54 protein-coding genes and 2 tRNA genes (1 of these 56 running past the window's edge) are annotated in these 57,671 nt (G+C 62.4%); 38 read left to right on the top strand and 18 right to left on the bottom strand.

Going from position 1 to position 57,671, the window contains the following annotated elements:
* The 7 genes from metG to RQ865_RS07920 form a co-directional block, all read left to right on the top strand.
* Window positions 1-98, top strand: partial view of a methionine--tRNA ligase gene (gene metG, locus RQ865_RS07950; protein WP_311478675.1) — the final stretch only. 1,456 nt of this gene lie to the left of the window's left edge; 98 of the gene's 1,554 nt are visible here — the last part of the coding sequence; the start codon falls outside the window, past its left edge; it ends in the stop codon at window positions 96-98.
* 1 nt (window position 99) lies between these two features.
* Complete coding sequence (locus tag RQ865_RS07945; RefSeq protein WP_311478674.1) at window positions 100-1,047, top strand: TatD family hydrolase; 948 nt, start codon at window positions 100-102, stop codon at window positions 1,045-1,047.
* Window positions 1,044-1,946 (top strand): 16S rRNA (adenine(1518)-N(6)/adenine(1519)-N(6))-dimethyltransferase RsmA, encoded by a 903-nt coding sequence (rsmA, locus tag RQ865_RS07940; protein WP_311478672.1) that lies wholly within the window; start codon window positions 1,044-1,046, stop codon window positions 1,944-1,946. Before RQ865_RS07945 ends, rsmA begins: the two co-directional genes overlap by 4 nt.
* Before the next feature lie 90 nt (window positions 1,947-2,036).
* A complete protein-coding gene (locus RQ865_RS07935; protein ID WP_311478670.1) occupies window positions 2,037-2,957 on the top strand; it encodes a 4-(cytidine 5'-diphospho)-2-C-methyl-D-erythritol kinase in 921 nt (306 codons plus the stop codon).
* A 109-nt stretch (window positions 2,958-3,066) separates the two neighbouring features.
* Entirely contained in the window at window positions 3,067-4,956 is a 1,890-nt protein-coding gene (locus tag RQ865_RS07930) for a GTPase (RefSeq protein WP_311478668.1), read from the top strand.
* Between the two features lie 71 nt (window positions 4,957-5,027).
* Entirely contained in the window at window positions 5,028-7,022 is a 1,995-nt protein-coding gene (locus RQ865_RS07925; RefSeq protein ID WP_311478667.1) for an Hsp70 family protein, read from the top strand.
* Window positions 7,019-8,467: a dynamin family protein gene (locus RQ865_RS07920; protein WP_311478666.1), complete on the top strand. Its 1,449-nt coding sequence runs from the start codon at window positions 7,019-7,021 to the stop codon at window positions 8,465-8,467. The genes RQ865_RS07925 and RQ865_RS07920 overlap by 4 nt, the downstream gene beginning before the upstream one ends.
* Before the next feature lie 32 nt (window positions 8,468-8,499).
* Here the strand turns inward: RQ865_RS07920 and RQ865_RS07915 are convergent, their stop codons facing one another.
* Entirely contained in the window at window positions 8,500-9,039 is a 540-nt protein-coding gene (locus RQ865_RS07915; RefSeq protein WP_311478665.1) for a hypothetical protein, read from the bottom strand.
* Window positions 9,040-9,170: 131 nt separating this feature from the next.
* Entirely contained in the window at window positions 9,171-9,917 is a 747-nt protein-coding gene (locus tag RQ865_RS07910; protein ID WP_311478664.1) for a hypothetical protein, read from the bottom strand.
* Window positions 9,918-10,194: 277 nt separating this feature from the next.
* Between RQ865_RS07910 and RQ865_RS07905 the strand changes: the two genes are divergently transcribed.
* Window positions 10,195-10,749 (top strand): RNA polymerase sigma factor, encoded by a 555-nt coding sequence (locus RQ865_RS07905; protein ID WP_311478663.1) that lies wholly within the window; start codon window positions 10,195-10,197, stop codon window positions 10,747-10,749.
* Window positions 10,750-10,755: 6 nt separating this feature from the next.
* Here RQ865_RS07905 and RQ865_RS07900 read toward each other — a convergent pair whose 3' ends face one another.
* The gene (locus tag RQ865_RS07900; RefSeq protein WP_311478662.1) at window positions 10,756-12,552 is read right to left on the bottom strand and encodes an ABC-F family ATP-binding cassette domain-containing protein; all 1,797 of its coding nucleotides are present in this window, start codon (window positions 12,550-12,552) and stop codon (window positions 10,756-10,758) included.
* Between the two features lie 66 nt (window positions 12,553-12,618).
* The gene (locus RQ865_RS07895; protein ID WP_311478661.1) at window positions 12,619-13,131 is read right to left on the bottom strand and encodes a MarR family transcriptional regulator; all 513 of its coding nucleotides are present in this window, start codon (window positions 13,129-13,131) and stop codon (window positions 12,619-12,621) included.
* A 72-nt stretch (window positions 13,132-13,203) separates the two neighbouring features.
* On the opposite strand from RQ865_RS07895, the gene RQ865_RS07890 reads away from it, so the two are divergent.
* The 6 genes from RQ865_RS07890 (at window position 13,204) to RQ865_RS07865 (ending at window position 20,500) form a co-directional block, all read left to right on the top strand.
* Window positions 13,204-13,278 (top strand) — tRNA-Gln (locus RQ865_RS07890).
* Window positions 13,279-13,330: 52 nt separating this feature from the next.
* Entirely contained in the window at window positions 13,331-14,767 is a 1,437-nt protein-coding gene (glmU, locus tag RQ865_RS07885) for a bifunctional UDP-N-acetylglucosamine diphosphorylase/glucosamine-1-phosphate N-acetyltransferase GlmU (protein WP_311478660.1), read from the top strand.
* 88 nt (window positions 14,768-14,855) lie between these two features.
* The gene (locus tag RQ865_RS07880; RefSeq protein ID WP_311478707.1) at window positions 14,856-15,824 is read left to right on the top strand and encodes a ribose-phosphate diphosphokinase; all 969 of its coding nucleotides are present in this window, start codon (window positions 14,856-14,858) and stop codon (window positions 15,822-15,824) included.
* Between the two features lie 111 nt (window positions 15,825-15,935).
* Complete coding sequence (locus tag RQ865_RS07875; protein ID WP_311478659.1) at window positions 15,936-16,937, top strand: methylenetetrahydrofolate reductase; 1,002 nt, start codon at window positions 15,936-15,938, stop codon at window positions 16,935-16,937.
* Window positions 16,938-17,030: 93 nt separating this feature from the next.
* Window positions 17,031-19,364 carry a 5-methyltetrahydropteroyltriglutamate--homocysteine S-methyltransferase gene (gene metE, locus RQ865_RS07870; RefSeq protein WP_311478658.1) on the top strand — a complete coding sequence of 778 codons (2,334 nt, stop codon included), beginning with the start codon at window positions 17,031-17,033 and terminating at the stop codon, window positions 19,362-19,364.
* 80 nt (window positions 19,365-19,444) lie between these two features.
* The gene (locus tag RQ865_RS07865) at window positions 19,445-20,500 is read left to right on the top strand and encodes a hypothetical protein (RefSeq protein WP_311478656.1); all 1,056 of its coding nucleotides are present in this window, start codon (window positions 19,445-19,447) and stop codon (window positions 20,498-20,500) included.
* Here RQ865_RS07865 and gndA read toward each other — a convergent pair.
* Complete coding sequence (gndA, locus tag RQ865_RS07860) at window positions 20,497-21,960, bottom strand: NADP-dependent phosphogluconate dehydrogenase (RefSeq protein ID WP_311478654.1); 1,464 nt, start codon at window positions 21,958-21,960, stop codon at window positions 20,497-20,499. The genes RQ865_RS07865 and gndA overlap by 4 nt on opposite strands.
* 166 nt (window positions 21,961-22,126) lie before the next feature.
* Between gndA and RQ865_RS07855 the strand changes: the two genes are divergently transcribed.
* From RQ865_RS07855 to RQ865_RS07830, 6 genes are all read left to right on the top strand, one after another.
* Window positions 22,127-23,023, top strand: coding sequence for a hypothetical protein (locus tag RQ865_RS07855; protein WP_311478653.1), 897 nt, complete (start codon window positions 22,127-22,129; stop codon window positions 23,021-23,023).
* A 176-nt stretch (window positions 23,024-23,199) separates the two neighbouring features.
* Entirely contained in the window at window positions 23,200-23,826 is a 627-nt protein-coding gene (locus tag RQ865_RS07850) for a 50S ribosomal protein L25/general stress protein Ctc (RefSeq protein ID WP_311478652.1), read from the top strand.
* Between the two features lie 6 nt (window positions 23,827-23,832).
* Window positions 23,833-24,417 carry an aminoacyl-tRNA hydrolase gene (pth, locus tag RQ865_RS07845; protein ID WP_311478651.1) on the top strand — a complete coding sequence of 195 codons (585 nt, stop codon included), beginning with the start codon at window positions 23,833-23,835 and terminating at the stop codon, window positions 24,415-24,417.
* Window positions 24,418-24,458: 41 nt separating this feature from the next.
* The gene (gene dtd / locus RQ865_RS07840) at window positions 24,459-24,896 is read left to right on the top strand and encodes a D-aminoacyl-tRNA deacylase (RefSeq protein ID WP_311478650.1); all 438 of its coding nucleotides are present in this window, start codon (window positions 24,459-24,461) and stop codon (window positions 24,894-24,896) included.
* Window positions 24,897-24,967: 71 nt separating this feature from the next.
* Window positions 24,968-28,648: a transcription-repair coupling factor gene (gene mfd / locus RQ865_RS07835; RefSeq protein ID WP_311478649.1), complete on the top strand. Its 3,681-nt coding sequence runs from the start codon at window positions 24,968-24,970 to the stop codon at window positions 28,646-28,648.
* On the top strand, window positions 28,645-29,349 hold the full coding sequence (locus RQ865_RS07830) for a MazG family protein (protein ID WP_311478647.1): 705 nt from the start codon (window positions 28,645-28,647) through the stop codon (window positions 29,347-29,349). The genes mfd and RQ865_RS07830 overlap by 4 nt, the downstream gene beginning before the upstream one ends.
* Here RQ865_RS07830 and RQ865_RS07825 read toward each other — a convergent pair.
* The 3 genes from RQ865_RS07825 to RQ865_RS07815 form a co-directional block, all read right to left on the bottom strand.
* Complete coding sequence (locus RQ865_RS07825; RefSeq protein WP_311478646.1) at window positions 29,346-29,945, bottom strand: hypothetical protein; 600 nt, start codon at window positions 29,943-29,945, stop codon at window positions 29,346-29,348. The two genes, RQ865_RS07830 and RQ865_RS07825, sit on opposite strands and share 4 nt — an antisense overlap.
* A 119-nt stretch (window positions 29,946-30,064) precedes the next feature.
* Window positions 30,065-30,358 (bottom strand): hypothetical protein, encoded by a 294-nt coding sequence (locus RQ865_RS07820; RefSeq protein ID WP_311478645.1) that lies wholly within the window; start codon window positions 30,356-30,358, stop codon window positions 30,065-30,067.
* Window positions 30,324-30,506, bottom strand: coding sequence for a hypothetical protein (locus tag RQ865_RS07815; protein WP_311478644.1), 183 nt, complete (start codon window positions 30,504-30,506; stop codon window positions 30,324-30,326). Before RQ865_RS07815 ends, RQ865_RS07820 begins: the two co-directional genes overlap by 35 nt.
* A gap of 112 nt (window positions 30,507-30,618) precedes the next feature.
* Here RQ865_RS07815 and hisS point away from each other — a divergent pair, with 112 nt between their 5' ends.
* The 9 genes from hisS (at window position 30,619) to ilvA (ending at window position 39,559) form a co-directional block, all read left to right on the top strand.
* A complete protein-coding gene (gene hisS, locus RQ865_RS07810; RefSeq protein WP_311478642.1) occupies window positions 30,619-31,926 on the top strand; it encodes a histidine--tRNA ligase in 1,308 nt (435 codons plus the stop codon).
* Window positions 31,927-32,053: 127 nt separating this feature from the next.
* A complete protein-coding gene (eno, locus tag RQ865_RS07805) occupies window positions 32,054-33,337 on the top strand; it encodes a phosphopyruvate hydratase (RefSeq protein WP_311478641.1) in 1,284 nt (427 codons plus the stop codon).
* A 349-nt stretch (window positions 33,338-33,686) separates the two neighbouring features.
* A complete protein-coding gene (locus RQ865_RS07800; RefSeq protein WP_311478639.1) occupies window positions 33,687-34,157 on the top strand; it encodes a septum formation initiator family protein in 471 nt (156 codons plus the stop codon).
* Between the two features lie 71 nt (window positions 34,158-34,228).
* Window positions 34,229-34,657: a DUF501 domain-containing protein gene (locus RQ865_RS07795; RefSeq protein WP_311478706.1), complete on the top strand. Its 429-nt coding sequence runs from the start codon at window positions 34,229-34,231 to the stop codon at window positions 34,655-34,657.
* Window positions 34,658-34,811: 154 nt separating this feature from the next.
* Window positions 34,812-36,191 (top strand): FAD-dependent oxidoreductase, encoded by a 1,380-nt coding sequence (locus tag RQ865_RS07790; protein WP_311478637.1) that lies wholly within the window; start codon window positions 34,812-34,814, stop codon window positions 36,189-36,191.
* Window positions 36,192-36,282: 91 nt separating this feature from the next.
* A tRNA-Leu gene (locus RQ865_RS07785) sits at window positions 36,283-36,356 on the top strand.
* A gap of 145 nt (window positions 36,357-36,501) precedes the next feature.
* Window positions 36,502-37,077: a LemA family protein gene (locus tag RQ865_RS07780; protein ID WP_311478635.1), complete on the top strand. Its 576-nt coding sequence runs from the start codon at window positions 36,502-36,504 to the stop codon at window positions 37,075-37,077.
* Window positions 37,077-38,306 carry an AI-2E family transporter gene (locus RQ865_RS07775; RefSeq protein ID WP_311478633.1) on the top strand — a complete coding sequence of 410 codons (1,230 nt, stop codon included), beginning with the start codon at window positions 37,077-37,079 and terminating at the stop codon, window positions 38,304-38,306. The genes RQ865_RS07780 and RQ865_RS07775 overlap by 1 nt, the downstream gene beginning before the upstream one ends.
* On the top strand, window positions 38,303-39,559 hold the full coding sequence (ilvA, locus tag RQ865_RS07770) for a threonine ammonia-lyase (protein WP_311478632.1): 1,257 nt from the start codon (window positions 38,303-38,305) through the stop codon (window positions 39,557-39,559). Before RQ865_RS07775 ends, ilvA begins: the two co-directional genes overlap by 4 nt.
* Window positions 39,560-39,630: 71 nt before the next feature.
* Here ilvA and greA read toward each other — a convergent pair whose 3' ends face one another.
* Window positions 39,631-40,119, bottom strand: coding sequence for a transcription elongation factor GreA (gene greA / locus RQ865_RS07765; protein ID WP_311478630.1), 489 nt, complete (start codon window positions 40,117-40,119; stop codon window positions 39,631-39,633).
* Window positions 40,120-40,236: 117 nt separating this feature from the next.
* Entirely contained in the window at window positions 40,237-40,632 is a 396-nt protein-coding gene (locus RQ865_RS07760; protein WP_311478629.1) for a DUF4307 domain-containing protein, read from the bottom strand.
* 104 nt (window positions 40,633-40,736) lie between these two features.
* On the opposite strand from RQ865_RS07760, the gene mca reads away from it, so the two are divergent.
* Window positions 40,737-41,636 (top strand): mycothiol conjugate amidase Mca, encoded by a 900-nt coding sequence (gene mca, locus RQ865_RS07755; protein ID WP_311478628.1) that lies wholly within the window; start codon window positions 40,737-40,739, stop codon window positions 41,634-41,636.
* Window positions 41,636-41,959, top strand: coding sequence for a hypothetical protein (locus tag RQ865_RS07750; protein ID WP_311478627.1), 324 nt, complete (start codon window positions 41,636-41,638; stop codon window positions 41,957-41,959). Before mca ends, RQ865_RS07750 begins: the two co-directional genes overlap by 1 nt.
* Here RQ865_RS07750 and RQ865_RS07745 read toward each other — a convergent pair.
* Complete coding sequence (locus RQ865_RS07745; RefSeq protein WP_311478626.1) at window positions 41,943-42,656, bottom strand: hemolysin III family protein; 714 nt, start codon at window positions 42,654-42,656, stop codon at window positions 41,943-41,945. The genes RQ865_RS07750 and RQ865_RS07745 overlap by 17 nt on opposite strands.
* Before the next feature lie 64 nt (window positions 42,657-42,720).
* Here RQ865_RS07745 and RQ865_RS07740 point away from each other — a divergent pair, with 64 nt between their 5' ends.
* The 4 genes from RQ865_RS07740 to RQ865_RS07725 all read left to right on the top strand — a co-directional run bounded on the left by RQ865_RS07740 (window position 42,721) and on the right by RQ865_RS07725 (window position 47,236).
* Window positions 42,721-43,479: an isoprenyl transferase gene (locus RQ865_RS07740; protein WP_311478704.1), complete on the top strand. Its 759-nt coding sequence runs from the start codon at window positions 42,721-42,723 to the stop codon at window positions 43,477-43,479.
* 320 nt (window positions 43,480-43,799) lie between these two features.
* Window positions 43,800-45,200: a PhoH family protein gene (locus tag RQ865_RS07735; protein WP_311478625.1), complete on the top strand. Its 1,401-nt coding sequence runs from the start codon at window positions 43,800-43,802 to the stop codon at window positions 45,198-45,200.
* A 72-nt stretch (window positions 45,201-45,272) separates the two neighbouring features.
* Window positions 45,273-45,755 carry an A24 family peptidase gene (locus RQ865_RS07730; RefSeq protein ID WP_311478624.1) on the top strand — a complete coding sequence of 161 codons (483 nt, stop codon included), beginning with the start codon at window positions 45,273-45,275 and terminating at the stop codon, window positions 45,753-45,755.
* Window positions 45,756-45,829: 74 nt separating this feature from the next.
* Entirely contained in the window at window positions 45,830-47,236 is a 1,407-nt protein-coding gene (locus RQ865_RS07725) for a class II fumarate hydratase (protein ID WP_311478623.1), read from the top strand.
* A 99-nt stretch (window positions 47,237-47,335) separates the two neighbouring features.
* Here RQ865_RS07725 and RQ865_RS07720 read toward each other — a convergent pair whose 3' ends face one another.
* From RQ865_RS07720 to xseA, 3 genes are read right to left on the bottom strand one after another with little or no spacing between them, the layout of a single operon-like run.
* Entirely contained in the window at window positions 47,336-47,974 is a 639-nt protein-coding gene (locus tag RQ865_RS07720) for a DUF4245 family protein (protein WP_311478622.1), read from the bottom strand.
* Window positions 47,971-48,231 (bottom strand): exodeoxyribonuclease VII small subunit, encoded by a 261-nt coding sequence (locus RQ865_RS07715; RefSeq protein WP_311478621.1) that lies wholly within the window; start codon window positions 48,229-48,231, stop codon window positions 47,971-47,973. Before RQ865_RS07715 ends, RQ865_RS07720 begins: the two co-directional genes overlap by 4 nt.
* Before the next feature lie 5 nt (window positions 48,232-48,236).
* Window positions 48,237-49,445: an exodeoxyribonuclease VII large subunit gene (gene xseA, locus RQ865_RS07710; RefSeq protein ID WP_311478620.1), complete on the bottom strand. Its 1,209-nt coding sequence runs from the start codon at window positions 49,443-49,445 to the stop codon at window positions 48,237-48,239.
* Between the two features lie 89 nt (window positions 49,446-49,534).
* Between xseA and RQ865_RS07705 the strand changes: the two genes are divergently transcribed.
* Window positions 49,535-50,602, top strand: coding sequence for a 4-hydroxy-3-methylbut-2-enyl diphosphate reductase (locus RQ865_RS07705; protein WP_399521815.1), 1,068 nt, complete (start codon window positions 49,535-49,537; stop codon window positions 50,600-50,602).
* 32 nt (window positions 50,603-50,634) lie between these two features.
* On the opposite strand, the gene RQ865_RS07700 is transcribed toward RQ865_RS07705, so the two are convergent.
* Together RQ865_RS07700 and fbaA are read right to left on the bottom strand one after the other, a co-directional pair.
* A complete protein-coding gene (locus RQ865_RS07700; protein WP_311478619.1) occupies window positions 50,635-51,114 on the bottom strand; it encodes a DUF6264 family protein in 480 nt (159 codons plus the stop codon).
* The gene (fbaA, locus tag RQ865_RS07695; protein WP_311478618.1) at window positions 51,114-52,157 is read right to left on the bottom strand and encodes a class II fructose-bisphosphate aldolase; all 1,044 of its coding nucleotides are present in this window, start codon (window positions 52,155-52,157) and stop codon (window positions 51,114-51,116) included. Before fbaA ends, RQ865_RS07700 begins: the two co-directional genes overlap by 1 nt.
* A 197-nt stretch (window positions 52,158-52,354) precedes the next feature.
* Between fbaA and glpX the strand changes: the two genes are divergently transcribed.
* Complete coding sequence (gene glpX, locus RQ865_RS07690; RefSeq protein WP_311478700.1) at window positions 52,355-53,296, top strand: class II fructose-bisphosphatase; 942 nt, start codon at window positions 52,355-52,357, stop codon at window positions 53,294-53,296.
* Window positions 53,297-53,390: 94 nt separating this feature from the next.
* On the opposite strand, the gene RQ865_RS07685 is transcribed toward glpX, so the two are convergent.
* Window positions 53,391-53,903, bottom strand: coding sequence for a hypothetical protein (locus tag RQ865_RS07685; protein WP_311478617.1), 513 nt, complete (start codon window positions 53,901-53,903; stop codon window positions 53,391-53,393).
* 2 nt (window positions 53,904-53,905) lie between these two features.
* Window positions 53,906-55,747: an AMP-dependent synthetase/ligase gene (locus tag RQ865_RS07680; RefSeq protein ID WP_311478616.1), complete on the bottom strand. Its 1,842-nt coding sequence runs from the start codon at window positions 55,745-55,747 to the stop codon at window positions 53,906-53,908.
* Between the two features lie 235 nt (window positions 55,748-55,982).
* Here RQ865_RS07680 and RQ865_RS07675 point away from each other — a divergent pair, with 235 nt between their 5' ends.
* Entirely contained in the window at window positions 55,983-57,362 is a 1,380-nt protein-coding gene (locus RQ865_RS07675; protein WP_311478615.1) for an MFS transporter, read from the top strand.
* Window positions 57,363-57,671 lie beyond the last annotated feature (309 nt).

Here is a 57,671-nt window from a genome sequence, read left to right as displayed (position 1 = left end):
TCAGCGACCAGCGGGTGGCCGAAGCTCTCAACTGGAAGTCGGACGGCACCGTCGGTGAGCTGCCGGCGCTTTTTCCACGCGTCGAACAGGACGCCTAGTTTGGCAACGCCCACTCGTCGCAGCGGCATTGCCGAGACCGGTCACCACCGCGAACTCAAGTATCCCGAGGTGCCCGAACCTCTTGGCACGGCCTGCTACGACAACCACACGCACCTGCAGATTGAAGACGGCGAGGTGGGCCTCAGCGTCACCGAGCATATGGATCTGGCTGCCGAGGCGAATATTCTCGGGGCGATCACCGTGGCCGGTGATGTGCCGTCGAGCCGCTGGCAGGTTGCGGCTGCGCAAACCGAGCCGCGGCTACTGGCAGCGGTCGCCATCCACCCCAACGAGGCACCCGCTTATGCCGCCGGCACCGCGGCTGACGGGTACAGTCTTGATGAGGCGCTCGCCCAGATTGATGCACTCGCTGCGCACGAGCGCGTCGCCGCGATCGGTGAAACCGGGCTCGACTTCTTCCGCACCACCGATGCGGCCGGTATTGCCGCTCAATACGAATCGTTCGCGGCCCATATTGAGCTCGCCAAACGTCACCACTTGCCGATGCAGATCCACGACCGCGACGCGCACGATGAGGTGGTCGCAACCCTCAGACGCGAGGGTGCCCCCGCCGGTACGGTGTTTCACTGTTTTTCGGGCGATGCTGAACTGGCGAAACTTGCTGCCGATGAGGGCTGGTACCTTTCGTTTGCCGGAACCGTGACGTTCAAAAATGCGCCGCAATTGCGCGAGGCACTCGAGGTGACGCCGCCCGAGCGCATCCTGGTTGAAACCGATGCGCCATTCCTCACCCCGATGCCGTTTCGAGGCCGCCCGAACGCGCCGTATCTCATCCCCATTACGCTGCGATTTATGGCCGCGCATCTGGGAGTAGACGTCGATGAATTGGCCGCGCAGGTGGCGAAAAACACGCTCGATCTCTACGGCCCCTTTGCGCCCGAAGCGCGCAAGCAGTGGCTCGCCACCACCGCACGGGGTGCTCGATGACCGAACGCGTTGAGTTTGCCGACGATGTGCGGCTGCTCGGGCCCGCCGAAGTGCGTGAGCTCGCGGGGGCTGTCGGGGTGCATCCCACCAAAAAGCTCGGCCAAAACTTTGTGCACGATCACGGTACGGTGCGTCGCATCGTTGGCCTGGCGCGGGTTGCCCACGGCGAACATGTGCTCGAAGTCGGTCCGGGGCTGGGGTCGCTGACGCTGGCGCTGCTGGCAGCGGGAGCCGAGGTCACCGCCATCGAGATCGATGCGCGTTTGGCTCGGCAGCTGCCCGAAACGGTTGCGGCGATGGCTCCGAACGCCGCGTCGAGGCTGAACGTTATCGAGCAGGATGCGTTGAAAATCACCGATGTTGATGGCGAACCCGTGGCGCTGGTGGCGAACCTGCCGTACAACGTCTCGGTGCCGGTGCTGCTCCACCTGCTGCCGCTACTGCCCTCGCTGCGCCGAGGAGTGGTGATGGTGCAGCGCGAAGTGGGGGAGCGGATCGCGGCCGAACCCGGCTCGCGGGTGTACGGCGCGCCGAGCGTGAAGGCCGCCTGGTTCGGCAACTGGAAGACGCTCGGGCTTGTTGGCCGCAAAGTGTTTTGGCCGGTGCCGAATGTCGATTCGGTGCTCGTTTCGTTCACTGTCGGGGATGTGCGCGGTGACGATGAGCTGCGCGAACGCACCTTCAAACTTGTTGATGCAGCGTTTGCGCAGCGGCGCAAGATGCTGCGACAGGCGCTTGCCCAAAGCTTCGGATCGGCTGCGGCTGCCAGCCGGGCGCTGCTGGCCGCAGGTATCGCCCCGACAGCTCGGGGCGAATCGCTCACAATCGACGATTATGTTGCGCTGGCCCGAGTCGATATCGACACACTGCCCGGCGACGACGCGCAGGCATCCGAGTAACGCCTTGCGCTGGCCCGAGCCGCCCGTGTGCGGGGGATAGCTTCGAGCTGGCGCGCTATTCACTCAGCGCGCCCGGCCTAGGGTGGAAATATGAGTGAAGCCGTCATCGTTCGCGCTCCCGGAAAGATCAATCTTGCGCTCTCGGTGGGGCCGCTTGCCGCTGACGGTTACCACCCGCTGGCAACGGTGTTCCTCGCGGTTGGGCTCTACGAGTATGTCGCCGCCGAACCAGCCGACACACTGAGTCTCGAGTTTGATCCCACCTCACCCATTCCCGTTGCCGAGCTACCAACCGACGAGTCCAATCTCGTGATCCGTGCCGCAACGCTATTGGCCGAGACGACCGGCCACAGGGCCGGTGCCCGGCTGCGGGTGAAGAAATACGTCCCGGTAGCTGGCGGTATGGGAGGAGGGTCGGCAGATGCTGCAGCGACCCTGGTGGCCTGTAACGAGCTGTGGGGTACGAACCTCACCCGCACCGATCTGGAATCGTTGGCGGCGCAGCTGGGCAGCGATGTACCCTTCGCGCTGAGTGGTGGCGCCGCAATCGGTACCGGTCGTGGCGATCAGCTGGCGCGCACCCTGGTTGGTGGTGAACTGCACTGGGTGCTGCGCTTTAATCATCTTGGCATCTCAACCCCGGCCGCCTATCGGGCGCTTGACGAACATCGAGAAAAGTTTGCCGACCATCTCGGCCCGACCTCCGACCCCGAAATCGACCCGGCCCTGCTGCAGGCCCTGCGCACGGGCGATGTGCGGGCGCTAGCGCCGCAGCTGACCAACGACCTGCAGGCACCGGCGCTGCGGATGCGACCAGAACTGACAGCAGCACTGGCTGCGGGAGAGCATGCCGGGGCACTCACCGGGATCGTGTCTGGTTCGGGGCCGACGCTCGCATTCCTCGCCCGAGACGCACACGACGCCGCGGCGATTGCCGAACGGTTACGCGGTGCCGGGCACAGCGTGGCACAGGTGACAAGCCCCGCAGAGGGCGCCGCTCGATGCTGTTGATTGCTGTGCTACCAGCCGGCTGACCTGGCGAAATCATCGTTGCGGCCGATAGTGATTACACCGTCGGTTCAGTAGCGGGCGCGACCGAAAACCAAGTAGCGTAATCGGTATGAGTTCGAGTGCCGACGCTGCAACGCCCAGTTCGTCGGCCGCAAATCACTCTGCTGAGCCCGCTCGCAAGCCGAACCCGGCTACGGTTGCCTTTCGCAAACTTGGCGAGGCAGCCAAACGGCTGGGGCTGCAGGATGAGTTCGCCGGCATTGTGCAGATGATTCGGGAATCACGCGGCCGACCGCCGAGCATTGTCGTGGTTGGCGAGGTTAACCGCGGAAAATCCACGCTCGTGAACTCGCTGCTGGCGTCGGCACAGCTGGCGCCCACCGGGCCGAGCGCGGTAACCGCCTTGGCGGTGAACTACGAGGTGGCCAGCGACAATTTTCCCTTGGGAATCGCCGAGCTCGAGTTCCCGCAGCCGCCGAACCGTCGCCGCATCCCCGCCGCCGAACTACCGGATTGGATCAGGCTTGACTCACCGGTGCTGATGAACGCTGATCCGGCGCCGCTGCAGGCATCGCAGGCGGTGCGGCCCGGATTTTTGCAGGGATGCACGATTGTCGACACTCCCGGTTCGGGTGGGTTGAGCGAGGCCTATGCGCTGCGTGCGCTTGCCCGGGCTCGAGACGCCAGCGTGCTGCTATTGGTGACCGACGCGGGTGGCCGGATTACCGAGCCGGCGCTCGACTTTCTCATGAACTGCGCCGAGCATGTCGAATCGGTGGTTGTTGCCGTCACCAAGCTCGATCTCTACCGCAATAGCTCCGAGCAGATTCTCGAAGAAAACCGACAGATTCTTTCGATCCGCTCGCCGCGCCTGGCAACTATCCCCATGGTGGTGGTATCGGGGGCATGGGGTGAACGCGCCGCTGCCGAAGCCGATCCCGAACGACGGCGGCGGTTGTTCGAAGCCAGCCGGGTTCCCGAACTTGCTGAAGCGCTTCGCAAACCGCTCGTGCGCGCGAACCAGCTGCCCACGCTCAACGCGCTGCGGCAGGGGGCTGCGCTACTTGAACAGCCGTTGATCGCACTGCAGGCCGAGCGTGAAGCGCTGGGGGGAGTGGTTGAGGCCCCCGAAGACGTCGGGCGCATCAAAGAACACCGCGAAAAACTGCTGCGCACCTTTGAAGACTCGCGTTACGACTGGGGAGCGCAGGTTGACCGCGTGCGCGTCGAACTCACCGCGGCGAACTCGCGACTCACTCGCGAGTTCGCCGCGCATTGGCGCGAACGGGTGCAGTCGAAGGGCACCGGTATCAGCGACCAGCAGGGGTTGGTGCTGCGCAATGAGCTCGCTGCCGATCTCGAGGTGAATGTGCGTCGCGCGCTGGCCGGTATCGGTCAGCGCGCCGGAGCGCTGCTCGCCGAACTCTACGCCGATGCCGGGATGGACCCCCATCGCGCGCTCTATGGCGAACTCAACCGTCGCATCACCGAGGTGGGGAATCAGCCCCGCGCCCCGATCGAACACAATGCCGCCTCGCTCGACCCGCGCACGCTGTTCTCAGGGGCCTTGATGGGGTCGGGTATTGGTTCACTCACCCTGGGTGCGCTGCTCGGGCCGCTTGGTGCGGCACTGGTGGGAATGTCGGTTATGGGAAGTCTCGGTGCGCTATTGGCGCGGCGACAGGCAAAACGGCAGTCGTTCTTGCAGACTGTCAACGACGCTACGGTCGAGCTGCGCGAGGTGCTCGACCGAGCGGTGCGCGGGGTGCTGCAGGTGGTGCAGACGGATGCGAAGAAGATTTTCGATCGTGATTTGAAAGCATCGGCCAACGCCGCCAAGGCTGAGCTTGATCGCATCGAGTCGGCGCGTCGAGCCAGCGAATCGGAGCGCAAGCAGCGACTTGCTCGACTCAATCCGCAGATCGAACAGATTCAAGATGCGATTCGTACGGCGTCGGCGGAGGTTGAACGATTAGCGCAGCCTAAGACCGAACCGTAATCCAAACCTCGTATGCTCATTCAACGTGACCCAACCACTTCTATGAAAATGTATGAGAGGAGCGTCAGCCGATGACCTGGCGACTTGCCATCGACTTTGGCACCTCGAACACCGCCGCCGCCATTGAAGCGAACGGTGTGGTTCGTCCGGTCAGCCTGTCTGACGGTGGCATCACCATGCCTTCGGCAGTGGTGCTCACTCCCTCGGGGTTTCGTGTTGGTGACGAAGCGATTAATGCGCAGCTGCGGCATCCGGATGGCTTTGAGCGCACCCCCAAAGCACTGATTGGGCGGGGCGATGTGGTACTTGGCGGCAAGATTGTCAGCCCTGAAGATCTAATCACCGAGGTGTATTCGAGTGTGCGCGCAACCGCGCTGCGCCGACAAAATAATGAACCGCCGCGAGAAGTGTGGCTAACACACCCGGTTGCCTGGGCGCCCTCGCAGATAGAGGCATTGCGTAAGGGCGCGGTAGCCGCTGGTTTCAACGTCGACACAATTCGCACCGTCTCTGAACCGATTGCCGCGGCCGCGCACTACGCCCGCAACCAGCAGGCCGCACCGGGTTCGCGGGTGGCGGTATTCGACTTTGGTGGCGGTACGCTCGACCTCGCAGTGCTCGAACGCACCCCGCAATCACCGGTGGGTTACCGCGTGCTTGCCTACGGCGGTGATCCGGTGCTGGGTGGCCGCACATTCGATGCGCGTCTGCTCGACTGGACGCTTGACACGCTTCGCTCGCGTGGGCATCAAGAACTGGCCGACCGCCTGCACCAGCCGCGCACCATGGCCGAACTGCGCGCACAGTCAGCGCTCGGAGGTGCGGTTACGGCAGCGAAAACCGAACTTTCGACCCGCCCAGACGCCGATATCTCGGTGAGCCTGGGTGAAGAGGATGCGGTGGTGACGATCACCCGCGGCGAATATGAACGCCTGATCGCAGGTGATATTGAACGTGCTGCGAAGCTGCTGCAGGGAGTGTTTGATCGCGTTTCTGGCGCCCAGCCGGCACTTGTCTACCTCACCGGTGGCTCGTCACGCACCCCGGCAATTAGCCGCATGATTCGCGAACGCACAAATTTGCAGATCGCTACACTTGACGACCCCAAGCTGGTCACCGCCGAGGGTGCGCTCTACGTGAACACCACCGGCTCTGACGGTCGTGGCCGACCGCCGCAGGCTCCGGGGCGTCCGCAGCAGCGACCCGCACCGCATCCTGTCGGTCGCCCCGGCCCGAACGGTCCGAGTCCGCAGGGGCAACCGGTCGCAAACACTACGGGCGTGCGGTTGTTGGGCCCAAACACCCCGCCCCCGGCGGGCGGCCCGCGCAACGGTGCCCCCGGCGGGCCGCGCTCGAACGGCCCGGCTCAGGGGTCGAATGTTCCGCATCCCGGGCCTTCGCGCCCCGGCACGCCCACCGGGCGGCACCCCGGTCAGCAGCCACCCAAACCTTCCCGCAAGAAGCGGCACGTACCGCTGATCATCGGGATGGTGATTCTCTCGCTCGCGGTAGTTGTCGGCCTGATCTGGGGTGGTGTGGCCATTTTCAGCGGCGGTAACACCGCCAGCCCGGCCCCGGGCGGCAAGGTCGATTGCTGGGATGGTTCAAGCGCAGAAGCCGGTAAGAACTGTCCCGAACTCACAGGCGAGGCGGGGCTCAAATGGATCGTGCCAGTCGATGATGCTTCCTGCCGTTCGTCATCGTTTGAGGCAAAAACCGCGCTCGAATGCACCTGGTACGACCAGCCCTACACATCACTGCACCTGCTCGAGTTCGACAGTGCCGACACGGCGGTCGCTTACGGCGAACGCAGCTACAACGGCTCGGGCAGCGAGTGGAGCGTCAACGGTAATTCGAACGGCACCGCCTGGGAGGGCGAGTTCAGCCAGGGAAGCGGCGGGTATTCGTATTACTACGTGTACAAAGACTTGCCGTACGGCATCTTCGTACGCTTCGACAATGATTCCAGCGGTCGGCATGGCAGCATCGACGACCTCAAAAATCGCTTCACCCCGAAGGGCTACCGAAAGGTAGCAGACGCGGTCGCGGTCGCGGATCGAGCATGAGCGCCATCAGCGCGAATGAGGGGATGCGTCGCGCAGTGTACGAACTGTGCGACGCCTTCGACCGTGTTGATCGCCCCGGAACCGGTCGGGTCACCGACATGGTGCGCAGCTCGCTCAACGACACCATTCGACTGGCGGTGGTTGGCCGCGTGAAAGCGGGTAAATCGACACTCGTGAACGCGCTCGTGGGTCGCGTTGTGGCACCGACCAGCGCTGTGGAATGCACCAAAGTCACCACCCACTACACTTTCGGCGGCCCCGAACGTGGCGAGGTGGTGCTGCGTAACGGTCAGCGGCTGCCATTCGACCTGCACAATGGTTGCCTGCCCGACACACTGCCAGCGCCCACCGAACACATTGCCCACGCAATCGTCTATCTGCAGTCGGAAATGCTGCGGGATATGACACTCATTGACACCCCGGGGCTTGCCACAACCACCACTGAGCATGCTGAGGCCACGCGCCGCGAGATACTCGGTCACGAGGGTGCCCAGGCTGCAGATGCGCTGGTGTACGTATTTCGCGATATGCCGCTGCGTGACGATCTCGAGTTCTTACACGAGTGGGGCAGCATCACCAACACTGCCGGTGACGATGCCGCGCGTGCAATTGGGGTGCTCAGCCACGCCGATACCTTTGGTGGCACCCCATGGGGCAACACCGACCCGATCGAACTGGCACGCCAGCGCGCCGAAACATTCTCGTCGCAGCACGGGGCAAACCTGGGCACGGTGGTCGCGATTGCCGGCAATATGGCCCAGGCGGCACGCACCGGGCTCGTGCGCGAAGACGACGCGAGCTCATTGGCGCAGTTGGCAGATGCTGATGACCTCGACCTCGAGCTGCGCGGTGGAGAACCGGATACGGCCATCATGCCCGGCATCTACAACCGTGAAGTGCAGCGTCTGGTCGAACTGATCGGCGAATACGGGCTTCGTCACGGTCGTCACCCGGCACAGCAGGGAGCCCGAGCGTTGAGTGATTGGCTCGAGCAAGCTTCGGGGATTGAACAGCTGCGTCGTGCGCTCGCGGTGCGTTATGTGGGGCGCTACTCGTATGTGAAAACCCGTCGCGCGCTCGAACAGCTCGAACGGTTGGCCTGGTCGAACGGGGCCCCGCCGCCGCTACGTAATCTGGTGGCCGAGGCGCGGCTGCGTCGCGAATTGCATCCGCTCAACGAGCTCGACGCGCTCGAACGATTGGCCGCAGTCGAACCCGATCACCCGCTGGTGGGGATGCTTGACCGCCAACTTGCGGGGCGAAACGACGCCGAAAAACTGGCGATGCCGCCGTCATCAACGGCACTGCAATTGCGTGACCGGGCACTGAAATGGTCGGTGGAGGCGCGTCGCGCGGCCGTCGTCGAGCCCTATCCCGAGCGGCAAAACGCCTATCAGGTGCTTGACCGCTCGTTCACGAACCTCGCACTACGCCTCAACGGTTAGCCAGTAGTTACCGGTTCATCGAGATTCGCGAGCTAAACAAGGAAGGCGTCTGAACCGTCATCGGGGGCATCGAAATCGCTGTCGGTATCGTGCGGTTCGCCCAGATCATTGCTGTCGTAGTCGGCATCATCAAAGTTGAGCGAGTGGTCGCTCTCAAACCCTCCGGTATCGATACCGGTCGCATCGTGGCCGTAGTCGGCGGTGCCGAAGATCTGATCAAGCACCGAGTCGGTGTCTGAATCAATTGCGTTCGAGTCGGGCACACGCGTGGGGTGCTCGTTGCCCGGTTGCTCATCAGCGCCGTCAGCGTCGGTTTCGGTTGCGAGATCAACATCGAACTCGTTGCCAAAAATCGAGTCACTGTCGATCACATCCGGATCGATTGTGTCATCTGTGTAGTCGGCAGGGTCGTGCTCGCTCGTGTCGTCGAAGAGATCGACGAGGTGGTCGGCCAATCCCGGAGGTGCGATGAAGGTGTCTTCGAGCATGCCGTCCCATTGCTCATCGCCGAGTGAGGGTGCCTCACCGAGGAGGAACTCCTCTGTTGGTTGGTCTGAATTGGGCTCTGACATGATGCTCCTTCGTTGACAACGCGCGCCGGTCTCAAAAGATTGGTGGTGTTATTGAGTGTGATGCGCCGGGCGCGGGGAAAGTTCCCGATTCAATCAGAAAACCCCGCGCCCGACGTCGATGCGAATGCTGACTAGATGAAGTCGGAGACTTCCGGGCCGTCAAAATCTTCGAGTTCGTTGATTTCGCCGTTGCTGTCGGAGTGTCCCACCGAATCGAAGGTGCCGTCACCGTCGGTGTCCATCCAGACTTCGTCAGCAAGGCCGTCACCGTCGTGGTCGATCAGCATGGTGTCGAGGTTGCCGTCGCCGTTGCCGTCGACCAGCGCACCGTCGAGCTGACCGTCGCCATCGGTGTCGAACTCCACTTCACCCTCGAGGAAATTCGATTCGTCGGTGTTGTTGATCGGCTCACCCGTGTTGCCGCTGTCGGTTGGTTCGCCGATCGGGGTTGGGTCGGCGGGCAGGGTGTGCTCGCTCGGAGGCGCAGGGAGGGTGTTGATGTCGTCGGCGCTAGTGAAGCTCTCGGGCCCGTACGATTCGGTGATGGTGAATTGCTCGTCGGCGTAGCCGTCACCGTCGGTGTCGACGAGCGCGAGGTCGAGTTTGCCATCACCGTCGGTGTCATAGGCAGTGGTGTCGATAATGCCGTCGCCGTCGCTGTCAATGTCGGCGTAGTCGAAGATGCCGTCACCATCGGTGTCGATGAATCGGGTGTCGATGTTGCCGTCGCCGGTGGTGTCGGCGTAGACATTGTCGATATTGCCGTCACCGTCAAAGTCAAACGCCTTGGCGCTGGTGCCGTCAGGATTCGTCGACTCGGCAACCGGATCGTGCCCGTAAAAAGCCTCGTTCGGGTTGCCGCTGTGGGTGGTGCTCATCGCTGCTTGCTCCTTCGAGTCAAAGTCGTAATGGTTGCGTTGACTGATCTGTAGCTTGGATGCGCACCGGTAGCCGAAAGTTCCCGCGGTCAAGAAAAATTCTGGCCGACCCTTCGGTGCGCGGGTTTAGGGTGGTGCACGGTGCATCCGACATGGCGAGGGTTGGGAGTCAATCTCTGGTTGGATATTTCTGCTGGATTCTTTCAACGTAACCCGCAACTATTAGTTTTCGTTCGGATTGTGTTTAGCTGCTGAGAGGCAAACGACAGGAGTGGCAATGGAGAATGCTGCCAATGAGGCCCAGCTTCTTGCTCAGGCGAAGCAGGGCGACCGGCGCGCGTTCTCACTGCTGCTTGAGCCCTATCGAAATCGGCTTTGGGCCGTGTGCCTGCGCACCTGCGGGCACCGCGCCGACGCCGAAGACGCCCTGCAAAACACGCTGATCGCGATATGGCAAAACCTGCCAAAGTTTCGAGGTGAGTCGTCGATCTCGACCTGGGCGTTCCGCATCGCGCAAAACTCGGCGCTGGCGATCATCCGCAAGCGCCGCGAAGTTACCGTCGATGACGATGCCGCCGAGTATGTGTTCGATCGCGCCGACGGCACCGACCACGCCGAAACCAACGCGGTGCGTGACCGCGTGCAGCGCGCACTCGAAACACTGAGTGAAGACTTCCGCGTGGCGCTGGTGTTGCGCGAGTTTGCCGACTACACCTACGAGCAGATCGCCGACTATCAGCAGGTGCCGGTGCAGACGGTTCGCTCGCGACTCAACCGGGCACGTAAACAGCTCAAACAGGCCCTGCTCGCGCAGGAAGAAATTGAGCTTTGAGGCCGCTTAGCTTTCGAGCCGCTCGGCAAGTTCGAGCCAGCGCACCTCAAGCTCGTCGATCTCGTCCTGCACGGCGCTGCGCTCATGACCGATCGCGCTGAGCCCCTCGTAGTCCGACTGGTCGTGGGCGGCTAAACGCGCATCTGTCGCCGTTAGTTCGTCGGCAAGTTTCGCGAGGCGGCGCTGAATGGCGGCGGTTTCTTTCTCGAGACTGCGCCGCTGGGCACCGCTGAGCCGGGATGAATTGGCCGCTGCCGGAGCAGTCGCCGAGCCGCCCAGATCGACGGCCGCGGGCGTGGCGACAGGCGGTGCCAGCCGCAGGTATTCATCCACACCGCCAGGCAAATGCCGCAGCATGCCGGCGATCACCGCATACTGCTGATCAGTGACGCGCTCGAGCAGGTAACGGTCGTGTGACACCACCAGCAGTGTTCCCGGCCAGGTGTCGAGCAGATCTTCCATCGCCGCGAGCATGTCGGTGTCGAGATCGTTTGTTGGTTCGTCGAGGATGAGCACATTCGGTTCGTCAAGCAAAATCAACAGCAGCTGCAGCCGGCGTTTTTGACCGCCCGACAAATCGCGCACCGGGGTTTGCAATTGTGCGCTGGTGAATCCGAGCCGCTCGAGCAGCTGCGAGGGGGTCAGTTCGTCGCCGGCCGCCGTATAGGTGCGTTTGAGCCGACCCACCACCTCAAACACGCGATCGTCAGCAACATCTTTCAGTTCGTCAAGCTGCTGCGAGAGCGTGGCGATCCGCACGGTTTTGCCGTGTTTGACGCGGCCCGAAGTGGGCGGCAGATCGCCGGTGATCAGCCGCAGTAGCGTCGATTTCCCGGCACCGTTCACACCCAGAATGCCGGTGCGTTCTCCCGGCGCAATTCGCCAGGTGATGTCGTGCAGCACCTGCCGGTCGCCAAACGAAACTCCCGCGTTTTCGAGGTCGACCACATCCTTACCCAGCCTGGCCACCGCCATCCGCTGCAGCTCAATCGGGTTGCGCACCGGCGGCACATCTGCGATCAGCTGGTTGGCAGCCTCGATGCGGAACTTCGGTTTTGAAGTGCGGGCGGGTGCGCCGCGACGTAGCCAGGCGAGCTCTTTACGCATCAGGTTTTGCCGCTTTTGCTCAGCGATTGCCGCCTGGCGGTCGCGCTCAACGCGTTGCAGTACATAGGCGGCATAACCGCCCTCGAACTCTTCGACGAGGCGGTCATGCACCTCCCACATGCGGGTACACACCTCGTCGAGAAACCAGCGGTCGTGGGTGACGACCACGAGCGCACCCTCGTTCGCCGACCAGCGCTCGTTGAGATGGTTCGCCAACCAGTGCACACCTTCAATGTCGAGGTGGTTGGTGGGCTCGTCGAGCATCAAAATATCGCAATCGTCGATGAGCACGCGCGCGAGTGCCACGCGCCGCTGCTGCCCGCCCGAAAGCTCACCGACGCGCGCATCCCAATCGAGATCGTTGACGAGACCGCCAATGATGTCGCGGATGCGCGCATCCCCGGCCCACTCAAACTCGTCACGGTCACCAACGATGCTGTGGCCCACCGTGTCATCAGGCTCGAGCGCGCCGCTCTGATCGAGCATGGCGATGCGGGTGTCACGGCGCACGGTCACCTGGCCGGCATCGGGTTGCATCCGTCCGGCCATGATTTTCATCAGCGTTGATTTGCCGTCGCCGTTGCGGCCAACAATTCCGATGCGGTCACCGGCGGCAATTCCCACGGTGACATCGTCAAAGACCGCTTTGGTTGGGAACTCGAGGTGCAGGTGCTCGGCGCCAAGTAGATGAACCATAGGCATACAGTTTGCCCGACCACAGACTGCGATACGGGTCGCCGCGCTGGAGACGCGGTTGGGTGACTAGTTGTCGTTCGGTGACATCCGGCGTGCGAGCGCGCGCAGCATGCCGGCGAGCAGATCGCGATCGGGTGCACTCAGCGGCTCGAGCAGGGCCTGTTCGGCTCGCAGCAGCTGCTTGATTGCCTCATCAACACGCTCGATGCCGTCGCCGGTCATATGCACCAGCACACTGCGGCCATCGGCAGGGTCGTCGCTGCGGTGCACCAGGCCCCGGGCCTCGAGCCGGTCGATGCGGTTGGTCATGGTGCCCGAAGAGACCAGGTTGGTCTGCATGAGCTGTTTCGGAGTGAGCGCGTGCGGGTGACCGGCGCGGCGCAGTGCCGAGAGCACATCGAACTCCCACAACTCGAGCTGCGCTGCCGAAAAAGCCGAGCGGCGTACTGAATCGAGCTGGCGTGAGATGCGCTTGATTCGTGAAAACACCTCGAGGGGTGAAAAGTCGAGGTCACCACGCACATTGGTCCACTCGGCAACGATCTGGTCGACCGCATCACGAGCGTTGAATTCAGACATAGGGTCTATTATTCCCGACGGTTTTTCGGCGACGGTCACGAAGACATGGCAGACTATACGGGCACGACACATTCCTCCTTGGTGTAACGGCAGCACGACGGCCTTTGGAGCCGTGAGGTCCAGGTTCGAATCCTGGGGGAGGAGCCACAACTCAATGCACGCGAACCGTAGCCAATGACACGATCTTGGGAGTAACCACATGACCGATCAGAACTTGGCCGTCATCATCCTCGCCGCGGGTAAAGGCACGCGGATGAAGTCGAAAACGCCGAAGGTGCTGCATAAGCTCGGCGGGTTGCCAATGATCGGACACGTGCTGCACACGGCTGCAGAACTCGGCGCGGCGCACACGGTTGCGGTGGTGCGTCACGATCGCGATCGAGTGGCTGAAGCCATTCTTGATTTCGCACCGAGCACAATCATTGCCGACCAGGATGAGATTCCCGGCACCGGTCGCGCCCTCGAAGTCGGGTTGGAAGCGCTGCCGGCCGATTTCGATGGCGATGTGGTGGTGCTCTCGGGCGATGTGCCGCTGCTCGACTCGGTAACCGTGGGGCGGCTGGTAGATGCACACCGCAGCCGCCGCGACGATCTCACCATGCTCAGCGCCATCTATGACGACCCCACCGGGTTCGGTCGCGTACTGCGCGATGAGAATGGCGAGTTTGCACAGATCGTTGAAGATCGCGATGCCACCGAACAGCAAAAACTCGTTCACGAAATCAATGCCGGTGTGTACGCCTTCACCGCAGCCGCGGCCCGTGACGCGATGTCGCGTATCGGCACCGATAACGTGCAGGCTGAGAAATACCTCACCGATGCGGCCGGGCTAATTCGCGGTGATGGCGGCCGGATTGCGGCGGTGGCGGTCACCGATAACTGGCTCGTGCAGGGCATTAACGACCGGGCGCAGCTGGGTGCCACCGCGCGCGAGTACAACCGTCGTGTGCTCGAACACTGGATGCGTGAGGGCGTCACCATCGTCGACCCCGACACCACCATCATTGAGCGGGATGTCACTCTGGCGCCCGATGTGGAGATTCAGCCGGGCACGCAGCTGCGTGGTGCCACCACGGTGGCCGAGGGGGCGGTGATCGGCCCCGACACGACACTGGTCGACTGCGAGGTGGGTGCCGGAGCGACGGTGAAACGCACTGACGCCACGCTCTCGGTGATTGGCGAGGGCGCAACTGTAGGGCCGTGGAGCTATCTGCGCCCGAACTCGGTTGTGGGTGCCGGTGCCAAGGTGGGCACCTTCGTCGAAACGAAGAACACCTCGCTCGGTGAGGGCGCGAAGGTGCCGCATCTGTCGTATGTCGGCGACGCCGAGATCGGCGCGGGGTCGAACCTCGGGGCGGGAACGATCACCGCCAACTATGACGGGGTCGCCAAGCATCGCACGGTGGTTGGGAAACACGTCAAAATTGGTTCCGACAATGTGCTGGTGGCACCGGTTGAGCTTGGTGACGGTGTCTACTCGGGTGCTGGCACAACCATCCGCAAAGATGTGCCAGCCGGTGCACTGGTGGTCACCGCGGCGTCGCAGCGCAATATTCCCGGCTGGGTGGCCAAGCACCGCCCCGGCTCGGATTCGGCGCGCGCCGCCGAAGCAGCATCCGACACGTCTAACGAATAAAGCGAGTAACCTGACAGTTATTAAACTTGCAGCTGACAACGAACTGCAGTTGACGAACGAATAGGGGCGGTAATTCGTGTCTGGCATCATGCATCCCGGTGAGAAGCGACTCGTATTGATTTCGGGGCGCACCCATCCCGAGCTGGCCCAGCAGATTGCGCACGAGCTGGGCACCGAGCTGCTTGAAACCGAAACCCGCACCTTCGCAAACGGTGAAATTTACGCTCGCTACGGTGAATCGGTGCGCGGCGCGGATGCGTTTGTTATTCAGTCGCACGACGCCCCGATCAACGAGGCGGTCATGGAACAGCTGATCATGGTTGACGCGCTCAAGCGCGCCTCAGCCAAGCGCATCACCGTGGTCGCACCCTGTTACCCCTACGCCCGGCAAGACAAAAAAGGCCGCGGCCGTGAACCAATCTCGGCACGGCTGATTGCCGATCTGTTCAAGACCGCTGGTGCCGACCGCATCATGTCGGTTGATCTGCACGCCTCGCAGATTCAGGGTTTTTTCGACGGACCCGTCGATCACCTGTTCGCGATGCCGGTGCTGATGGACTACTTTCGGGAAAAGCTCGGCGACGACCCGAACCTCACCATCGTTTCGCCAGATATGGGTCGGGTGCGCGTGGCTGATCGCTGGTCGGATGCGCTTGGCGCACCCCTCGCGATCATCCACAAGCGCCGCGACCCGAAAGTTGCCAACGAGGTGACCGTGCACGACATCGTCGGTAACGTCGAGGGCCGCACCTGCTTGATGGTTGACGACCTGATCGACACCGGCGGCACCATTCGCAAAGCGGCACAGGCCCTGCGCGACCACGGCGCCTCGAAGGTGGTTGTGGCCGCGACACACGCCGTCTTCTCGGGCCCGGCAATCGAACGGCTCTCGCACGAATGCATCGACGAGGTCGTCGTCACCGACACGCTGCCCATCACCGCCGAAAAGCAGTTCGACTCACTGACGGTGCTGCCGATCGCGCCGCTGATTGCGCGCGCCATCCACGAGGTGTTCGAAGACGGTTCGGTTACCAGCATGTTTGACGGGGCAGCGTAGCAAACCCCTGCGCGCGGCAGCACAGGTCACTGTGTGACGCCACATGACGTTGCGCTGCACTGTGTGACAGTTCGACTGGGCGGCTGGTGCGGCTCGCCATACGGTGGCTGCATGACCGCCATTCCGTTCTCATTCGAGCTATTCCCGCCGCGCACGCCCGCCGTCGCGGCGCGGATGCCCGAAGTCGCGCGCCAATTGGGTGCGCTGGGGCCGGAATTCATTTCGGTCACCTTCGGTGCCGGCGGATCATCACGCACAGAGTCGCTGGGCGTACTCGAACTGGTGCGCGACCTCGCCGGGGTACGCCCGCTCGCACACCTCACCTGCGTGGGCGCCACCACCGCAGAGCTTTCGGCACTCATCGGTGAGTTCATCGACCGCGGCATCCGCGACTTCCTCGCCCTGCGCGGCGATAAACCGGCGGACGCGCTAGGGGATGAGTGGCTCGGCGAGATCCGCACCGGTGCCGAACTCGCGCAGCTGGTGCGCGGGGTGCGGCGCACCCGCATCCCCGAAGAACTCGAACACGTCACCCCCACCGACGGGCGCTGGCGCGTACGGGATGCGCGCGGCGGCATCATCGCCGTGGCGGCCTATCCTACCGGTCACCCAGAATCGCGTGACGAGCAACAAGACCTCGACACCCTCCTGGCCAAAGAAGCCGCCGGCGCCAACCTCGCCATCACCCAGCTATTTTTTGAAGCCGACGACTATCTGCGCTTTGTCGAACGAGCTCGCGCCCACGGCGTGACCATCCCCATCCTGCCAGGCATCATGCCGATCACCTCAATTGCTCGGCTTAACCGCATGGCACAACTGAGCGGCGAGGCGGTACCGCAGCGCTGGCAGCGCGCGCTCGAATCGTGCGCGAGCGACGCCGCCCGCAAAGAACTCGGTATCGCTCAGGCAACCGCCATGTGTCACGACCTGCTCGACGGGGGAGCTCCGGGGCTACATCTCTACACCCAAAACCGGGTGAGCGAACCGGTTGAGCTGCTGTGCCGAGTTGGCGCGGTTGATCGTGCCCGCGCCCAGGCGCTACTGGCCAAACATGAACCGGTTCCCGAATCAACCTCGACCGCAGCGTTTCGAATGCTGATGCGCTCGCACTGAACGCCACGGGCGACAGAGCCGAGCGCGCACCCCACCAGCACCCGGCGGCTACCCACCGCACCGCAGTCGACCACGATGTGAAAGAAGCACAGTATGACCACCCAGCACCAGTCATTCCCCACCGGCACCGTCCTCGGTTATCCCCGTATCGGCCGTAACCGCGAACTCAAACGCGCACTCGAACAGTACTGGCGCGGTAAAACTACCCGTGACGAACTCGAGCGCGTGCGTGGCGAAGTGCGCGCCGCTGCCCGTGCCGGACTCGCCGGTGCTGGCCTTGGCCGCGCCGACTCGTCGATCCCCGAAGACTCGTCAACCTACGACCAGGTGCTCGACACGCTGGTCACCGTGGGCGCGGTGCCGGCTCGCTTCAGCGACGCCATCGGGGACGAGTCTGTGACCAGCGACGATGCCTTCCTGCTGGCACGCGGTGACGCCACGCATCCGGCGCTCGAGATGACCAAATGGTTCGACACGAACTATCACTACCTGGTGCCCGAAATCGGCCCCGAAACCACCTTCCACTACGCCAACCGTGAGCGCGCCGAACAGGTGCGCGAGGCGATAACCGCCGGATACGTCACCCGCCCGGTGCTCGTTGGGCCGGTAACCTTCCTGGCGCTGGCGAAAGCGAGCGATGCCGCACCCCAAGGATTCGACCCGCTTGACCGGCTCGCTGATCTCGTGCCCGTGTACCGCGAACTGCTGGCCGATCTTCGGGATGCTGGAGCCGAATGGGTGCAGCTGGATGAATCGGCACTCGTTTCGCAGCTGCTCGGCGACGACCAGGCTCGGCTGGGTGAGCTTGCCGGGCAGGTGTACCGTGAACTGGCAGCGGCAAGCGATCGGCCCGCAATCTTTGTGGCCACCTCGTATGCCGCCCTTCCTGACACGAGCTTCGAACAGCTTGCCGGTTCGGGAGTGGAGGCCGTCGGTATCGACCTCGTTAACGGCGAGGCACCGGCGGCAGCGGCGAATGAGCAGCGGGTGCAGCTGGTGGCCGGGGTAATTAACGGCCACAACATTTGGCGTGCCGACCTTGATCGGGCGCTGCGACAACTTGAGCGGCTGCGTGATACCGGCGCCCGCGTTGCGGTAGCGACCTCCACCTCGCTTTTTCATGTGCCGCACACGCTTGCAGATGAAACCGAAGCGCTACCCGAACAGTTGCGCTCATGGCTGGCGTTCGCCGATGAAAAAACTCGCGAAGTGGTGACGCTGGCACGCGGACTCGAACACGGGCGCGAGCACATTCAGCCCGAACTGGATGCGGCAAGCACGGCCCTCGCCGACCGTGAGGCTGCCCCCGGCGTGCACAACCCGGCGGTGCGCGAACGGGTGGCCGCAATCACCGGCGCCGATCGCCAGCGCGAACCATACAATCAGCGGGCAGCAGCACAGGCGGCCGCACTGGCACTGCCACCGCTGCCCACCACCACTATCGGTTCGTTCCCGCAGACCACCGAAATTCGCCGTGCACGCCGCGATTTCTTGCACGGTGACATTGATGAGCACACCTATAACGGCTTCCTGCGCGACGAGATTCGCCGCGTGATTGAGCTGCAGCTCGACCTGGGTCTGGATGTGCTCGTGCACGGTGAACCCGAGCGCAACGATATGGTGCAGTACTTCGCCGAGCACCTCGACGGATTTGCCACCACCGCAAACGGCTGGGTGCAATCGTACGGATCCCGCTGCACCCGCCCGTCGATTCTGTGGGGCGATGTGTCACGCCCGGCACCGATCACCGTGCCCTGGTCGCAGTACGCCCAATCGCTCACCGACCGCCCGGTCAAGGGCATGCTCACCGGCCCCGTCACCATCCTGGCCTGGTCGTTCGTGCGTGATGACCAGCCGCTTGCCGAAACCGCCGCGCAGGTGGCGCTGGCACTGCGTGATGAAGTGACCGACCTGGAAGCTGCCGGCATCCACATCATTCAAGTTGATGAGCCGGCACTGCGTGAGCTGCTGCCACTCGAACGTGCCCGCCACGAAGACTACCTGCGCTGGTCGGTGGCTGCCTTCCGTCTCGCCACCGCCGCAGTGGCAGCGACGACGCAGATTCACACCCACCTGTGCTATTCGGAGTTCGGTGAGATCATCTCGGCAATTGACGGGCTCGATGCTGATGTCACCTCGATCGAGGCGGCACGCTCACGGATGGAGGTTGTGGCCGATCTGGCGGCGCACGACTATCCGCGCGGGATTGGCCCCGGTGTGTGGGACATTCACTCGCCGCGGGTGCCCACCGACGATGAGATCGCCGAACTGGTAGAGATCGCCGCGAGATCGATTCCCAGTGACCGACTGTGGATTAACCCCGACTGCGGTTTGAAAACCCGCGGCTATGACGAGACCATCGCTTCGCTGCGTGGGCTCGTGAAAGCTGCCACTGCCACTCGTGAGGCGCTGGTAGCTGCGCAGTAGCCGTTAGTTTTGCGCCGGGGCTCGGTGGGGTGGCCGAGCCCCTGCGGCTGCCGATCAAGCGCATCGGTGACAATAGACATATGACTGATTTGAGTGGAGCTGCGCTGGAGCGCTATGAGCCGGTGCCCGTATCGCTTCCCGAAAGCGAGGTTGGCTGGCGGCGTGACGGAAGCGACACTGACCTGCGTTTTGTGGCTCCGGTGGGAGACAAGATGTGGCGCCGCAACGCGGTGCCCGCCGGCACCATCCCGTTTTGGTCTGGTGTTGGCTGGGGAACACTGGGGCTTGGTGCCGGATCACTCACCGGTCTGCTCAACCTCGCTGTCATACAGCCGTTCATGCCGGTGGTGATCGCCGGTGTCGGAGTCGTAGCTTTCATCGGTGGTTGGTTGGGTGGGAAGCGCCGCCAACGGCAAGTGCGCGCTCGTAACGCCGCGATCGAGGCGGCGAGTGAGGCACTATCGCAGTCGTATGCGGCCGATTTTCGTGGCGCGGCGGGTGCTCCCGTTCGGGCCCGGATTCGCGAGACCCTGCGCACCGGCGAGCCCGGGTCGGTGAGCACCGTCACCGGGCGTGGACACGCGAGTTTTCGGGTGCGGGTGAACGGCGACAACGAAATCGTCGTGAGCCCGTTCGAGCGTCCATCGAGCCGCAACTCGTTCATTGACGATGTGGTGAGGGCGACCGCCATGCCGATCACTCCCGCCGCCGGGCCGAAAAGCGCAACTCTCGAAACTGATGAGCGTATGGGACAGCTCGAGCGGCGACTGTTGATGCTTGAGAAAACCGGCGCTATCAACGCCTCGCATCCCGCGTATACGAAGCTCGTGACGCTGAAGGTCGACCGGATGACCGAATACCGGGTGCTGGCAGCGCGACTTGCCGGCGTGAAGCGACTCAAAACCGGGCAGGCAGCCGAAGCCGCAACTGAGCTCGAGCGTGATCTCGACCGAGTGGTCGAATTGATGCGTCGCGGCGTTGACGAACTAGAACAGGAAGTGCTGGGGGATGCCCGCCGAAACAGTGACGCGCACCTCGACTTCTTGCAACAGAAATACGGCAACCTCGACGATGCACCAGCAGACACCTCGGGCAGTGACGAAGCCACTGCCCGAGGTGAGGCAAGCCGCGACTAGTCCAGCTGCTGCTCGCTGCGGTCGCCCGACCAATTGGTATGGAAGGTGCCATCCCGGTCGACCCGTCCGTAGGTGTGCGCGCCAAAAAAGTCACGCTGCGCCTGGATCAGTGCGGCAGGCAACCGGTCGGCTGCGAGCGAATCGTAGTAGGCGAGCGAGGCAGCGAACGCCGGTGCCGGCACACCCGAAAGGGCCGCGGTCGATACCACGTGACGCCAAGCATCAGCACCCTTGGCGACCTCGTCGGCAAAATACGGGTCGGCCAGCAGCGAGCTCAGGTGCGGGTTGCGGTCGTAGGCCTCGGCGATGCGGTTGAGGAACCGGGCGCGGATGATGCATCCGGCGCGCCACACCTTCGCCACTACGCCGGGGTCGATTTCCCAACCGTACTCACGGGCGCCTTCGAGAATGAGGTCGAAACCCTGAGCGTAGGCAATCACCTTTGATGCATACAGCGCCAATCGCACCTGCTCAACGAAGCCGTCATCGACAGCGACCGGCTGCGGACGATTGGTGATAGTGGGACGCACCGCTGCGCGCTGCGCGATGCGGCCCGACACACCGCGAGCAAACACTGCCTCACCAATTCCTGAAACCGGCACCGCCAGCGACAGCGCGGTCTGCACGGTCCAGGTGCCGGTGCCCTTCATCCCCGCCCGGTCGACAACGATGTCAACAAAGGGTTTACCGGTTTCGGCGTCGATGTGGCGCAACACCTCGGAGGTGATTTCGATGAGATACGACTCGAGATCGCCGCGGTTCCACTCGGCAAACACCTCGGCAATCTGCGCCGATTCGAGCCCACCAACCTTACGGAGCAGATCGTAGGCCTCGCCGATCAGCTGCATATCGGCATATTCGATGCCGTTGTGCACCATCTTCACGAAGTGGCCGGCACCATCGGTGCCGATATGCGCCACACACGGCGATCCGTCTTCGGGGGCGCGGGCCGCGATCGATTCGAGAATGGGGCCGAGGGTGCGATACGACTCGGCGGGGCCGCCCGGCATAATGGCTGGGCCGTTGAGCGCACCCTCTTCACCGCCCGAGATGCCGGCGCCCACAAAGTGCAGACCGCGCTCGCGCACCGCGGCTTCCCGACGAATCGTGTCGGTGTAGAGCGCATTACCGCCATCGACAATGATGTCGCCGGGCTCGAACACGTCGCACAGCTGGTCGATCACCGTATCCGTGGCGGCACCGGCCTGCACCATAATGATCGCGGTGCGAGGACGCTGCAATGAAGCGGCGAACTGTTCCAGGCTGTGCGCTGCCACGAACCCTGCCTCGGGATGTGCGGCAGCCAGCGCGTCGGTGCGCCCGGGGGAGCGGTTGAAGATGGCCACAGTGTTGCCCTCGCGGGAGGCCAGGTTGCGAGCAAGATTCGACCCCATCACGGCCAATCCAACGACTCCGATATTGGCGGGTGCGCTCGCCGGTGTTGTGCGGGTATCAGTCATGGCTCGCCTTTCATTGGGTAGTGCTTCCTTCGATTATGGATGCCCGCAGAAAAAATCGTTACCGAGGATGACCGGAATTGGCTGCCGGGATCGTTACGCTAAAGCCAACTGCTCGGAACAGCCAAGCGTCGCTACGACAATGCTTACGAAGGAAGGGCACAAGCTCATGACCGGCCAGCAGCCATGGTGGAATCAGCCCGCAGCCAACAACTCAGCAAAAGATGAACCCACCCCGACCCGCACCTATGACCTGAACGCCGACAGTGCCTACCCACCGGCGGAGGGGCTTGGCAGCGGTGCGCCGTCGCGTGGCGCTACCGACACAACTGATCCGACCAGTCGCTATGACACTGACGACCTCAAGTTTGTTCGTCAGCCGAGCCCCACCACTCGAGTGGATGAACCCACCCAGGTGTTGCCCGCCGCGGTGCCGCCAGCATCGCAACAGCCTGGCACAACGGGCCCCCGACCCAACACACCGCCGCAGTGGCACAACCCGCAGCACGCGGTACCGCAACCGCCAATGATGCCCACCGGGCATGATCTTCCCGCGGCCGATCACCACCGGTATCACGGCCGCGCCAACGTTATGGTGGTGCTTGAAGAGGGGAACGGCAGTCCCAGCCTGAAGGCTCGCATAGTGGCGATGGTGATCGGTGTGCTCGCGGGCCTAGCCGCGCTGTTCATTAGCCTCGAGCCGCTTATTCCGGGTAGCAACATCATGGAGAACTTCTCGCAGTGGCTGACATCGACCCTTGACGACCAACTGGCCGTAGCGGTCGTAATGTTACTCATCCCCGGTCTGATCAAGCTCGTTGTGGTGTGCAGCTCATTGATTTCGGGTCTAGCACCGATGGTTTTCAGTATCTTCCTAGGGGTGCAAGCACTCATGCTCTCGAATATGGCTGCCGAAAGATTCGATGCCTCGTTTGCGAACACCATGGTGGTAAGCACAGCTGTTGAAGCGGTGGTGTTCCTGACGATCGGTCTCGTCGCACACTTATTGCGCGGCTCGGGCTATCGAAAAGCACTGCGCCTGGTGCGTCAGGCATCCCGGCAGTAACGCTCTGGGGTGACCGCAGATCAATAACTCGCGCCGGGTCGCCTAAATCGGTGTAAACTGGCGGGCGTACTTCGGCGAGGGGCCAGCTGCGCCCGTTATCGACGCGGTGCGCAGGTTCCGTAGTCGCGGGGTTTTGCGCGGGCGTCTCGCCTGCCACAACGCGAAAGGAAGCCAATATGGCACAGGAGCTCGACAACAAGCTCGACGTCACCGTCCGCACCGAGTTCGGTAAGGGAGCTGCACGCCGTCTGCGTGCCGCCGGCGAGATCCCCGCCGTGCTCTACGGTCACGGTTCCGAACCACAGCACCTGGCACTGCCCGGTCACAAGACCATGCTGCTTGTTCGCCGCGCCAACGCGCTGCTCGAACTCACCATCGACGGTGCCAAGCAGCTCGCGCTCGTGAAAGATGTGCAGCGTGACCCGGTGCTGCAGGTTATCGAGCACATCGACTTGCTCATCGTGAAGCAGGGCGAGCGCGTCGAGGTTGAAGTTCCGGTTATCGCCGAGGGTGAGCCGTTCTCGGGCACCATTCTGCTGCAGGAGACCGCTTCGGTGCTCGTTTCGGCCGAGGCCACCGACATTCCCGAGAACATCATCCACAGCGTCGAGGGTCTCGAAGAGGGCACCGTTGTGCTTGCGACCGGCCTCACCCTGCCCAAGGGCACCAAACTGGTTGACGAAGAGACCGAAATCGTCATCTTCACCATTGCTGTTCCGCAGGAAGAAGCGCCTGAAGAAGACGAAGACGCCGCCGATGAGGTGGCCACCGAAGCTCCGGCCGAAGAAGCCTCGGAGGAGTAACAAACAGTGGCTGGTGAGTGGCTCGTTGTTGGTCTGGGGAACCCTGGTGACCGGTATTCGGCAACGCGGCACAACATCGGCCAGCTGGTGGTTGACACGCTCGCGCAGCGGATGGCGACACGTTTCCGTCGCCATCCGCGCGCGAGCGCGGTCGTTGCCGAGGGGCGCCCAGCCCCCGGGCAACCCAAACTGATACTTGCCAAATCGACCGGATTCATGAACATGTCCGGCGGCCCGGTTTCGCAGCTGGTGAAATACCACAACATCCCAATCGATCGGATCATCGTCGTACACGACGAACTCGATATTCCCTTCGACACTCTGAAGCTCAAGCGCGGTGGCGGGCACGGTGGGCACAATGGGCTGCGCGATATCTCTGCGGCAATCGGCCCCGACTACATTCGGGTTCGGGTTGGCATCGGTCGGCCGCCCGGGCGGCAAGATGTCGCCGACTTCGTGCTGCGGCCGTTTGGCAGCACCGAGCGGGATGCACTCCCGGTGCTGATCGAGGATGCGGTGGATGCCGTCGAACTGACGGTCACCGACGGGCTCGTGGCCGCGCAACAAAAATTTCACGCCCCGGCCAGCTAGCTATATGCCAGTCAGCGCCAATTGGCAGCGGAGGATTCATCATGCGAGCCGTGGTCACACGATGCTCAAGCGCCTCAGTTGAGGTCGAGGGCAAAATCGTTGGGCAGCTACCTCGACCCGGGCTGCTCGTGCTCGTGGGCGCGACCCACACCGATACCGAAGCGGATGCCGCGAAGATCGTCCGCAAATTGGCGGGCCTGCGAATCCTCGACGACGAGCGCTCGGCCCTCGACCTTGACGCGCCCGTGCTGGTGGTGAGCCAATTCACGCTCTATGGCGATGTGCGCAAAGGCCGGCGGCCATCATGGTCGCAGGCTTCGGGTCGCGAACACTCCGAACCCCTGATCGAACAGTTCTGCGAGCTGCTGCGCGCAGCCGGCCTGCACGTCGAAACCGGTCGGTTCGGGGCGATGATGCGCGTCAGCTCGGTCAATGAGGGGCCGTTTACGGTGCTGATCGACTCGGCCGACCTCGCCTAACAAGTCACGCCCGGCCAGTGGCTCACGCACCCGGTTGGAGGGCGCCGCGGGCCGCCAACTAGAATGCTTGGGTGCGACTTCACGGATTTCTCGCGGCAGCCCAGCAGGCCGATAGCTTTGCGCGCGCAGTTTCGCGTGCCGATCGTGACACCGACTTCACCCTCGCCGAGGGGCTCAGTGCGCCACTACTGGCGGCACTCATCGAAGCGCGCTCACGCGAGTTGTCGGCACCCTCCTGCACGCTGGTGATCACCGCATCCAGTCGCGAAGCCGAACAGTACGCAACCGATCTCGCCGCCTTTTTGCCGGCGGCGCATATTGTTGAGTTTCCCGCCTGGGAGACGCTGCCGCACGAACGCTTGAGCCCCAGCGCCGATACCACCGGTCGCCGGCTTGTCGCCATGCGCGCGCTCGGCCAGTGGCGCCGTGGCGAGCCGGTCACCACCGGCGCAGCCAGTGTCGGCACCGCATCCCAAGTCGCTCCCGAAGCGCAGGTGCCGTTCATCATGTTCGCCTCGGTGCGTGCCGCACTACAGCCGTTGATGCCGCAGCTCGACTCAGCCCGACAGCTTGAACTGGTAGCAGGGGAGCGAGACTACGACCTCGGCAACATTGCCGAACAGCTCGTTGAACTTGCCTATGCCCGAGTCGATATGGTCACCCGCCGCGGAGAGTTTGCGGTGCGCGGCGGCATCCTCGACGTTTTCCCGCCCGACGCCCAACACGCGGTGCGCGTCGACTTTTTCGGTGACGAAATCGACGAGATGCGACCGTTCTCGGTGAGCGACCAGCGTTCATTCGACGAAACCATCGGCCGCATCACCCTCACTCCCAGCCGCGAACTGCTGCTCACCGAATCGGTGCGCAACCGCGCTCGCGAAATGGAACACGAGTTCCCGAATATTTCGGGGATGCTCGGCAAGATGGCTGAAGGCATCGCCGTTGAGGGGATGGAGTCGCTCGCACCGGCACTTGTCGATGAACTTGTGCCGATCATCAACTACCTACCCGAAAACGCGGCCGTCGCCGTGCTGCGCCCCGAACGGGTCACCACCCGCGCCAACGACCTGCGGCAAACTAACCGCGAGTTTCTCGAAGCTGCCTGGAGTGCTGCAACCGCGGGAGCAGAGGCCCCAATCGATCTCTCAGGCGGCGACTACCTCGCTCTTGGTCAATTGCGAGAGCTCAAAGGCGGGCGGCCCTGGTGGACCTTCTCGCAATTTGGCGGCGACGAAGACGCCGACGACAACTCGATGCGGCTCACCGGCGAACCGGTGCCAAGCTTTGCGGGGAACACCGAATCGGCAGTCGACCACGTGGTTAACCGGTTGCAAGCAGGTTGGACCGTGGTGATGTCAGCCAACGGCCCCGGTCTTGTGGAACGCGCCGTGCAAGTGCTTGCTGAACGCGGTGCCGCCGGACGCCCCGTACCCGAACTGCCCGAAAACCCCGACGAACTCGAACCCGGCGTCTGCTACCTGGTGCACGCGCCACTGAGCGTCGGTATCGAACTGCCCAACCAAAAACTCGCGCTGCTGACCGAATCCGACTTCTACGGCCGCGCGGTTGGCTATAACGCCGCCGCACCACGAAAACTCGCCCGCCGCCGCAGCGGTCAGGTTGTCGACCCACTGCAGCTCAAAACCGGCGACTACGTCGTGCACGATCAGCACGGCATCGGCCGCTTCCAGCGCCTCGAACAGCGCGAAATCCCCGTGCCCGGACGGCCCGGGCAGCGGTCAACCAAAGAGTTTCTCGTCATCGAATACGCCCCGTCAAAACGCGGGCACCCCGGCGACAAGCTGCTCGTTCCCACCGATCACCTCGACCAGCTCACCCGCTATGTGGGCGGTGAAGAGCCCACGCTGTCGAAAATGGGTGGCAGCGATTGGGCACAAACGAAGTCGAAGGCACGCAAAGCCACGCACGAAATCGCGGTGGGGCTCGTCAAGCTCTACAGCGAACGGCAAGCCGCCCGCGGATACGCGTTCAGCCCCGACACCCCGTTCCAGCACGAGTTTGAAGAGGCGTTCCCATACATCGAGACCGCCGATCAGCTGCAAACCATCGACGAAATCAAACGCGATATGGAATCACCCCTGCCGATGGACCGGCTGCTATCGGGAGACGTGGGGTTCGGCAAAACCGAAGTCGCGGTACGTGCCGCGTTCAAGGCGGTGCAGGACAACAAACAGGTGGTGGTGCTCGTACCCACAACCCTGCTCGTGCGCCAACACCTCGAAACCTTCACCGAACGCATGGCCGGCTTCCCGATACAGATCCGCGGTGTGAGCCGATTCCAAAAACCGAAAGAGATCACCGAAACAAAGGTGGGGCTCGCCGACGGAACGGTCGATATCGTGATCGGCACGCACCGGCTGCTCAGCGACGACTTCACCTACCACGACCTCGGGCTTGTCGTTATCGACGAAGAACAACGTTTCGGTGTCGACCACAAAGAACAGCTCAAGCAGCTCAAAACCAATGTCGACGTGCTCGCCATGAGTGCCACCCCTATCCCGCGCACCCTCGAAATGGCGGCCACCGGCATCCGCGAAATGTCAACACTGGCAACCCCGCCCGAAGACCGGCACCCCATCCTCACCTTCGTCGGCCCGAAATCCGACAAACAAATCACCGCCGCAATCCGCCGCGAGCTGCTGCGTGAAGGGCAGGTGTTTTACGTCCACAACCGCACCGCATCCATTAATCGAGTCGCCCAGCACCTGGCCGAACTCGTGCCCGAAGCCCGCATCGCGGTTGCCCACGGCCGGCTCAGCGAAAACAGTCTCGAGCGGGTCATGGTCGACTTCTGGGAACGCAAATTCGACGTGCTCGTCACCACCACCATCGTCGAAACCGGGCTCGACATCCCCAACGCCAACACCCTCATCATCGACGACGCCGAACGCTACGGACTCAGCCAACTGCACCAGCTGCGCGGGCGTGTCGGGCGCGGGCGCGACCGCGCCTATGCCTACTTCCTCTACGACGGCAACAAACCGCTCACCGAAACTGCTCACAACCGGCTCGAAACTATCGCCGCAAACAACGAACTCGGCGCCGGCATGCAGGTGGCAATGAAAGACCTCGAACTGCGCGGCGCCGGAAACCTGCTCGGCGGCGCACAATCGGGGCATATCGCCGGCGTCGGTTTCGACCTCTACCTGCGCATGATCGGTGAGGCGGTCGAGGCATTCCGCGGCGAACACCACGAATCCCGCAGCGAACTGCGCCTAGAACTGCCGCTGGATGCGCGCATCCCCGACGAATACATCGACTCAGAACGGCTGCGCCTCGAGGCCTACCAGAAACTCTCAGCAGCCGCCGCAGCCAACGCCAAACCCGGCCATATCGACCTGGTTGTTGACGAACTGCGCGACCGCTACGGTGAGCTACCCGAAAGCACCGAGACGCTCGTGGCAGTGTCACGCATCCGGCGCATGGCGGGCCTGCTCGAACTCTCAGAAGTTGTGGCGATGGGGAAAGTGTTGCGCATCACCCCCGTCAAACTTGCCGACTCGAAACAGATTCGGCTGCGCCGCATGTATCCGGATGCAAAATATCAGGATGCGCAGGGAGTTCTGACGCTGCCTTTGCCGGGCGGACGGCTCGGCAAACCCGTCACCGACACCGAACTCATCGACTGGCTGCTCGGTATTTTCCGTGCCATCTTTGACACCGAGACCGACCACGCCGAATCACCCGACCCAGCGCAAACCGAAACCGCAAAACCAGGTGCCTCATCGTGACCGAAGCAAGCGGTCAGCATCCGCTCGACCGAGTAAACGAAGCCGCCGCAACAGCTCCCGCCACGCACCGCGAGTTGCTGCGGCTGCTGGCCGTAGTGGATGCGTTTCGCGGTGAGCAGGGATGCGCCTGGTACGAGGCGCAAACCCATCGCAGCCTCGTGCCCTACCTGCAGGAAGAAACCGCCGAGCTGATCGATGCGATCGAAACCGGAACGGCCACCGATGTGCGTGAGGAACTCGGTGACGTGCTGTTTCAGGTGCTCTTCCACGCCGATATTGCCGCCGAGTTCGACCTCGAAGACGTCGCCCGCGACCAGGCCGACAAACTGCTGCGCCGAAACCCGCACGTATTCGGCCCGACCCCAACCCGCGATATCGACGAAATCCTGCGGCTGTGGCACGAAGCCAAAGCCGTTGAGAAAGCCAACCGCACCTCGGTGCTCGACGGTGTCGCCTTCGGCATGCCCGCGCTCGCGCTTGCCCAGAAAGTGCTTGCAAAATCGGCAACGCTTCCCGTCACGGTTACACCAGCCACGCTCGCATCAACCGACACCGACGCGATTGGTGACGCGCTACTGGCGCTCGCAGCGGCCGCGCACGAAGCGGGGGTGGATGCCGAAGCCGCGCTGCGCGACGCCACCCGCAGGCTTGCCGAGCGGGTGCGTGCGGCCGAAACAACAAGCGAGCTCGGTAAAAACTAGAGCGGGTTATTCACCAGTCCCTCATCGAGCAGTCGTCGATAGCGTGGCCTGGCATTCCGACGCAGGAACGCATCCAGTGGCTGCACCAGCTTCGGCATATCACCAAAGAACATGGCAAAGGTACCCGGCCCGGCAACTCCTTCACTCGCGCGCAGCGAGCGGAACTCGATCGCTCGACCGCGGCCGGCGGTAAAGAGCACGAGCCGCACTCGGTGGCGCGGACGAAAACGGCTGAGTACAGATTGGGCGGGCAGTCGGCCAACATGAATCTCGACCGCATCGAGGTCCTGCCAATTGAGCCGCCACTGTTCGTCCGGGAACTTCGGGTCGACATAGCGCAGCTGGTGCGCGTCGGCCTCGATCCAGCGCTTGCGGCGAATCCAAAGCGGGGCGGTTAACAAGGTCAGGCCGAGCAGCAGAACAACCACGCCCAAGATGGAGATGCCCTCCGGGGGCGATTCAACCGAGATACCAGGCACGAGCTCTATCAGCACCGTGAGGCCACCCAGCGCGCTGCAGATCACACCAGCGAGAATGATCGGGCCGGTCTGATTGGGGATCAACACATGGTCAGCACCGGGTTGCGTTGGATGCATTCGGCTGTCCTTTCTTGTCGTTCACCGATCGTGCAAATTCGAGTACGGGTTCGAGTAGTGCACGATCGGTGAAATCAACCGAATTGCCATAGCTATCGCAAAATTCTGGCGCCTTCTCATCACCCTTCTTGGTGCCGCTGGGCCATGCCGTACATCATCCGCATCAGCATCCGATGCGTAAACCGCATCCGCTCATAGTCGAGACCGCCGCGCAGATAGAACCAGTTGATCCGTTCAAACACCGGCGCCGGCAGTGCGGCTTTGCACTTGCTGAGCACCTCATCCCGCGCGTTCGTATCACTGTAGAGATCGTTCATGCTCACCGTGGCAATCGCGATCGGCACCTGGGGTGCGGCCGCAGCTGGCTGCCCAACACGCTTAACTGCCGTGAGATTGGCAATATACACGGGCAAAACAAAAAATTGCGTACTCGCCACCAATCAGCGGCGTCGGGCGGCGATCTGCCAGATTGATAGGCGCAGTGCTCAGCGACTCGCCCAACCACTGCGCATACTTTTCGGTGTGGCCATACTCGGAACGAAACAGCACGAGTGAACTCATGATCGACACCTCTGGTGAACGGAACTTGTTTCTAACGTAAACACGGGATGCTGGGCAGCGGCTTGGCGAGCAAATGCGCGCACACTGCGCTGGCGAGAGATAATGAAGCACTATGGCCACACAGATCAATCCGCCGCGCGGTATGCGCGACTTCCTACCAGCAGACAAGCGTCGCCGCGAGCGCGTGCTCGCCACCATTCGGCGAGTGTACGCGGCCCACGGGTTTGACGAAATTGAAACTCCGGTTGTGGAAGACAGCGCGCGGCTGCATTCGGGGATGGGCGGCGACAACGAGAAACTCTCGTTTGCCGTGATGCGCCGCGGCCTCGATCAAGCCGCGCTTGAAGCAGCCGCTCGCACCGGCAACCCGTTGGCGTTGAGCGACCTCGGGCTGCGATTTGATCTCACCGTGCCGTTGGCGCGTTTCATGGCAACGCATCGGGGTAGCCTGCCGACGGTGTTCCGCTCAATGCAGACCGGGCCCGTGTGGCGTGCTGAGCGACCGCAGAAGGGTCGCTACCGCCAGTTTGTGCAGTGCGATGTCGATATTTTGGGTGAGCCGTCGCTGCTTGCCGAAGCCGAGCTGCTGATTGCCGGTTCGGCAGCACTTGCCGAACTGGGGCTGCACGACTGCACTATCCGGGTGAACGATCGTCGGCTGCTCACCGGCCTGCTTGAGTGGTGCGGGTTTGCTGCCGAGCAGCAGCCGGGTGCCCTCATCTCGGTCGACAAGCTCGACAAGATTGGTGTTGACGGAGTGGTCGACGAACTCGGCACGGTCGATGCGGTCGCTGCCGAACGGCTGCGCGAGGCACTCACGGGCTGGGAGCCACTGCTTGCTGAGGGTATCCCCCTGAACACCGAAGCCGTCCTTGCTTCGCTGCCGCAATCGCTGCGCGCGAACGAGCTGGTGCGCGCCGCAGCCCAATCGCTCGGCGAAATTGCTTCGGCAGTGGCTGCCGGTGGGGGAGCGCTGCCGCTGGTGTACGACCCGACTCTCGTGCGCGGTATGGGCTACTACACGGGCACTATTTTTGAGGTGGCGCATCCCGCATCCGGTTCATCAGTGGGCGGCGGTGGTCGCTACGACGGCATGATCGGACGCTTTTTGGGCCAGGATGTGCCTGCCTGCGGATTCTCGATCGGGTTTGAACGCATCGTCGATCTCGTCGCCGAACAGGATTCCGACGAAACCGAATCGGTCATCGCGCTCGTCGACAAACGCATCCCGCCCGCCGACGCTATGCTTCTCAAACACGCGCTGCTGCAGCCGGGGCGTCGAGTGCGGCTCGAAAAGCGACCCAAAAACGTACGCAACCTGCTTGATCGGGCAGCATCCGAGGGATTCACCCACGTTGCGCACCTGCGCGATGAGCACCTTGCTCACCCCGAAACCATCACGCTCGAACCGCTCAATTAGTTCGAGTCCAGTCACAAACCCACCGGCCCCGACAGTTGCTCAGCGAACTGTCGGGGACTGTGCGTTCTGTTCACGCCAGGGCAGTAGGCTGTGAGTGCAACTGGCACTACGACCTGAGGAGCTGCACGTGTCGTTCATCGTTGACGTTTTTGCCCGCGAAATTCTTGATTCACGAGGAAATCCGACCGTTGAGGTAGAGGTGACACTCGACGACGGTTCACGTGGCCGCGCTGCCGTGCCCTCGGGTGCCTCGACCGGCGCGTTCGAAGCCTACGAGCTGCGTGATGGTGACGCCAACCGTTACCTCGGGAAGGGCGTTGAGAAAGCCGTGCAGGGTGTGGTTGACGAGATCAACCCCGCGCTTGAGTTCTTCGACGCAACCGATCAGCGCACGGTCGACGCTGAGCTCATCGAACTCGATGGCACCAAAAATAAGGAACGTCTCGGCGCGAACGCACTGCTCGGTGTCAGCCTCGCCACCGCTAAAGCTGCAGCTGTTTCGGCTGGCCTGCCGCTTTTCCGCTACGTTGGCGGCGCCAACGCGCACGTTTTGCCGGTGCCGATGATGAACATCATCAACGGTGGCGCGCACGCCGACAACGGTGTTGACGTGCAGGAATTCATGATCCTGCCGATTGGTGCCAGCAGCTTTAAAGAGGCGCTGCAGTGGGGTGCCGAGGTTTACCACCAGCTCAAGAAGACCATCAAGAGCAAGGGTCTTTCGACCGGTCTCGGCGACGAGGGCGGCTTCGCTCCCGACGTGCCCTCAACCCGCGCGGCGCTCGACCTGATCGTTGAGGCGATCGGCGCAACTCGCTTCAAGCTCGGCACCGACATTGCGCTGGGTCTCGACGTGGCCTCGACCGAGTTCTTCAAGGACGGCGTCTACCACTTCGAAGGCGAAGAGCTCACTGCTGAGCAGATGACCGCGTTCTATGAGCAGCTCATCGTCGACTACCCGATCGTCAGCATTGAAGACCCGCTGGCTGAAGAAGACTGGGACGGCTATGTTGCGCTCACCCAGAAGATCGGTGACAAGGTGCAGCTCGTGGGCGATGACCTGTTTGTCACCAACCCCGAGCGCCTGCAGCGCGGCCTCGAACTCGGTGTTGCCAACTCGATCTTGGTCAAGGTGAACCAGATCGGCACCCTTACCGAAACGCTCGACGCTGTGTCGCTGGCGCACCTACACCAGTACACCGCGATCCTCTCACACCGCTCGGGTGAGACCGAAGACACCACGATCGCTCACCTTGCGGTGGCCACCAACTGCGGTCAGATCAAGACCGGTGCCCCGGCCCGCACCGACCGCGTTGCCAAATACAACGAGCTGCTTCGCATTGAAGAAGAGCTCGGCGATCAGGCTAGCTACGCGGGCGCCCACGCCTTCCCGCGTTTTACAGCCAAGTAGTTTCGCACTTCACAGCCTGGGCCCGGCACCAATTTTCGGTGCCGGGCCCAGCTGCGTTTCTGCCCTGCTCTGTCTGGCCACCCCGTCCGCACCCAGCCTCTAACCGCCTCGCTTGTTCTGCACCCGCTCGCTCTGCGCCGGCTTCCCAAAAAACCAACTTTGGTCAAATGCTGGTTGATGTGCCGATGTATGCGTACCGGCAGGTATGTGACCAAAGTTGGTGCGGAGGCTGAGTGAGGGAGGACAGTGGCGGGTAGCGGCGGCGAAGAGGGGATGGCCGGATAAACGGATGGAGCGGTATCGGCGATGCGGAGACAGGCTTCCAAGATGATCAACGACAATGGAAACCATGACTGACCGGCACCAACACGCCACCGCTTCCACGAAGCGGCGATCGACGCGTCGTCCGGGTGTCGGCTCACTCATTATTCTTGCCGCCGTGGTGGTAGGTGTCGGGCTGGTCACTCCGACCATTAACCAGTTGATTGAGCAGCAGGTGCGCATCTCCCAACTGCGCCAAGACATCGACGAAGCAAACCAACAAACTAACGCACTGCGCACTGAGCAGCGCCGCTGGAGCGACCCGGCCTACATCCGATCACAGGCGCGAGGGCGTCTATTATTCGTGAACCCTGGAGACACCAGCTACACCGTGATCGACGCCGGCAAGCAGGCGGCCGTGCGGGTGCCGGTCGAAGTGTCGGTTGAACAGCACACCACCACCACCGACTCGAACGCGCTCTACCTCGATTCGCTCATCCGTGCCGCCAAAGCTGATGAGCAACCAAAACCCGATCAGCCCAAGCAGGAGCAACCGTGACCGCATCTGCCCACTACACCCCGGCAACCGAGCGCGATCTCGAAGTGCTCGAACAGCAGCTCGGCCGCCCAATGCGCGGTGTGCTTGGTATCGGCGCTCGCTGCGTGTGTGGCAACCCGGTGGTGGTGGTCACAGCGCCGCGCCTGGAAGATGGGACGCCGTTCCCTACCCTGTACTACCTGTCGCATCCAGCCGCAACTGCCGAGATGTCGCGTCTTGAAGTGGCACATTTGATGGTGCAGATGCAGGATGCACTGGCGGCAGACGAGCAGCTGCGGTCTGCCTACCAGCGCGCGCACGAACAGTATCTGCGTGAGCGAGAATCGGTGGCGCACGTTGCTGAGATCGCCAACATCACCGCGGGCGGGATGCCCACGCGTGTGAAGTGTCTGCATGCACTGGCAGCTCACGCGCTGGCAGCTGGTCCCGGGGTGAACCCAATGGGTGATTGGGCGTTGCGCGAATCGCGCTGGAGCATCGAACGCTGTCAGTGCGCCTAGCCGCGAACTGTTGTGGGTTGCTGCGCGCCGCGACCGCGGAGTTTTAGCATCCGCGCATCCCAGCTACATCCAGGTGCCGTGATGTTGCAGGTCTACAATCGGCAGTGACAGTCCAGCTGTGTCCAGTTCATCATCTCAGCGAAAGAGGTTCGGCGTGACGAAGATTCTGATCATCGGCGGCGGTTATGCAGGATTCACCACTGCTCGTCAGCTCGAAAAGAAACTCAACCCTGGTGAAGCGCAGGTCACCCTGGTCGACCCGCTGCCGTACATGACGTACCAGCCTTTTTTGCCCGAGGTTGCTAGCGGCTCGATCGAGCCTCGTCACGCAGTGGTTTCGCACCGCCGGCATCTCAAGCGCACTCGCGTGATCACCGCTGAGGTCACCAAAGTCGACCACGCCAGCAAAACCGCGACGATCAAGCCGGCCGATGGTGATGAGTACACGCTCGGCTACGACATCGTCGTGATGACTGCGGGGGCTGTGAGCCGCACCTTCCCGATTCCCGGTATCGCTGAAAATGCTGTCGGTCTCAAGCAGGTTGAAGAGGCGGTGTGGGTGCGTGACACCATGATCGACAATTTCAACCGGGCGTCGACCATGGCTCCAGGCCCCGAGCGCTCGCGCCTGCTCACCTTTGTTGTTGTGGGTGGCGGTTTTGCCGGTATTGAGGCTTTCGCCGAGATGCGTTCGCTCGCGACCGCACTGCTGGCCGACTACCCGTCGTTGCAGTTTGATGATGTACAGTTCCACCTCATTGAGGCGGCCGGTCGTATTATGCCTGAGGTTGCCGAAGAAACCGCGCTCAGCGTGATCAAGAACCTCGCCGAACGCGGCGCCACGGTGCACCTGAACACCCAGTGCACGTCGGCAGTTGACGGTGTTGTTGAAACCTCGAATGGTGACAAGTTCCCCACCGACGTCATTGTGTGGACCGCCGGTCAGATGGCCAACCCGCTCGCCAAGGGCTTCACCGACCTGCCCGTGAACGAACGCGGCAATGTGCGGGTGCGCGCCGATCTTCGTGTTGAGGGCGATGACGGCATCGTGCAGGATGCGTGGGCAGCCGGTGACGTTGCCGCGGTGCCCGATCTGTCGGGCGGCGGAGTTGCCGGATACTGCGTGCCGAACGCTCAACACGCGGTGCGGCAGGCCAAGGTGCTCGCCGGCAACCTTGTGGCGACACTGCGTGGGGACGCACCCACCGATTACTACCACGAGAACATGGGCGCCGTTGCTGGTCTCGGCCTTGGTTTCGGTGCCTTCCAGTCGGGTAAGCGTGGCATGACCGGTTTTATTGCGTGGCTCATGCACCGCGGCTACCACGGCATGGCGATTCCCACCTACGAACGCAAGGCGCGCGTGTTCAGCAACTGGTGCAGCCAGACAGTGTGGGGCCGCGACTTCGTGTCGCTGTCGAAGGTGCGCGAACCGAAGCACTTCTTTGAGCGCTTCGCCGCACGTCCGAAGCCCGCTGCGAAGAAGCCGGCCGCTAAGAAGCCAGCTGCGGCCGCGAAGCAGGCTGATTCGTAACCTTCAAGTTGCGAATTGGACGCGCCGCCGTACCCTTAATAGGGTGCGGCGGCGCCGCCGTTGCACCGCCAGTGTTGGCCGGCGGTGACATCCCCTGGTAGCCCAATTGGCAGAGGCAGGCGACTTAAAATCGCCAAAGTGCGGGTTCGAACCCCGCCCGGGGGACTACTCAACACCGACCGAGTTCGGCTTGTTTCGACATCGAACCCGAGCGTTCTGCGAGCTGGCGAGGCATCCGGGGCACCGCAACGGCGGTCATGGTGAGTAACGCCCGCTGCGGCGGCAAACTGCGCTCGCTAGAATTCGGGTCATGGATAACCTTGGCTGGCTCATTCCCGTGATCATTGTTGCGGTCATTGTGATTGCCGTCGCGGTGTGGTTCTTCATCACCCGCAAACATCTGCAGACAGCGACCGCACGGGTGGATGCGAGCTGGAATGACGTCGCCGACCAACTCAAACGGCGCAATGACCTGATTCCCAACCTGGTCGCTGCGGTGCGTGAATTCGCCGGCCCGCAACAGCAGGTGTATGCCGAGCTTGAAGGCGCGAGCCGCGATGCGGTAGCCAGTGCCGGCCCCAAGGAAGCCGCCTCGGCTGAGAACCGTTTCCAGGGTGCGCTGCGCAGTCTGTTCGGGCTGGTTTCGGGTTACCCACAGCTCACGAACCAACCAAACTTCCTCCAGCTCAAAGCCGACCTGGTACAGACCGAAGACAAGATTCAGGCCGCTCGGCGCAGCTACAACAGCACCGTGCGCGGCTATAACCGCCAGATCACCCGGTTCCCCAACAATCTTGTTGCCGGTAGCGCCCGCGCCGCGGAGCGCGCGATCTACGAAGTAACGGATCGCGCCGCCATCTCGGAGCCACCGCGGGTTCAGTTCTAATGGCTGACAACAGGAAAGCCGGTGGCGAAACTGTCATCGAAGAACGTGTGGTCGATACGCGCCTGCCCGAAGATCGCGAGTATGTGACCAAGCCGGTACGGGTGGCCGCGGCCTGGGCATGGCGGCTGATTGTTATTGTCTTGGCCGCCATCCCGATCGGGTGGCTGCTTGTCAAGGGCAGTATCGTGGTGATCCCGCTGCTGGTAGCGATCTTGCTCACCGCACTCATCACCCCAATCGCGAACTACTTCCGCGACCGGTTGCGCTGGCCGGCATGGATTGCCATCTTGATTGCACTGCTGGCGCTGCTGGCCGGGCTATCGGCGCTCATTGCACTGGTGGTGGTTGCCTTCCGCAGCGGTCAGCAATTCGATATTGAGAGCATCCAGCGCCGCGGCCAAGAGCTGCTCAAACTGCTCGAAGACAGCCCACTGCACATCACCACCGATCACCTGCAGCAGTGGTACGGCGAGGCCACCAACTGGGTGAAACAAAACGCGGCCTCGCTCGTGCAGGGAACACTCGCGGCAAGTTCCACCGCCGCTTCGGTGGTCACCGGTGCCACGGTCGCCCTGTTTGCCATCGTCTTTTATCTGGCGGATGGTCGGCGAATTTGGCTGTTCATCGTCTCGTTCTTGCCGGTGGGTGCCCGGGCCGCGGTCGACGGTGCGGGGGAGCGCGCCTGGATTTCTACCGGTCACTATGTTCGGGTGCAAGTGGTTGTAGCGTTCATCGATGCGGTTGGTGTTTTTCTTGGCGCGATCATTCTCCAGGTGCCCTACGCGCTCGCCATCGGCATCATCGTGTTTATCGCCGCGTTCGTCCCGCTCGTGGGTGCGGTGGCATCGGGCGCGGTGGCTGTGCTCATCGCGCTCATCGCAAACGGGTTTTGGAATGCGGTCATCATGCTCGCGATTGTCATCGCGGTGATGGCGATCGAAGCGAATGTGTTGCAGCCGCTCATCATGGGGCAAGCTGTCGAGCTCCATCCGCTTGCCGTGCTGGTGTCGGTGAGTGCCGGGTCGATTTTTGCTGGTATTGCCGGGGCGGTGTTCGCGGTGCCGACGGTCGCAGCGATACGTACGATGGTGAAATACATTCAATCGGGCAAGTGGCGAGGCGATCCCGACCCCACCATTGGTCTGTCAGACGACAGCGACTCGCTGGGCGGTAGAGTTCCCAGCCGCCCGCCGCTGACCCTCCGCGTTAGAAAGAAGTTACGCGCATGACCACCGAACTTGACCTCACATTCGAGCCCACTCTGGAGCGAATCGAGCAGGCTCGTGAGGCCGTGCAGCGCACCACGCGCGTCACGCCGATGGAGTCGGCGAAATTCCTGCGCAAATATGTCGGCTCGCCGGTGTTCCTTAAATGCGAGAACATGCAGCGCACCGGTTCATACAAGCTTCGCGGTGCGACCTATCGGCTCTCGCAGCTTTCAGAAGAAGAGCGGGCCCGCGGTGTGGTTGCCGCATCCGCCGGTAACCACGCTCAGGGCGTCGCGTTCGCAGCCGCCGAGCTTGGTATCCCCGCCACCATCTACATGCCGATCGGAGTGCCCATTCCGAAGCTGGAAGCCACTCGAAACTACGGCGCCGATGTGGTGTTGCAGGGGTATAACGTGGCCGATTCGCTCGCGGGTGCAAAAGAGTTTGCCGAACGCACCGGAGCCACTTTTATTCATCCCTACGATCACCCCGACATCATCACCGGCCAGGCAACTCTCGGTCTTGACATTCTCGAACAGACTCCGGATGTTAACACCGTGATTGTGCCGATCGGTGGCGGCGGACTCGCCTCGGGGGTGGCGTCGCTGCTGAAGCTCAAGGCGGCCGAACTCGGGCGTGATATTCGCGTGATTGGCGTACAGGCGGAAGGCTCGGCACCCTTCCGGCCGTCAATTGCCGCGGGGCATCCCATCAAAGTTGCGGGGCGGCCGACCATTGCCGACGGTATCGCGGTCAACGAACCCGGTCAGATCACTTTCGAACTGGTGCGTAAACATGTCGATGAAATCGTCGAGGTATCGGATGCAGATATCTCGCGGGCGATTCTGCTGCTGCTTGAGCGCGCAAAGCTTGTGGTCGAGCCTGCCGGTGCCACGGGGGTTGCGGCGATGCTCGCCGGCAAGATTCACGATAGCGGCAAGACCGTTTCGGTGCTTTCGGGTGGCAATATCGATCCGATGATGCTCGAAAAGGTTATTGCGCAGGGCCTCACAGCATCCGACCGGTACATGCACATCATCATCGGGCTGCACGATGTGCCGGGGCACCTTGCACGCATCTCGACAATCCTCGCCGATATCAACGCGAACGTGATCGAGGTGCTGCACACCCGTCACAACAAGGGGCTGCAGATCACGCAGGTTGAACTGGAGATCTCGGTGGAAACTCGCGGTACCGAGCATGCGGCGCTCGTGCTCGACTCGTTGCGGGCCGCGGGGTATGAACCTCGTGTCGACCGTTACGCCACGGTATAATCGCGGCACGTAGCGAATCGGCCCCGAACACCACAGTGGTGCGCGGGGCCGATTTGTGCGGTATCGAGTAACTAGCCGCGGAAAGTTTCGACGTCGATGATTTCAACGGGAATATCGCGACCGTTCGGTGCGAGGTAGCTGGTTGACTCGCCGATTTTCAGGCCCTCGACGGCGGCACCGATTGGGCTATCGGGCGAAAACACCCGCAGATCGGTTTGCGCTTCGAGTTCGGCATCGGCATACAAGAACTTCTGTTCGCGGCCGGCTATTGTGGCGCGAACAACGGTGCCAAGTTCGACAACTCCGGCAGCCTCGGGGGCTTCTGAAACCACGGCGGTTTTCAGCATGGCTTCGATTTCAACAATGCGGGCCTCGATGCGGCCCTGCTCTTCACGGGCAGCGTGGTAGCCGGCGTTTTCTTTCAGGTCGCCGTCTTCCCGCGCCTCTTGGATTTCCTTTGCTATATTGCGTCGACCAGTGGTCGAAAGTTCGTCAAGTTCGGCACGAAGACGGTCATACGCGGCTTGGGTGAGCCAGGTCGACTCGTTCTGCTGCGACATGTGGTCTCCTTTTGGATAAAAATGAACCCCGACCTCGTGTCGGGGCAGCTTCTCTATATTAGCGCATCCAATAAAAAGCAGATAAGAGCAGATTCATTTGGATGCGAGCCGGTTCGGTTAGTGCTGGATGACCCAACACTCCTGCACCTGCGCAACATCTGCCGGTTGGGTGGTGCGCAGCTTCACCTCGATCACCTGGTGAGCCTGCTCATTCGGCGCCAATTCGATCACTTTCCACCCCACAACGGTGCCCGTAGTATTGTGCGCTTCAACCGCACAGGCGAGCGGCGTGCCGGGGTGCACCGACACGCGCGCCTGCAGCGTGATCGAGGTGGGGGAGGTGACCTCGAAGCGCGCGGTTTGGGTTTCGACAGTGGCGCTGGCCGAAAACGCCGTCAACGCCCAAAACCCCACCACACCGACGAGCATGGCCAGCGCCGCCACCCACACCCAGTGTGTCGAGTTGAGCGTCATGCGGCGACTTGTGCCGTAACGTTCGTCGAGTTCGCTCACGGTGCTCCTGGCTGGCGGATAGGCTTAGTCGTTGAATTACCAGCCTAGTCTGTTCGGCTACTTTGCAGTGTTCGACGGACTGGATTCGAGACAGGAGCAGGGAAGTGACCCATCGGCTGCTGGCAGTGCACGCCCACCCCGACGATGAATCGAGTAAGGGGGCTGGAACGTACGCAATGTACGAAGATCGCGGGGCCGAGGTCATGATTGTTAGCTGTACCGGTGGTGAAGCCGGTGACATCCTCAACACCGCAGTTCCGGCCCGGGCGCACGCTCAGCGCGATCTGCCGGGGCTGCGTCGCGTTGAGATGGCTGAGGCGCAACGCATCCTCGATATCGAACACCGCTGGCTGGGGTATCGCGATTCGGGAATGCCCGATGACGGCAAGGTGGCTGCCGACAGTTTTGCCGTCATTCCAATTGAGATTTCGGTGCGTCCACTGGTGCGATTGATTCGCGAGTTTCGTCCGCATGTCATGGTCACCTATGACGAAAATGGTGGCTATCCCCATCCCGACCACATCCGTACCCACGAAGTTTCGATGCGTGCCTGGGAACTCTCGGGTGATGAGGAGTACCGCCCCGAGCTGGGGCCAGCATGGAGCATCCAGAAGCTTTACTACGACCGCACCATGAACTCCAACCGCTATCAGTCGCTGCTGCACGAGCTGAAGAAGCACAGTGAGCACGAGCACCTGGCCGATCGGATGGAGGCCATGGTCACCCGGGTGCTCGAACGCGAGCAGGAGCGGCAGGGTCGCATCGGTGCGCGCATCAATGTTGCTGATTATTTGCAGCGGCGGGATGCGGCACTGCGTTCGCATTCGAGCCAGGTCGCGCCGAACGACGCGTTCTTTTTCGGCTATCCTCGCGACCTGGAGGCAGTTGCCTACCCGTTCGAAGACTATGAGTTGGTGATGTCGCGTGTGGCTGCCCCCGGCGGCGATCCGGCCGCACTCGAAACGGATCTGTTTGCGGGCATCATTGATGAGGGAGCTTGGTAATGAATCAACTGGCGCTGTGGGTTGTGCGGGCGAGTATTGACGAACCGCTGCCCACGCCGACCGATCCCGCTTTTAACCCTGCCGACGTGACACCCGGGCCGATCGGGTTTATTTTTACCGCGGTGTTCATGGTGGCGATCGGACTGCTGGTGATGTCGATGATGACGAAGATGTCACGAGTGAACGCCCGCTACCAGGTGCGTGAAGAACTCGAACGCGAAGAAGCCGCGCGTCAAGCGTCTGAACGCGACGCTGCCGGCGATATTGACGGCGTAGGCTCCGGAGAGCCCGGTGATTCCGGTGACGCTAGGCAACCGGGTTGAGCACGATCAGCAAGATCGCAACCCAGTGGCACGCCCACGCCACGACCGTATGGGCGTGGAAGATTTCGTGAAAACCGAAGTAGCGCGGCCAGGGATTGGGACGCTTAATCGCGTAAAACACCGCACCGATGGTGTACACCACACCGCCCACGGCAACCAGCACCATCATGGCGATGGATGCTGCAAGTAGATCACCGAGATACATCACAGCGAGCCAACCGGTGGCGATATAGAGGGCCACGTACAGCCAGCGGGGTGCGGTGATCCACAACACATTGAAGGTGATGCCGGCGGTCGCGGCGCCCCACACCAGCCAGAACAGCAGCCAGCCCTTCTGTGGTGGTAGGCCTAGAAGCGCAATGGGGGTGTAGGTGCCGGCGATCAGCAAGAAAATATTGGCGTGGTCGATGCGGCGCAGCACCGCTTTGGTGCGTGGTTTCCAGGCGACCCGGTGATACAGCGCCGACATTCCGAACAACACTACCGATGAGGCGGTGTAGACGGTGAGCGCGAACACCTGCCGGGCGTTATCGGCAAACACGAGCAGCAAACCGCCAAGCACTGCGGCAACCACCGCCGTCCAGGTGTGCAGTGTGCCGCGCAGCCGCGGGGGAATGAGCGCCGCGGGGGCCGGGGAAGATTCGGTGGGCTGCTGGGCGGAAAGATTTACCGGGGTGTCCGGCTTCGTGGCTGCCATACACACACCCTACGCCGTGCACTAGATTAACGGTGTGAGAGTTCGTGTGCCGGTTGCCTCTGCAATGCTGTACCGCCTGTATACGCGCCGTCTGTGGCGAGCGCTCGACCGCACGAGTGCGCGGCCGCAACACGTGGCCATGATCATTGACGGTAACCGGCGTTGGGCACGGCTTGCCGGGCATGAGGATGCGGCCGCCGGGCACCGTGCCGGGGCGGCCAAAATGATCGAGTTTCTCAGCTGGTGTGACCGTGCGCGGCTGGGCACGGTCACCCTCTACCTGCTTTCGCGCGACAACCTCACCAACCGTGACAGCCGCGAACTTGGCGAACTGCAGCAGATCATCGCCCGGCTCGCTGACGCCATCGCCGCGAACGACCGCTGGCGGGTACAGCATGTGGGCTCCTGTGAGGGGCTCGACTCAGAACTTGCTGCCACCCTGAAACGGGTGCAGGAACAGACCGCTGACAGGAAGGCGAGCCTGCACGTGAATCTGGCGGTTGGGTACGGCGGTCGCAGCGAAATTGTGGATGCGATGCGTTCGATCGTCAGTGAACATGCCGACGCGGGTGGGTCGGTTGCCGAACTCGCAGATATTCTCACCCCGGAGCTGATTGGCGAGCATCTCTACACCGGGGGACAGCCCGACCCAGACCTGCTGATTCGTACCTCGGGTGAACAGCGGCTCAGCGACTTCATGCTGTGGCAGGCGGCGCATTCGGAGTTTTACTTTGTGGAAGCGCTCGGGCCAGATCTGCGCGAGGTCGACTTCTTGCGCGCCCTGCGCGACTTCGCCACCCGACAGCGGCGCTACGGTAAATAGCGATTGTTGCCGACACGCCCGCGGCGGCGTGTCGAGTTTTCGGTAGGTGCGTGCCGATGATTCTTGTCACATTCGTCACAGCCGCATCACCAGCAACAGCGAAAATGAACTTCGGGTAACCGCCAGGAAACGACTGCGCGCAAAAGCACCCGGGATGCTCAAACATCCACCTGAGAGCAGGTACCTTGGCCGCATCAGGGGACATTCCTGATCGAAACGGCCACATAAGTTCGTTTCGACATCGCAACCGGTTTCGATACCGCAACTCAGTGGCCGATTCGCAACACCGACGAGCACGAGCTCGGCGAGGAGATGACGCCGTGACCACCGCGACCCCCACCATCGACCGCGGCAATAAAACCGCCGTATCCAGCAACCCGGGGGAACATCCCACCACCCCCACCGATACAGCAACCCCGGTGCGCACCTATGTGCTCGACACTTCGGTGTTGCTGAGCGACCCGCGAGCAATCTTCCACTTCGCTGAGCACGAGGTTGTCATCCCGATCGTTGTGATCACCGAGCTTGAAAAGAAACGCTCCGACCCCGAAATCGGCTACTTCGCACGCCAGGCACTGCGACTACTCGACCGATTCCGCATCGAACACGGCCGTCTCGACTTCCCGATGCCGGTGGGGGATGAGGGCGGTACGCTGCGGGTCGAACTCAACCACTCCAACCAGCAGGTGCTGCCAAGCGGGATGCAACTGGGCGATAACGACTCACGCATCCTGGCGGTCGCTGCCAACCTGCAACACGACGGCCTCAAAGTGACCGTCGTCTCAAAAGACCTCCCGATGCGAGTGAAGGCATCGGCCATCGGCATCGCCGCCGACGAATACCGCCACGAACTCGCCCACGACACCGGATACACCGGGCTCACCCAAATCGAACTCGGTAGCGAAGCAATCAACGAACTGTATGAACACGAAGAAATCGCTTGCGATGAGGTAGCCGACCAGCCGGTCAACACCTCACTGGTGATCGCTTCCGAACGTGGCTCAGCGCTTGGGCGAGTGGTGCGTGGCGCCGACGGTGAGCGGTGCGTGCGCCTCGTGCGTGGCGACCGCGACGTGTTTGGCGTGCACGGCCGCTCAGCCGAGCAGCGTCTAGCTATCGACCTGCTGCTCGACCCCTCGGTGGGAATCGTCTCACTCGGTGGACGTGCCGGAACCGGTAAATCAGCACTCGCGCTCGCGGCCGGGCTCGAGGCTGTGCTCGAACGCGGACTGCACCGCAAAATCATGGTGTTCCGACCGCTATTCGCAGTGGGTGGCCAAGAGCTCGGGTTCTTGCCAGGTGACCAAGACGAAAAAATGAACCCGTGGGGGCAGGCCGTCTACGACGCGCTCTCGTCGATCGTTTCCGACAACGTCATCGACGAGGTGCTCGACCGCGGCATCCTCGAAATCCTGCCGCTCACCCACATCCGCGGCCGCTCACTGCACGACGCCTTCGTGATCGTTGATGAAGCTCAATCGCTCGAGCGCAATGTGCTACTGACCATGCTGTCGCGCGTGGGGCAGAATTCGCGCGTGGTGCTCACCCACGATGTTGCGCAGCGCGACAACCTGCGTGTGGGACGCCACGACGGTATCGCCTCGGTCATAGAAACACTCAAGGGACAACCGCTGTTCGGACACATCACGCTCACTCGGTCTGAACGCAGCGCCATCGCGGGGCTGGTAACCGATCTGCTTGAGGGCTACGAGATCTACTAGCGCTCACCAGCACCGGCCGCACCCCTGTGGATAACCGCAACGGATGCGGCCGGTTGCCGTTAGGGTGCCGCCGTGGACGAAACCCAAGTGCAGCTCGCCGCTGCCTGCGCGATCGCCCTGTGGGCGGCCGGCGTAACCCCTGCCCTGGTGCAGCACGATCTGCGTGAGTTTCGACTGCCGAATCGACTCACCATGCCGGGGTGGTGGGTAGCGGCCGCGGCGCTCGCGGTGGTGACGCCGCTCACGGGGCGGTTCCCGGTTGAAGCTGCCCTCCCGGCGCTCATACTGCTGGTGGTGCTCGTGGCGGTGGCCCTCACCGGCGGGCTCGGAATGGGTGACGTGAAGCTCGTGCTGCCGCTGGCGGTCGGGTTGCTGCTGGTGCATCCGCGATCGGCGCTGATAGCCGCGATACTGGCGGTGTGTAGTGGCGCGGTAGTCGCGATCGTCACCGCAATTCAACAGCGCAGTCTGCGAGCCCACATCCCCTTCGGGCCACCGATTCTATTGGGCTATTGGACAAGTTATGTCTGGGGCGTCACGGGCATCCTGCCGTAGGGATGCACTCGGGAATCTATCGGCCGGGCAGCGTAGAATTGAAAGACCGAATCCCAGATCCGAAAGGGGACAGCGTGGTCGAGAACAACGACACTGACTACCGTATCGAGCACGACACTATGGGCGAGGTGCGCGTTCCAAAAAACGCCCTCTACGCCGCGCAGACGCAGCGTGCGGTTGAAAACTTCCCGATCTCGGGCCAGGTGCTGGAAGACCGCCAGATCATCGCCCTTGCCCAGGTCAAGCGCGCCGCCGCGATCGTGAACGCAAAGCTCGGCATCCTCGACGAGGGCCGCTCGAAGGCAATCATCGCCGCTGCCGAACAGATCATCGAGGGCCGCCACCTAGACCAGTTCCCGATCGACATCTACCAGACCGGTTCGGGTACCTCGTCGAACATGAACACGAACGAGGTGCTCGCGAAGCTCGCCACCGACATCTTCGAAGACCAGGTGCACCCCAACGACCACGTCAACGCCTCGCAGTCATCGAACGACGTGTTCCCAACTTCGGTGCACATTGCGGTCACTGGCGCGTTGATCGAAGACCTTGTGCCCGCTCTCGAGTACCTGGCGGAGGCTCTCGAAGAGAAAGCCGAGCTGTGGAAGGACGCCGTTAAGGCTGGCCGCACGCACTTGATGGACGCCACCCCGGTCACGCTCGGTCAGGAGTTTGCCGGTTACGCCCGCCAGATTCGTCTGGGCATCGACCGCGTCAACGCCACTATCGAGCGTGTTGCCGAGGTACCGCTGGGCGGTACCGCAGTGGGCACCGGGATCAACACCCCCAAGGGCTTCTCAGAGCAGGTGATCGCCGAGCTCGCCGCCAACACCGGTCTGCCGCTGCACGAAGCTGCCGACCACTTTGAGGCACAGAGCGCGCGCGACGGCCTGGTTGAGGCATCGGGTGCACTGCGCACTATCGCGGTTTCGCTCACCAAGATCAATAACGACCTGCGCTGGATGGGTTCGGGCCCGAACACCGGTCTTGGCGAGCTGCACATCCCCGACCTGCAGCCCGGCTCGTCGATCATGCCCGGTAAGGTCAACCCGGTTGTTCCCGAGGCAGTGCTGATGGTGTGCTCGCGCGTGATTGGTAACGACGCCGGTATCGCGGTTGCCGGTGCTTCGGGCTCGTTCGAGCTGAACGTGCAGATTCCGTTCATGGGCACCGCACTGCTCGAATCGATCCGACTGCTCGGCAACGCCTCCAAGGTGCTCGCTCATAAGACCATCAAGGGTCTCGAGGCGAACCTTGAACACGCCCGCGAACTGGCCGAGTCATCGCCTTCGATCGTTACCCCGCTCAACCGCGTGATCGGTTACGAAGCGTCTGCGAAGATCGCGAAGTACGCCGTTGCCAACAAGCTCACCGTGCGCCAGGCCGTGATCGACCTGGGCTACGTTGAGCGCGGCGAGATCACCGAAGAGGTGCTCGACGAGAAGCTTGACGTGCTCAAGATGACCTCACCGAACCTCTAAGCAAATAGGAAACGAATTGTGGCCCGGAAGCTTCCTTCCGGGCCACAACCGTTCATGGGTACCGTTTGGTAGCGGTCTCACCTCAAGCTGCTGGTTGGGCTAACTGTCGGCAGCGATCCGCTCGGCCAGCAGCCGCACCTGCTCGGGTTCGTGCGAGCCGTACAGCACGAACAGCGAGCCATCCACCTCACCGATCAGCGAGTAGCGGGTGTTGCCGGCATTTTCAGGAGTCAGGTGAGTGGCATCAAACTCTCGCCACTGCACGCCACCGATCGTGATCTCGCCGGTCTGATTGCGGCCCGCGAGCTTCTGCAGTGCCCAGGTGTCGTTGGCATTGAGCCCCTGGCTCATACCCACAAACCCGGTGGACTGGTCGCCGTCGTAGATGACAAACCCGGTGTACCACTCAGTAACCTTGTCGGCACCGGTGCGGATCTCGGCGGCATTGGAACGCCAGGAATCGGGCACCTCGGGGGTGGCCAGCTGCTGTGTGAAGCCGGGCTGTGCCTCAGTCGCCACTGCGCGGTAGTCGACATCAAACACGCGCGGTGAGTCACTGCGCGGCACGATCAGCACCATCACCAGCACCGCCAGCCCACACACCAGCAGCGAGGCCAGCAAATTGCGCACCGTCTGCCGAGAACGGTGCAACCGTGACGCTTCAGCCTTGCGCTCAGCGGTTTCTGCCGGAGTCTCAGGGCGACCCAGGTCGGCGCGAATCGGACGCTTGTCGCTCACTTGGTCTGCTCGGTTTCGTCGCTTGCTCGCTCAGCCTCACTACGAGCCAGTTCGAGCCGCTCGCGGGCGCCCTTGAGCCAGTGTTCGCATCGGCTCGCGAGCTGCTCACCGCGCTCCCACAGGCTCAGCGATGTGGCCAGCGGCAGCGAGCCCTGCTCGAGCTTCTGAACCACAACGATGAGCTCGTCGCGGGCCTGCTCGAAACTCATATCAGCTACGGGGATCGATTCGGGCACTTCGGCTGATTGGTCGGTCATACTGGTCATTCTACGGTTGCCTCGATTCGTCCATCGGTTACGCGGATGCTCAGCGCATCCCCAGCGCGAACCTGGTCGGTATTGGTAACAATTACTGACTCATCACCGCGCTGTCGCTCAACGATGGCGTAACCACGCCGCAGCGTCCCCTCGGGAGACAGCGCTGAAAGCCTCTGGGTGAGCGCGGCAAGATCGCGTTCGGCAGAATCGACCTGGCGGCGCACGAGTTCTTCACCACGGGCCGCGAGCCGCATGAGTTCTTCACCGTGTCGATCGACAATCCATGACGGTTCGGCCAGCACTGGCCGCGAGCGCAGCGCGGCGAGCTGCCGGGTTTCGTTGACTACCTGCTCGGTAACTCGGCGACGCAGTCGGGCGCGCAGCTGCGTCACCAGGTCGAGCTGCTCGGCAGTGTCAGGAACTACCCGCTTGGCAGCATCGGTGGGGGTGGATGCGCGCAAATCGGCTACCTCGTCGAGCAACGGCCGGTCGTTTTCGTGACCGATCGCGCTGACAATTGGTGTGCTTGCCGCAGCCGCAGCCCGCACTAGCGTCTCATCACTGAATGGCAGCAGGTGCATGAAATCGCCGCCACCACGAGCAATGATGATCACGTCAACCTCGGGGTCAGCGTCGAGCGTTTCGAGCGCTGTGATCACCTGCTCGGCCGTGCCCTCACCCTGCACGCGGGTGTGGATGGTGCGGAATTGCACGGCGGGCCAGCGCAGTTCGGCGTTCCGGCGCACGTCTTTTTCGGCGTCCGAATCTTTCCCAGTGATCAGGCCGATGCACTGGGGGAGGAAGGGCAGGGGCTGTTTACGCTCGGTGGCAAATAGCCCCTCGGCGGCGAGTTGTTCGGCGAGCTTGCGCAGCTGTTCGAGCAGGTTACCCAAACCGGCGTGGCGCATATTCATCACTTGCAACGACAGCGTGCCGCCCTTGACCCAAAAATCAATCTTGCCGAACACCATCACGCGGTCGCCCTGTTGGAACTGTTCGGTGAGTTTTGCGAGCGTTGAGCGCCAAACCACCAGCGAAAGTGACACATCCTCGTTGAGGTCGCGAAGCTTGGCGTAGGCATGACCGCCGCGAACTTGGAAACTCGTGAGTTCACCCTCAACCCACACTGTGCCGAGCTTGTCGAGCCAGCCTTTGATGCCTGCCGACACCTCGTGCACCTGCATTGGCTGGTCGGCCGTGGGTTGCGTGGTCACCGTGGTTCTCCGTTCTGATTGTGGGGATGCGGGTCAGCTGCTGGCGGACACCCGCCTGAAAGTCGACGGGTCACCGTACACTGGGAGGCGTGAGTGAATCGGTTACTGCCCTGCCCACGCCGCGAATCCCGCGGCCAGCTGTCGTGCTCGAAGACCGGCCGGTTGCCGGATCGAAACGGGTATTGCTTGCCGCACCACGAGGATACTGTGCCGGTGTCGACCGCGCGGTAGTGGCTGTGGAAAAAGCTCTCGAGGTGTACGGTGCGCCGGTGTATGTGCGCAAACAGATCGTGCACAACCGGCACGTTGTGTCAGAGCTTGAAAAGCGCGGCGCAATTTTTGTGGATGAGGTTGACGAGGTGCCCGAGGGTGCCAACCTCGTGTTTTCAGCGCACGGTGTCTCACCCATGGTGAAGGCGGCTGCGGCTGAACGCGAACTCAACACTATCGATGCCACCTGCCCGCTGGTGACCAAGGTGCACCGCGAGGCAACCCGGTTTGCGAAACAAGACCGCGAGATTCTGCTGATCGGGCACGACGGTCACGAAGAGGTTGAGGGAACGGCCGGTCACGGCGGCGACAAGGTCACTGTGGTGAACAACGTTGCCGAAGCCAAGACCGTCACCGTCGATAACCCCGATAACGTTGTGTGGTTGTCGCAGACCACGCTATCGGTCGACGAAACCTACGAGATCGTTGGTGTGTTGCGTGAGCGTTTCCCGGCGCTGCAAGATCCGCCCAGCGATGACATTTGTTACGCCACGCAGAACCGCCAGGTGGCGATTAAGAAGGTGGCCGCCGAATCTGAGCTGGTAATTGTGGTGGGGTCGGCAAACTCCTCCAACTCGGTTCGCCTCGTGGAGGTTGCACTGCAGCACGGTGCCCGCGCCGCCTACCGCATCGACTACGCGAACGAAATCAAACAAGAGTGGCTGGATGATGTGGCCACGGTCGGGGTGACTTCGGGAGCATCAGTACCCGAGGTGCTGGTGCAAGAAGTTGTGGCAGCGCTCGGCACGGCCGGCTACCGCGATGTTGCCGAGGTTGAAACCGCTACCGAAGACCTGATGTTCTCGCTGCCGAAAGAACTGCGCGTCCAACTGGGTGGCGATCAGCAGCGTGGCGGACACGGCCAGGGCGTGCGCGACAAGAATTAGCTTGCGGTTTGCGCGCGCCCGAGTCGGCACTGCTATGGTGCGGGGGTTGCAGCCGGTGGGAAACCCTGCTGCAGCATGGCGTCAATGAGCCCGGGATGCGAGAAGATTGCTGATGCCATCAGCACCGTGCTGATAGTCCAGGCCACTAGCGCCCCCATTAGTGCGAACCAGGCCGAGAACTTCTTGGCGCGCCAGCGTCGCACCGCGAAATACAGCCAGATGGCGTAGTTAAGTGGGTGCAGGATGATGCCTGCCCACTCGATTGCGGCCAGGCCTTCGGGGCGCACATAGCCGCCAAGGCCGTACTGCTCGTAAAAATCTGCAATGGTCATCACCAACACCCGCTCGGTGCTCGCGAGCATCATGTTGACGGTCGCAAATATCCCGATAACGAACAGTGTGATGCCGTAAATCCGGTCGATACGCAGCAGCTGTTCGCGTCGACCGTCAACGGGTGAGGGGCCCGAGCCATTCGGCCGAGACCCCTCACCGTGGTTGCCAGGGTGCGTCATTAGACAGTCAGCGAATTGCCGTACGAACCAAGCTGCTGGGTGGCTTCCACCACGCGAGCAGCCATCGCCGACTCGGCCTTCTTACCCCACGAACGCGGGTCGTAAACCTTCTTGTTGCCGACTTCGCCGTCGATCTTCAGGAAACCGTCGTAGTTCTTGAGCACCGAGTCGGCCACCGAACGCGAGTAGGCGTACTGCGTGTCGGTGTCGATGTTCATCTTCACTACCCCGTTCGCAACCGCAGTGGCGATCTCTTCGGCGCTCGAACCCGAACCACCGTGGAACACGAGATCGAGCGGCTTCGGGCCGGTGCCGTATTTCTCTTGCAAGCCAGCCTGAATCTCGGCCAGCAGTTCGGGGCGCAGCTTCACATTGCCGGGCTTATACACGCCGTGCACATTACCGAAGGTGAGCGCAGCCATGTACCGACCCTGTTCGCCGAGGCCGAGCGCCTCAACGGTGGCGATCGCATCATCGAGATCGGTATAGAGCTTGTCGTTGATCTCGGCGGCAACCCCGTCTTCCTCACCACCCACAACACCGATCTCAACCTCGAGGATCTGACCGTTGTTCTTCAAGCGGGGAAGCAGCTGCTTGGCAATCTCGAGGTTTTCATCGAGCGGCACTGCCGAACCATCCCACATGTGCGACTGAAAAATCGGCTCACCGCCGCCCTTCACCGCCTCTTCACTGGCCTCGATCAGCGGCAGCACAAAGTCGTCAAGCGCGTTTTTGGGGCAGTGGTCGGTGTGCAGCGCGACGGTGATCGGATAGTTCTTGGCCACCTCGTGCGCAAACGCGGCCATGGCGAGCGCACCGGATGCACGAGCGGTGCGGGTTTGGCCGGCGAAGTAGTCGGCACCGCCGGTGGTTACCTGGATAATGCCGTCAGAGCCAGCCTCGGTGAGACCCTGCAGCACCGAGTTAATGGTTTGTGAGCTCGACACGTTGATTGCTGGGAACGCGTAGCCGCGCTCCTTAGCACGGTCGAGCATTTCGGCGTACTGGTCGGGGGTTGCGATTGGCATTGCGACTCCTTGCAAATAGCTGATGCGTGTAGGCGGTGCGAGACCTTCGCCACCGGCAGTCTATCTGCCGCTGTTCACGGAAAACCGAATCCTGCACAGTAGGCTGGGACTACGAGTTTTGCACAACGAAAAAGGGGTAAAAAGTGACCGAACAAATTGGCACCACTGACCACGGGGCCGAGCTGATTTCTCACCCCGACCGCAACCTGGCAATGGAGCTGGTGCGCGCAACTGAAGCCGCCGCTATCCGGGCTGTGCCGTGGATCGGTCGTGGAAACAAGAACGCCGCCGACGGTGCCGCCGTAGACGCCATGCGGAAGTTTCTCGCAACCGTCGATTTCCAGGGCGAGGTTGTGATCGGTGAGGGCGAAAAAGACGAGGCACCGATGCTGTTCAATGGCGAGATCGTCGGTAACGGCACCGGCCCACTGTGCGATATCGCTGTCGATCCGATCGATGGCACCAGCCTCACCGCCGCTGGCCGCCCGAACGCGCTCTCGGTGATTGCCGTCGCCGACCGCGGCTCGATGTATAACCCCAAAGACGTCTTCTACATGGACAAGATCGTGACCGGAAGCGCCGGACACGGTGTCATCGACCTCGAACGCCCTATCGGCGACAACATTCGCGCACTGGCCAAAGCGCTCGACAAAGAGCTCGTCGATATGAAGATCGCCGTGCTTGACCGCCCCCGCCACGAGCAGCTCATCACTGACATCCGCGAGGCGGGTGCTGGCACCGAACTCATGCTCGACGGTGACGTGGCCGGCGGCATCGTGGCGGCGCTCGAAACCGGCCGCATCGATATGTGTGTCGGCACCGGTGGTACGCCCGAGGGCGTGATCACCGCCTGCGCCATCAAGGCACTCGGCGGTGTGATGCAGGGACGCCTGCACCCACGCAACGACGAAGAGCGTCAAAAGGCAATCGATGCCGGGCACGACCTTGGCCGCGTGCTCACCCAGGACGACCTCGTCACCACCGACAACACCTTCTTCGTGTGCACCGGGGTTACCGACGGCATGCTCGTGAAAGGTGTTGACCGCGAACGCAACGCCATCACCACCGACTCGGTCGTGCTGCGCTCGCATTCGGGCACCTTCCGTCGAGTGACCGCGACGCACCGCGTCGACAAATGGTTGAGCGAAGACTGATACTTGGTCGTTGAAAGCGGGCCGTCTGCCAGAATTATCCGGCAGACGGCCCGATCGCATTTGCGCAGAATATCGGTGCGGGCATCGGATGCCATCAGAAGCGCGAGTGCAATAGCAGGTCAATCCGAGAGTCGAGATACTCCGACAGCGGCTGTGCCGAAGCCGCGGGCGCAGCGGGCGACCAGATCACCATCGGCGCCCCGTCGCGAACCAACACCGGAGCGCTCATCTCGGTCAACTCGGCGGCAACAATCGGTACCGCGTCCCAGTGCACCGTTTCACCCTCCCGAAACCCGCCACGAATCGCCGCGTGCCGCAGCTGATCGCGTTCACGAGCCGACTCGGACGGGTAATTGATATGCGGTTTCGGAACGTGTGCACGCAGCGTGTGCGTGGCGGCCAACAGCTCGCCATCAACAGATACGAGCAACCGGCCAACGATCCAGGCGCTGCCGTCCCGCACAATTCGAGGCGGACGATTCACGAGCAACCGGCGCCGCGCGGGCACAAAGTGGCCCAGCGCATCCGGCAAAACCCCGGCCGCCATCAGCCGAGCCGCCGCATCCCGAGCCGCCCATGCAAGCAGAGCCGCCGTATCGGAAGCCACCGCTACTCGCCGTACAGCTCGCGCATCTCGTCGGCAAAATGTTCGAGCACCACGCGGCGAATCAGCTTCGTCGAAGCCGAAACCTCACCGCGCTGCTCGTCAAACTCGCGGTGAACAATCACAAACTTACGAATCGACTCGGCGCGCGAAACCTTCTCGTTCGCCAGCTCAATCGCGCGTTCAATAGATGCACGCACCGCCGCATTCTGGCTCGCCTCAGCGATCGACAGCGAACTGTCTTCGCCGTGGTTGCGCAGCCAGCTGGCAAGCATCTGCTGATCGAGCGCCACCAGCGCGCCAATAAACGGTTTACCCTCACCAACAACCATGACCTCACCGATCAGCGGATGCGAACGCAACGCACCCTCAAGCACCGCCGGCTGCACATTCTTACCACCGGCGGTGACGATGATTTCCTTACTGCGGCCCGAAATTTTCAGGTAGCCGTCGGCATCAATCGACCCCAGATCACCCGTGCGATACCAGCCATCCTCGGTGAACGCGGCCGCGGTCGCCTCGGCATTATTGCGGTAACCCTTGAACACACCCGTGCCCTTGACCTGCACCTCACCCGCATCCGAAATCCGCAGGCTGGTGCCGGGATAGGGGGCACCAACCGTGCCAATCTTGATTTTTCCGGGACGGTTCACCGAAGCCGGAGCGGTCGTCTCGGTCGCCCCATAGCCCTCCATCACCGTGACACCAATGCCGCGGAAGAAATGACCGTGACGAGTTGCCAGCGCGGCACCACCCGAAATCGCGACCTCCAGCGCGCCACCCATCGCGGCACGCAGCTGGTTAAACACGAGCCGGTTCGCCACCCGCAGCCGCCAGCGCTGCTTCAACGACGGGCCGGATGCTGTGTCAAGCGCCATCGAATACGTCTGCGCAACCCGCGCGGCCCAACGGAAAATTCGCAGCTTCAGCCCCGAGCCCGCACGAGCATCCGCCGCGTTGTACACCTTTTCGAACACACGCGGCACCGCAATCAACCACGTCGGTTTGAACTCCTGCAGATCTTCCACCAGCCGCGAAGTTGACGGGGCATAGCCCATAACCGAACCCGAATGCACGCAGAGCATCTGAGCGAAGCGGCCATATGAGTGCGATTGCGGCAGAAACAGCAGCGTGCGCTTCTGTACACCGTTCTCATCCGGAGTCACCACGTGACGCAAACCGGGATCGGCGACACCGTGATAGCAGTGGGCGAGCAGGTTACCGTGCGTCAGCTCGGCGCCCTTGGGGCGGCCCGTTGTGCCCGAGGTGTAACAAACCGTGGCCACAGTGTCGTAGCGAATCGATGCCGCACGTTCAGCGAGCTGCGCATCCGAAATATTTGCCTCCCGGCCAGCCTCGCTCAACTGCGCAAGTGCACCGTCTGCATCCGAATCGGCATCGATCACCAGAATCTTCTCGAGGCAGGTCGACTCCAATAGCGGCTCCATGAGCTGCGCCTGCTCGCGGCTCTCAACAATGAGGAAGCGCACCTGCGAATCGCTCACCATCCACTCCACCTGGTCGCGCGACGAAGTGTGGTAAACGGGAACGACCAGCCCGGCGATCTTCAGCGTGGCGAAGTCGATCACCGTCCACTCATATCGAGTGGGAGCCATGATGCCCACCGCATCGCCAGGTTTGATGCCCATCGCCACGAGCCCCTTCGCAACCGCATCCACACTGGCCACAAACTCGTCAACGGTCACCGGAACAAACGCGGTGCCGTCGCGGCGCTCAGCGAGAATTGAATCGCCGCCGCGATCAACTCGTTCTTGCAACATGGTGAGCAGCGTGTGTTGCTCGGTCAGGTTGGCCAGGCCCTTGGTGTGGGTCATCGTTGTCGACATAGATCTGGTGCTCCGGGTGAGAGGGGCAGGAAATCGGCCGCAGTTGTGGCCAAAGGTTGATATTACGGGCAGTCGAGGCGACTCGGATGCACGATATCTACAAAGTTGGTCATTTCCAATCTCATGTCAAGCCCGCTCAGGTAGCTTCATCAATTTTTGGAACGTGCCGGTAAGGGGTAGCTTTAATCCTCAAAACACGCCGGCACCGAGCGTGAAAGTGATTCAAAGGGGAGCAATGACGACCGCCTCAACTAGCGACTCGCAGTACGCGCCATCGCGCACCGACCGGCTCGACCGGCTCACATTCAACCGAGAACACGGCAAACTGCTGGTTGGTTCTGGGGTCGGGTGGGCGCTCGACGCCATGGATGTGGGGCTGCTCTCGTTCGTTATCGCGGCGCTGCTCAAACAGGGCTTCGCCACCGACGACCAGGCGAGCTGGCTCGCATCCATCGGTTTTCTCGGCATGGCCATCGGTGCCACGCTCGGCGGCCGGCTCGCCGACCGGTTCGGTCGGCGACAGACCTTCGCGCTCACCCTCGTCGTGTTTGGTATCGCAACCGGCGCCTCGGCACTCGCGCCGACGATCACGGCGCTCATGGTGCTGCGCTTTTTCATCGGCCTGGGGCTCGGCGCCGAACTGCCCGTCGCTTCGACACTGGTTTCAGAGTTTTCACCCACCAGAATTCGCGGCCGGATGGTCGTGTGGCTCGAGGCGTTCTGGGCACTGGGGTGGATTCTTGCGGCGCTCGTGGGTGCCTATGTGGTGCCCACCAGCGAGGACGGCTGGCGCTGGGCACTTGCCATCGGCATGATCCCTGCTGCCTACGCGATTGTGGTGCGCTGGGGGCTGCCAGAATCGGTGCGGTTCCTCGAATCGCGTGGGCGGTTTGATGAAGCCGAAGCAGCGGTGCGCGAGTTCGAACGCTACGCCGGAACCACTCCGGCGGCAGAACTCATCGCACAGGCCGACCGCGAACGCGACCAGCGCCTCGCCGCCGAAGCGGCGGCACAGACGCACAAACACGGCGAGTCGATTTGGTCGCCGCAGCTGCGGCGACGCACCGTCGGACTGTGGACGATCTGGTTCTGCATCAATTTCAGCTATTACGGGGCATTCCTGTGGATCCCGAATCTGCTCGTTGAGGCGGGTTTTGAGCTGGCGAAGTCATTCGAGTTCACGCTCATCATTACGCTCGCACAGCTGCCCGGCTATGCGGTGGCGGCCTGGCTGATTGAAGTGTGGGGACGCCGCACGACACTCGCGACATTTCTCGCCGGTTCGATGGTTTCGGCCGCATTCTTTGGGCTCGCCAATACCGACGCACAGATCATCATCGCGGGCTGTCTGTTGTCGTTTTTCAACCTCGGCGCCTGGGGTGCGCTCTACGCGATTGGGCCCGAGCTCTATCCGACAAATATTCGCGGTACCGGCACCGGCGCTGCGGCCGGATTTGGGCGCATCGCCTCAATTCTCGCGCCCATCGTGGCACTCAACCTGACGAGATCGGGCGGAGTGGTGCTGACCTTTGCCGTGTTCGCGGTCGCTTTCGGTATTGCCGCGTTCGCAGCGTTTTTGCTGCCGGAGCAGCGCGGTAAAGAACTCGCCGACTAGCGCGGCAGCGGCGGGTTTGGGAAGGGGCGCGGCACCCCCACACCCGCCGCGCCCTTATTCCGCATCTGCGCTGTGCCGCCCGGCACCACTGGCCATTTGCCCGCGCCCGCGCCGCCCGGCACCATCCATCTCGCCACCACCAACTTTGGTCAAATGCGGGCCGGTGTGCAGATATATGCGTAGCGACACACATATGGCCAAAGTTGGTGAGGACGCGGGGCGGCGCGCGCGGGGCGTAGGGTGGATGCATGTCTGACCTGACTTGGACCTCTCTTAGTGTGTTTTGAATGCCCTGAGGATTTCGCCGAC

The sequence above is a fragment of the uncultured Gulosibacter sp. genome (assembly GCF_963509965.1).
GTDB lineage: Bacteria > Actinomycetota > Actinomycetes > Actinomycetales > Microbacteriaceae > Gulosibacter.
This window is presented reverse-complemented; position numbering and strand designations above follow the sequence as displayed.

What these genes read in the sequence shown, in the direction of transcription:
- RQ865_RS07925 (WP_311478667.1), top strand. Translation starts at nt 5,028, where the DNA reads ATGACCTGGCGACTTGCCATCGACTTTGGCACCTCGAACACCGCCGCC.
- RQ865_RS07675 (WP_311478615.1), top strand. Translation starts at nt 55,983, where the DNA reads ATGACGACCGCCTCAACTAGCGACTCGCAGTACGCGCCATCGCGCACC.
- rsmA (WP_311478672.1), top strand. Translation starts at nt 1,044, where the DNA reads ATGACCGAACGCGTTGAGTTTGCCGACGATGTGCGGCTGCTCGGGCCC.
- glmU (WP_311478660.1), top strand. Translation starts at nt 13,331, where the DNA reads ATGACCGATCAGAACTTGGCCGTCATCATCCTCGCCGCGGGTAAAGGC.
- RQ865_RS07800 (WP_311478639.1), top strand. Translation starts at nt 33,687, where the DNA reads ATGACTGACCGGCACCAACACGCCACCGCTTCCACGAAGCGGCGATCG.
- RQ865_RS07880 (WP_311478707.1), top strand. Translation starts at nt 14,856, where the DNA reads ATGCATCCCGGTGAGAAGCGACTCGTATTGATTTCGGGGCGCACCCAT.
- RQ865_RS07740 (WP_311478704.1), top strand. Translation starts at nt 42,721, where the DNA reads ATGCTGTACCGCCTGTATACGCGCCGTCTGTGGCGAGCGCTCGACCGC.
- RQ865_RS07775 (WP_311478633.1), top strand. Translation starts at nt 37,077, where the DNA reads ATGGCTGACAACAGGAAAGCCGGTGGCGAAACTGTCATCGAAGAACGT.
- metE (WP_311478658.1), top strand. Translation starts at nt 17,031, where the DNA reads ATGACCACCCAGCACCAGTCATTCCCCACCGGCACCGTCCTCGGTTAT.
- ilvA (WP_311478632.1), top strand. Translation starts at nt 38,303, where the DNA reads ATGACCACCGAACTTGACCTCACATTCGAGCCCACTCTGGAGCGAATC.
- RQ865_RS07920 (WP_311478666.1), top strand. Translation starts at nt 7,019, where the DNA reads ATGAGCGCCATCAGCGCGAATGAGGGGATGCGTCGCGCAGTGTACGAA.
- RQ865_RS07910 (WP_311478664.1), bottom strand. Translation starts at nt 9,917, where the DNA reads ATGAGCACCACCCACAGCGGCAACCCGAACGAGGCTTTTTACGGGCAC.
- RQ865_RS07825 (WP_311478646.1), bottom strand. Translation starts at nt 29,945, where the DNA reads ATGCATCCAACGCAACCCGGTGCTGACCATGTGTTGATCCCCAATCAG.
- RQ865_RS07715 (WP_311478621.1), bottom strand. Translation starts at nt 48,231, where the DNA reads ATGACCGACCAATCAGCCGAAGTGCCCGAATCGATCCCCGTAGCTGAT.
- RQ865_RS07905 (WP_311478663.1), top strand. Translation starts at nt 10,195, where the DNA reads ATGGAGAATGCTGCCAATGAGGCCCAGCTTCTTGCTCAGGCGAAGCAG.
- gndA (WP_311478654.1), bottom strand. Translation starts at nt 21,960, where the DNA reads ATGACTGATACCCGCACAACACCGGCGAGCGCACCCGCCAATATCGGA.
- RQ865_RS07750 (WP_311478627.1), top strand. Translation starts at nt 41,636, where the DNA reads ATGAATCAACTGGCGCTGTGGGTTGTGCGGGCGAGTATTGACGAACCG.
- RQ865_RS07915 (WP_311478665.1), bottom strand. Translation starts at nt 9,039, where the DNA reads ATGTCAGAGCCCAATTCAGACCAACCAACAGAGGAGTTCCTCCTCGGT.
- RQ865_RS07745 (WP_311478626.1), bottom strand. Translation starts at nt 42,656, where the DNA reads ATGGCAGCCACGAAGCCGGACACCCCGGTAAATCTTTCCGCCCAGCAG.
- RQ865_RS07935 (WP_311478670.1), top strand. Translation starts at nt 2,037, where the DNA reads ATGAGTGAAGCCGTCATCGTTCGCGCTCCCGGAAAGATCAATCTTGCG.
- hisS (WP_311478642.1), top strand. Translation starts at nt 30,619, where the DNA reads ATGGCCACACAGATCAATCCGCCGCGCGGTATGCGCGACTTCCTACCA.
- dtd (WP_311478650.1), top strand. Translation starts at nt 24,459, where the DNA reads ATGCGAGCCGTGGTCACACGATGCTCAAGCGCCTCAGTTGAGGTCGAG.
- RQ865_RS07875 (WP_311478659.1), top strand. Translation starts at nt 15,936, where the DNA reads ATGACCGCCATTCCGTTCTCATTCGAGCTATTCCCGCCGCGCACGCCC.
- RQ865_RS07900 (WP_311478662.1), bottom strand. Translation starts at nt 12,552, where the DNA reads ATGGTTCATCTACTTGGCGCCGAGCACCTGCACCTCGAGTTCCCAACC.
- RQ865_RS07795 (WP_311478706.1), top strand. Translation starts at nt 34,229, where the DNA reads ATGCGCGGTGTGCTTGGTATCGGCGCTCGCTGCGTGTGTGGCAACCCG.
- RQ865_RS07680 (WP_311478616.1), bottom strand. Translation starts at nt 55,747, where the DNA reads ATGTCGACAACGATGACCCACACCAAGGGCCTGGCCAACCTGACCGAG.
- RQ865_RS07930 (WP_311478668.1), top strand. Translation starts at nt 3,067, where the DNA reads ATGAGTTCGAGTGCCGACGCTGCAACGCCCAGTTCGTCGGCCGCAAAT.
- RQ865_RS07815 (WP_311478644.1), bottom strand. Translation starts at nt 30,506, where the DNA reads ATGAGTTCACTCGTGCTGTTTCGTTCCGAGTATGGCCACACCGAAAAG.
- RQ865_RS07855 (WP_311478653.1), top strand. Translation starts at nt 22,127, where the DNA reads ATGACCGGCCAGCAGCCATGGTGGAATCAGCCCGCAGCCAACAACTCA.
- RQ865_RS07700 (WP_311478619.1), bottom strand. Translation starts at nt 51,114, where the DNA reads ATGACGCACCCTGGCAACCACGGTGAGGGGTCTCGGCCGAATGGCTCG.
- greA (WP_311478630.1), bottom strand. Translation starts at nt 40,119, where the DNA reads ATGTCGCAGCAGAACGAGTCGACCTGGCTCACCCAAGCCGCGTATGAC.
- RQ865_RS07780 (WP_311478635.1), top strand. Translation starts at nt 36,502, where the DNA reads ATGGATAACCTTGGCTGGCTCATTCCCGTGATCATTGTTGCGGTCATT.
- RQ865_RS07865 (WP_311478656.1), top strand. Translation starts at nt 19,445, where the DNA reads ATGACTGATTTGAGTGGAGCTGCGCTGGAGCGCTATGAGCCGGTGCCC.
- RQ865_RS07850 (WP_311478652.1), top strand. Translation starts at nt 23,200, where the DNA reads ATGGCACAGGAGCTCGACAACAAGCTCGACGTCACCGTCCGCACCGAG.
- glpX (WP_311478700.1), top strand. Translation starts at nt 52,355, where the DNA reads ATGGAGCTGGTGCGCGCAACTGAAGCCGCCGCTATCCGGGCTGTGCCG.
- RQ865_RS07895 (WP_311478661.1), bottom strand. Translation starts at nt 13,131, where the DNA reads ATGTCTGAATTCAACGCTCGTGATGCGGTCGACCAGATCGTTGCCGAG.